This is a genomic window from Streptomyces sp. NPDC048643, from assembly GCF_040650615.1.
Classification (GTDB): domain Bacteria; phylum Actinomycetota; class Actinomycetes; order Streptomycetales; family Streptomycetaceae; genus Streptomyces.
The window spans coordinates 112,194-168,494 of the sequence record NZ_JBEZHO010000011.1 but is presented as its reverse complement, the minus strand read 5'-3'; the positions used below and the strand labels follow the sequence as shown (position 1 = coordinate 168,494).

The 56,301-nt window shown below is 71.7% G+C and carries 52 protein-coding genes and 1 pseudogene (2 of these 53 running past the window's edge); 30 read left to right on the top strand and 23 right to left on the bottom strand.

What is annotated here, in order from left to right; translation table 11 throughout:
• On the top strand, positions 1-834 hold the 3' portion of the coding sequence (locus tag AB0C62_RS14230; RefSeq protein WP_362972810.1) for an ATP-binding cassette domain-containing protein. Its footprint begins 876 nt before the window's first position; 834 of the gene's 1,710 nt are visible here — the last part of the coding sequence; its start codon lies beyond the left edge, outside the window; its stop codon occupies positions 832-834.
• Between the two features lie 123 nt (positions 835-957).
• Here AB0C62_RS14230 and AB0C62_RS14225 read toward each other — a convergent pair whose 3' ends face one another.
• Positions 958-2,466 carry an aminotransferase class V-fold PLP-dependent enzyme gene (locus AB0C62_RS14225; protein WP_362972808.1) on the bottom strand — a complete coding sequence of 503 codons (1,509 nt, stop codon included), beginning with the start codon at positions 2,464-2,466 and terminating at the stop codon, positions 958-960.
• Between the two features lie 171 nt (positions 2,467-2,637).
• Here AB0C62_RS14225 and AB0C62_RS14220 point away from each other — a divergent pair, with 171 nt between their 5' ends.
• From AB0C62_RS14220 to AB0C62_RS14175, 10 genes are all read left to right on the top strand, one after another.
• On the top strand, positions 2,638-2,853 hold the full coding sequence (locus AB0C62_RS14220; RefSeq protein WP_081220757.1) for a DUF4177 domain-containing protein: 216 nt from the start codon (positions 2,638-2,640) through the stop codon (positions 2,851-2,853).
• Positions 2,854-3,046: 193 nt separating this feature from the next.
• Entirely contained in the window at positions 3,047-3,856 is an 810-nt protein-coding gene (locus AB0C62_RS14215) for a VOC family protein (protein ID WP_362972806.1), read from the top strand.
• A 195-nt stretch (positions 3,857-4,051) separates the two neighbouring features.
• Positions 4,052-4,504: a cyclic nucleotide-binding domain-containing protein gene (locus AB0C62_RS14210; RefSeq protein ID WP_362972804.1), complete on the top strand. Its 453-nt coding sequence runs from the start codon at positions 4,052-4,054 to the stop codon at positions 4,502-4,504.
• A gap of 136 nt (positions 4,505-4,640) precedes the next feature.
• Entirely contained in the window at positions 4,641-5,456 is an 816-nt protein-coding gene (locus tag AB0C62_RS14205) for an N-formylglutamate amidohydrolase (protein ID WP_362972802.1), read from the top strand.
• 89 nt (positions 5,457-5,545) lie between these two features.
• Complete coding sequence (locus AB0C62_RS14200) at positions 5,546-6,370, top strand: amidohydrolase family protein (protein ID WP_362972800.1); 825 nt, start codon at positions 5,546-5,548, stop codon at positions 6,368-6,370.
• Positions 6,371-6,419: 49 nt separating this feature from the next.
• Positions 6,420-7,733: a DUF4032 domain-containing protein gene (locus AB0C62_RS14195; RefSeq protein ID WP_362972798.1), complete on the top strand. Its 1,314-nt coding sequence runs from the start codon at positions 6,420-6,422 to the stop codon at positions 7,731-7,733.
• A 93-nt stretch (positions 7,734-7,826) separates the two neighbouring features.
• A complete protein-coding gene (locus AB0C62_RS14190) occupies positions 7,827-9,503 on the top strand; it encodes an FAD-dependent oxidoreductase (protein ID WP_362972796.1) in 1,677 nt (558 codons plus the stop codon).
• Positions 9,500-10,951, top strand: a complete 1,452-nt coding sequence (locus AB0C62_RS14185; RefSeq protein WP_362972794.1) for an ATP-binding protein — start codon at positions 9,500-9,502, stop codon at positions 10,949-10,951. Before AB0C62_RS14190 ends, AB0C62_RS14185 begins: the two co-directional genes overlap by 4 nt.
• Positions 10,948-11,298: a UBP-type zinc finger domain-containing protein gene (locus AB0C62_RS14180; protein WP_362972792.1), complete on the top strand. Its 351-nt coding sequence runs from the start codon at positions 10,948-10,950 to the stop codon at positions 11,296-11,298. The genes AB0C62_RS14185 and AB0C62_RS14180 overlap by 4 nt, the downstream gene beginning before the upstream one ends.
• A gap of 62 nt (positions 11,299-11,360) precedes the next feature.
• A complete protein-coding gene (locus AB0C62_RS14175) occupies positions 11,361-11,576 on the top strand; it encodes a hypothetical protein (RefSeq protein WP_362972790.1) in 216 nt (71 codons plus the stop codon).
• Here AB0C62_RS14175 and AB0C62_RS14170 read toward each other — a convergent pair.
• On the bottom strand, positions 11,561-12,046 hold the full coding sequence (locus AB0C62_RS14170) for a hypothetical protein (protein ID WP_362972788.1): 486 nt from the start codon (positions 12,044-12,046) through the stop codon (positions 11,561-11,563). The two genes, AB0C62_RS14175 and AB0C62_RS14170, sit on opposite strands and share 16 nt — an antisense overlap.
• Before the next feature lie 157 nt (positions 12,047-12,203).
• Positions 12,204-13,652, bottom strand: coding sequence for a serine hydrolase domain-containing protein (locus AB0C62_RS14165; protein WP_362972786.1), 1,449 nt, complete (start codon positions 13,650-13,652; stop codon positions 12,204-12,206).
• Positions 13,653-14,084: 432 nt separating this feature from the next.
• On the opposite strand from AB0C62_RS14165, the gene AB0C62_RS14160 reads away from it, so the two are divergent.
• A complete protein-coding gene (locus AB0C62_RS14160) occupies positions 14,085-15,776 on the top strand; it encodes a serine/threonine protein kinase (RefSeq protein WP_362972784.1) in 1,692 nt (563 codons plus the stop codon).
• 23 nt (positions 15,777-15,799) lie between these two features.
• On the opposite strand, the gene tgmB is transcribed toward AB0C62_RS14160, so the two are convergent.
• Positions 15,800-16,756, bottom strand: coding sequence for an ATP-grasp ribosomal peptide maturase (tgmB, locus tag AB0C62_RS14155; protein WP_362972782.1), 957 nt, complete (start codon positions 16,754-16,756; stop codon positions 15,800-15,802).
• Positions 16,757-16,769: 13 nt separating this feature from the next.
• A complete protein-coding gene (gene tgmA, locus AB0C62_RS14150; protein WP_081220744.1) occupies positions 16,770-16,961 on the bottom strand; it encodes a putative ATP-grasp-modified RiPP in 192 nt (63 codons plus the stop codon).
• Positions 16,962-17,225: 264 nt separating this feature from the next.
• Between tgmA and AB0C62_RS14145 the strand changes: the two genes are divergently transcribed.
• Positions 17,226-18,242 (top strand): hypothetical protein, encoded by a 1,017-nt coding sequence (locus AB0C62_RS14145; protein ID WP_362972902.1) that lies wholly within the window; start codon positions 17,226-17,228, stop codon positions 18,240-18,242.
• Positions 18,243-18,395: 153 nt separating this feature from the next.
• On the opposite strand, the gene AB0C62_RS14140 is transcribed toward AB0C62_RS14145, so the two are convergent.
• Together AB0C62_RS14140 and AB0C62_RS14135 are read right to left on the bottom strand one after the other, a co-directional pair.
• Positions 18,396-19,550 carry an NAD(P)/FAD-dependent oxidoreductase gene (locus tag AB0C62_RS14140; RefSeq protein ID WP_362972780.1) on the bottom strand — a complete coding sequence of 385 codons (1,155 nt, stop codon included), beginning with the start codon at positions 19,548-19,550 and terminating at the stop codon, positions 18,396-18,398.
• Positions 19,551-19,629: 79 nt separating this feature from the next.
• Positions 19,630-20,364 (bottom strand): TetR/AcrR family transcriptional regulator, encoded by a 735-nt coding sequence (locus tag AB0C62_RS14135; protein WP_362972778.1) that lies wholly within the window; start codon positions 20,362-20,364, stop codon positions 19,630-19,632.
• 182 nt (positions 20,365-20,546) lie between these two features.
• On the opposite strand from AB0C62_RS14135, the gene AB0C62_RS14130 reads away from it, so the two are divergent.
• Positions 20,547-21,233 (top strand): DUF2238 domain-containing protein, encoded by a 687-nt coding sequence (locus AB0C62_RS14130; protein WP_362972776.1) that lies wholly within the window; start codon positions 20,547-20,549, stop codon positions 21,231-21,233.
• Positions 21,234-21,261: 28 nt separating this feature from the next.
• Here AB0C62_RS14130 and AB0C62_RS14125 read toward each other — a convergent pair whose 3' ends face one another.
• A complete protein-coding gene (locus tag AB0C62_RS14125; protein WP_362972774.1) occupies positions 21,262-22,245 on the bottom strand; it encodes an aldo/keto reductase in 984 nt (327 codons plus the stop codon).
• 430 nt (positions 22,246-22,675) lie between these two features.
• Between AB0C62_RS14125 and AB0C62_RS14120 the strand changes: the two genes are divergently transcribed.
• From AB0C62_RS14120 to AB0C62_RS14110, 3 genes are read left to right on the top strand one after another with little or no spacing between them, the layout of a single operon-like run.
• Positions 22,676-24,052 carry an RICIN domain-containing protein gene (locus AB0C62_RS14120; RefSeq protein WP_362972772.1) on the top strand — a complete coding sequence of 459 codons (1,377 nt, stop codon included), beginning with the start codon at positions 22,676-22,678 and terminating at the stop codon, positions 24,050-24,052.
• Positions 24,053-24,089: 37 nt separating this feature from the next.
• Positions 24,090-26,339, top strand: coding sequence for an RICIN domain-containing protein (locus AB0C62_RS14115; RefSeq protein WP_362972770.1), 2,250 nt, complete (start codon positions 24,090-24,092; stop codon positions 26,337-26,339).
• A 22-nt stretch (positions 26,340-26,361) separates the two neighbouring features.
• Positions 26,362-27,654, top strand: coding sequence for a ThuA domain-containing protein (locus AB0C62_RS14110; protein ID WP_362972768.1), 1,293 nt, complete (start codon positions 26,362-26,364; stop codon positions 27,652-27,654).
• A gap of 64 nt (positions 27,655-27,718) precedes the next feature.
• On the opposite strand, the gene AB0C62_RS14105 is transcribed toward AB0C62_RS14110, so the two are convergent.
• From AB0C62_RS14105 to AB0C62_RS14095, 3 genes are all read right to left on the bottom strand, one after another.
• A complete protein-coding gene (locus AB0C62_RS14105) occupies positions 27,719-28,864 on the bottom strand; it encodes a glycoside hydrolase family 88 protein (protein WP_362972766.1) in 1,146 nt (381 codons plus the stop codon).
• Positions 28,865-29,122: 258 nt separating this feature from the next.
• Positions 29,123-29,956, bottom strand: coding sequence for a DUF1206 domain-containing protein (locus AB0C62_RS14100; protein WP_362972764.1), 834 nt, complete (start codon positions 29,954-29,956; stop codon positions 29,123-29,125).
• The gene (locus AB0C62_RS14095; RefSeq protein ID WP_362972762.1) at positions 29,953-30,111 is read right to left on the bottom strand and encodes a hypothetical protein; all 159 of its coding nucleotides are present in this window, start codon (positions 30,109-30,111) and stop codon (positions 29,953-29,955) included. Before AB0C62_RS14095 ends, AB0C62_RS14100 begins: the two co-directional genes overlap by 4 nt.
• 235 nt (positions 30,112-30,346) lie before the next feature.
• Between AB0C62_RS14095 and AB0C62_RS14090 the strand changes: the two genes are divergently transcribed.
• The 5 genes from AB0C62_RS14090 (at position 30,347) to AB0C62_RS14070 (ending at position 35,390) form a co-directional block, all read left to right on the top strand.
• On the top strand, positions 30,347-31,270 hold the full coding sequence (locus AB0C62_RS14090; protein WP_362972760.1) for a MurR/RpiR family transcriptional regulator: 924 nt from the start codon (positions 30,347-30,349) through the stop codon (positions 31,268-31,270).
• Between the two features lie 308 nt (positions 31,271-31,578).
• Positions 31,579-31,962 (top strand): hypothetical protein, encoded by a 384-nt coding sequence (locus tag AB0C62_RS14085; protein ID WP_081220728.1) that lies wholly within the window; start codon positions 31,579-31,581, stop codon positions 31,960-31,962.
• 114 nt (positions 31,963-32,076) lie between these two features.
• Positions 32,077-32,394: a YkvA family protein gene (locus AB0C62_RS14080; protein ID WP_362972758.1), complete on the top strand. Its 318-nt coding sequence runs from the start codon at positions 32,077-32,079 to the stop codon at positions 32,392-32,394.
• Positions 32,395-32,463: 69 nt separating this feature from the next.
• Positions 32,464-33,876, top strand: a complete 1,413-nt coding sequence (locus AB0C62_RS14075; protein ID WP_362972756.1) for a CAP domain-containing protein — start codon at positions 32,464-32,466, stop codon at positions 33,874-33,876.
• 248 nt (positions 33,877-34,124) lie between these two features.
• Positions 34,125-35,390 (top strand): serine hydrolase domain-containing protein, encoded by a 1,266-nt coding sequence (locus AB0C62_RS14070; RefSeq protein ID WP_362972754.1) that lies wholly within the window; start codon positions 34,125-34,127, stop codon positions 35,388-35,390.
• Here AB0C62_RS14070 and AB0C62_RS14065 read toward each other — a convergent pair.
• The 3 genes from AB0C62_RS14065 to AB0C62_RS14055 all read right to left on the bottom strand — a co-directional run bounded on the left by AB0C62_RS14065 (position 35,377) and on the right by AB0C62_RS14055 (position 38,991).
• Positions 35,377-37,764, bottom strand: coding sequence for a glycosyl hydrolase family 65 protein (locus AB0C62_RS14065; RefSeq protein ID WP_362972752.1), 2,388 nt, complete (start codon positions 37,762-37,764; stop codon positions 35,377-35,379). The genes AB0C62_RS14070 and AB0C62_RS14065 overlap by 14 nt on opposite strands.
• Positions 37,761-38,501 carry a beta-phosphoglucomutase family hydrolase gene (locus AB0C62_RS14060; protein ID WP_362972750.1) on the bottom strand — a complete coding sequence of 247 codons (741 nt, stop codon included), beginning with the start codon at positions 38,499-38,501 and terminating at the stop codon, positions 37,761-37,763. The genes AB0C62_RS14065 and AB0C62_RS14060 overlap by 4 nt, the downstream gene beginning before the upstream one ends.
• Positions 38,502-38,589: 88 nt before the next feature.
• A complete protein-coding gene (locus tag AB0C62_RS14055) occupies positions 38,590-38,991 on the bottom strand; it encodes an SgcJ/EcaC family oxidoreductase (RefSeq protein WP_362972748.1) in 402 nt (133 codons plus the stop codon).
• A gap of 103 nt (positions 38,992-39,094) precedes the next feature.
• Here AB0C62_RS14055 and AB0C62_RS14050 point away from each other — a divergent pair, with 103 nt between their 5' ends.
• Positions 39,095-39,793 (top strand): nucleoside/nucleotide kinase family protein, encoded by a 699-nt coding sequence (locus AB0C62_RS14050; RefSeq protein ID WP_362972746.1) that lies wholly within the window; start codon positions 39,095-39,097, stop codon positions 39,791-39,793.
• 28 nt (positions 39,794-39,821) lie between these two features.
• On the opposite strand, the gene AB0C62_RS14045 is transcribed toward AB0C62_RS14050, so the two are convergent.
• Positions 39,822-40,484, bottom strand: a complete 663-nt coding sequence (locus tag AB0C62_RS14045; protein ID WP_362972744.1) for a peptidoglycan-binding domain-containing protein — start codon at positions 40,482-40,484, stop codon at positions 39,822-39,824.
• Between the two features lie 169 nt (positions 40,485-40,653).
• Here AB0C62_RS14045 and AB0C62_RS14040 point away from each other — a divergent pair, with 169 nt between their 5' ends.
• Positions 40,654-43,116: a polysaccharide lyase 8 family protein gene (locus AB0C62_RS14040; protein WP_362972742.1), complete on the top strand. Its 2,463-nt coding sequence runs from the start codon at positions 40,654-40,656 to the stop codon at positions 43,114-43,116.
• Between the two features lie 152 nt (positions 43,117-43,268).
• Here AB0C62_RS14040 and AB0C62_RS14035 read toward each other — a convergent pair.
• From AB0C62_RS14035 to AB0C62_RS14010, 6 genes and pseudogenes are all read right to left on the bottom strand, one after another.
• Positions 43,269-44,105: pseudogene (locus AB0C62_RS14035) on the bottom strand (alkaline phosphatase family protein); the annotation flags it as partial.
• 179 nt (positions 44,106-44,284) lie between these two features.
• Positions 44,285-45,340, bottom strand: coding sequence for a hydroxyacid dehydrogenase (locus tag AB0C62_RS14030; RefSeq protein WP_362972740.1), 1,056 nt, complete (start codon positions 45,338-45,340; stop codon positions 44,285-44,287).
• A 2-nt stretch (positions 45,341-45,342) separates the two neighbouring features.
• Complete coding sequence (locus tag AB0C62_RS14025; protein ID WP_362972738.1) at positions 45,343-46,272, bottom strand: carbohydrate ABC transporter permease; 930 nt, start codon at positions 46,270-46,272, stop codon at positions 45,343-45,345.
• The gene (locus AB0C62_RS14020; RefSeq protein ID WP_362972736.1) at positions 46,269-47,231 is read right to left on the bottom strand and encodes a sugar ABC transporter permease; all 963 of its coding nucleotides are present in this window, start codon (positions 47,229-47,231) and stop codon (positions 46,269-46,271) included. Before AB0C62_RS14020 ends, AB0C62_RS14025 begins: the two co-directional genes overlap by 4 nt.
• Before the next feature lie 102 nt (positions 47,232-47,333).
• Positions 47,334-48,647, bottom strand: coding sequence for a sugar ABC transporter substrate-binding protein (locus tag AB0C62_RS14015; protein WP_362972734.1), 1,314 nt, complete (start codon positions 48,645-48,647; stop codon positions 47,334-47,336).
• A gap of 115 nt (positions 48,648-48,762) precedes the next feature.
• A complete protein-coding gene (locus AB0C62_RS14010; protein WP_362972733.1) occupies positions 48,763-49,854 on the bottom strand; it encodes a substrate-binding domain-containing protein in 1,092 nt (363 codons plus the stop codon).
• A 286-nt stretch (positions 49,855-50,140) separates the two neighbouring features.
• Between AB0C62_RS14010 and AB0C62_RS14005 the strand changes: the two genes are divergently transcribed.
• From AB0C62_RS14005 to AB0C62_RS13990, 4 genes are all read left to right on the top strand, one after another.
• A complete protein-coding gene (locus AB0C62_RS14005; protein WP_362972731.1) occupies positions 50,141-50,821 on the top strand; it encodes a DUF6445 family protein in 681 nt (226 codons plus the stop codon).
• A 202-nt stretch (positions 50,822-51,023) separates the two neighbouring features.
• Positions 51,024-51,383, top strand: coding sequence for a luciferase family protein (locus AB0C62_RS14000; protein WP_362972729.1), 360 nt, complete (start codon positions 51,024-51,026; stop codon positions 51,381-51,383).
• A gap of 136 nt (positions 51,384-51,519) precedes the next feature.
• A complete protein-coding gene (locus AB0C62_RS13995; RefSeq protein WP_362972900.1) occupies positions 51,520-52,191 on the top strand; it encodes a TetR family transcriptional regulator in 672 nt (223 codons plus the stop codon).
• Between the two features lie 179 nt (positions 52,192-52,370).
• Complete coding sequence (locus tag AB0C62_RS13990; RefSeq protein WP_362972898.1) at positions 52,371-52,736, top strand: hypothetical protein; 366 nt, start codon at positions 52,371-52,373, stop codon at positions 52,734-52,736.
• Between the two features lie 66 nt (positions 52,737-52,802).
• Here the strand turns inward: AB0C62_RS13990 and AB0C62_RS13985 are convergent, their stop codons facing one another.
• Positions 52,803-53,189, bottom strand: coding sequence for a PPOX class F420-dependent oxidoreductase (locus AB0C62_RS13985; protein WP_362972727.1), 387 nt, complete (start codon positions 53,187-53,189; stop codon positions 52,803-52,805).
• 54 nt (positions 53,190-53,243) lie between these two features.
• Positions 53,244-53,885 carry an HAD family acid phosphatase gene (locus tag AB0C62_RS13980; protein ID WP_362972725.1) on the bottom strand — a complete coding sequence of 214 codons (642 nt, stop codon included), beginning with the start codon at positions 53,883-53,885 and terminating at the stop codon, positions 53,244-53,246.
• Positions 53,886-54,137: 252 nt separating this feature from the next.
• Between AB0C62_RS13980 and AB0C62_RS13975 the strand changes: the two genes are divergently transcribed.
• Positions 54,138-55,490 carry an NAD(P)/FAD-dependent oxidoreductase gene (locus tag AB0C62_RS13975; RefSeq protein ID WP_362972723.1) on the top strand — a complete coding sequence of 451 codons (1,353 nt, stop codon included), beginning with the start codon at positions 54,138-54,140 and terminating at the stop codon, positions 55,488-55,490.
• Between the two features lie 205 nt (positions 55,491-55,695).
• On the top strand, positions 55,696-56,301 hold the 5' end (the start) of the coding sequence (locus AB0C62_RS13970) for a S1 family peptidase (RefSeq protein ID WP_362972721.1). Its footprint extends 789 nt past the window's final position; 606 of the gene's 1,395 nt are visible here — the first part of the coding sequence; it begins with the start codon at positions 55,696-55,698; the stop codon falls past the right edge of the window.

Genomic DNA, 56,301 nt, shown 5'->3' with positions numbered 1-56,301 from the left:
TGGGCGCTGCTGACCCGGAGGGGAACGGCGCTGCTGCTGCACAGCAGGCTGTCGGTCGCCGTCCTCGCCGGTTCGCCGGTGATGATCGTCGCGATGTTCGCGGTGCTGTTCCGGGCCGGTGCCTTCGATCCGGTGTCGCCCGATCCGGGTTCGACCGCCATGATCATGTTCTGGATCGCGTTCGGTGCCTTCTTCTTCGGGCTGACCTACGGGCTGCTCCAGATCTGTACCGAACTGCCGGTGCTGCGGCGGGAATGGCTGGCCGGGCTGCGGATCGGCCCGTACATCGCCTCGAAGCTGACCACCATGCTGCCCGTGCTGGCGGTCGCGGACGCACTGCTGCTGGTCGTGCTGCGCGCCCTGGACCGGCTGCCTCCGGCGGGCTGGGACACGTACGGCTCGCTGTTCGTGACGAGTGTGCTGGCCTCGGCCGCCGCGTTGGCGCTCGGGCTCCTCGCCTCGGCGGCGGTGTCGGAGCCGGGCCAGGCGACGCTCATGCTGCCCCTCCTGTGCTTTCCGCAGGTGCTGTTCTCGGGGGCCTTCGTGCCGGTCCCCCGGATGACCGGTGCCGGGCAGGCCGTCAGCTGGGCGATGACGAACCGGTGGGCGTTCGAGGCGCTGGGTAGTGGCGTGGGGCTGGAGCGGCTCTGGCGCACCGCCGACTCCCCGCTCGGTCCTCCGCTGCTCGCCTCCTACGGCGACTCGTTCGGCCACCCGGCGACCCGCGGCTGGCTCGTGCTGGCCGGCTTCGCGCTGCTGTTCACGACCCTCACCTGGGTCGTCCTGGTCCGCCGATGCCGCGAGGGAGCCGTCCGCGGCCGGGACGGCCGGTGACCGCGGCCGGGCGCGGACACCCGACCACCCGCGCCACCCGCCGCGTCCACGAACGGGCCCGGTACGAGGCGGAGTTGCTCCCTCCTCGCACCGGTCCCCGGCCCGACGGAACGACCTCCGGAATCAGCACCCCACCCGCGCCGCCAGGCCCGTGATCCCCGGCACGCGGTCGCGGTAGGTCTCCGTGACGAACGTCAGGAAGGTCGCGATGTCGGCGGGCTGGGACGACACCCCGACCGAGACGCGGACGGCTCCCGCGGAGGGGAGTCGAAGGAGATCCAGGTACTCCTCCAGGGAACGGGGCCGCCCGCGTGCCGCCGAGTGGAGCCGGCGCAGCGGCAGGGCGAACGCCGCCTCGCCGGCCCCCGGGTTGCAGAAGCAGCCGGTACGCAGGGAGATGCCCCGTGCCGCGCTGTCCCGGGTGACGACACGCTCGTCGACGACGGTGCCGTCCGCGGCGAGCAGGTTCAGCGCGACCGTGCCTCCGCGGCCCGTACCGGCGGTGTCGTCCGGGCCGTACACCCGGACCATCGGGGATCCGTCGCTGTGCCGCAACGCGCGCAGCCCGGAGAGGAGTTGGCCGGTCAGGGCGGTGACGTGGGCGTGCACCCGGTCCACTCCGACGTCCGCGATCCAGCGCAGTCCCGCCGTCACGTCGGGCACCGAGAGGAAGTTGACCGTGCCGTCCTCGAAGGCCGCCTCGTCGTCCGCGAGGACGTGCCACTGCGCCTGGGCGCTGACCGCGTAGATGGTGCCGCCCGAGAACCAGGGCCGGCGGAGCCGGGAGAGGGCCTCGCGGCGCGCTATCAGGCTGCCGATCCCTGTCGGGTGCCCGAACACCTTGTACCAGCTGACCACGGTGAAGTCCGGGTGGTGCAGGGAGAGGTCGAGTCGGTTGGCGGGTACGAAGGCGGCCGCGTCGAGCAGAACGTCGTACCCCTGGTCCCGCGCGCGCTCGATCCAGTCCAGGGAGTGCTGGACGCCGGTGAAGTTGCTCTGGGCCGGGTAGGCCAGCAGTCCCCGTCGGGCGGTGTCGCCGCTCGTAGCGCGGCGGAGACCGAGGCGCCGGCGTAACAGGCCGCTCCCGGTCCGCGCCAGGACCCCGGGGCCCGGTGCGGCCAGGGCGGCGCGCAGCCGTTCCTGGTCCATCTGGAGGCCGCTTCCGCTCACCGGCACGTAGGCCGTGGTGGCGCCGCGCGCCCGCGCGTACTCGCGCAGTCCGTTGACGGAGTTGTGGTTGTCGAGCGACATGACCAGGCGGCTGCCGCGGGTGAACGGGTACGCCTCGCCGACCAGGCGCAGGGCGCCCGTCGCGTTGGGGGTGAAGATCACCGCGTACTCGGCGGGGTCGGCGTCGAAGTGGCGCAGGACGGCCCGGCGCGCCTCCGAGAGCAGGAGGCCCGAGGCGCGGGAGGCCGGGCTCTCGGAGTGCGGGTTGCCGAACAGCCCGCCGGTGATCCGCTCCGCGCTGCCGGTGACCAGGGAGCGCGGCGGCAGCCCGGCGCCCGTGTGGTCGAGGTAGGTGTGGCCGCCCTCGTCGAGGTAGCCGAACTCACGCGCGCGCAGTTCCGCGAAGCTCGCGGACCCGTGCGCCGTACCCGGTATGGAGCCTTCCGCGTGTGCCTTCTCCATCGCTGTCCCCCTCCGCCCGGCCGGACCGGCGCGCAGGCGCCACCGACCGGCACTTCATGAAGTTTCAACAAAGCTCTGCGTACGGTCCGGTCTGTCCCTGTGCCGGGCCGGCGATCGGTGGTTGGGTGGGCCCCGGCCATGCCATCCAACACGCAGGAGAGCCCCGCAGCCATGAGCAACCCCTACACCTACGAGTACAAGGTCGTCACCTTCCGTGAGTCGCTGATCGGCGACGCGCTGGACAGCGGCAAGCTGGAGAAGGTCCTGAACAAGCACGCCGAGGACGGCTGGGCGCTCAAGGCGATCACCTCCGCCGACGTCAAGGGGCGCATAGGCCCCGGCGCCGTGGAGGGCCTGCTGCTCACCCTGGAGCGGCCGCGCGGCTGACGCCCGCGTCGTGCGCGGAGCGCCGAGCCGGGGGATGCTGGAGCCGATGGGACAGCGGATCCGCAGGTGCTACTGAGCCGTCGGAGGCCTTCCGGCACGGAGGGCCTCCGACGGCTGGGCCGACGTCCGGGGCCCGAAGAGGGCCCGGCACCCCCCGCGACCGCTGCCGGCCAGACGTCAGGACGGTCACTCGATGCAGAGCGATGGAACACTCACCCCCGATGTCGTCACCAGCAGATCGGTGTCCGGAGCGCCGTGCTGGGTCAGCCTGACCACACGCGAGCTGAAGGAAGCCCAGGACTTCTACACGGCGGTCCTCGGCTGGCACTGGTCCTCGGCCACCAGGATGGGTGACGGGTACCGGGTCGCCCGGGCGAACGGCATCCCCGTCGCCGGTGTCTCGGAGGTCGACTTCGTGGCGCGGACGGCGGTCGCCTGGATCCCGTACTTCGCCGTGGCCTCCGCGGACGAGACGGTGGCGCGCAGCCAGGAGCGCGGTGGCACCACCGCGGTGGGCCCGATCTCGCTGCCGCCGGGCCGGGCAGCCTTGCTGGCGGACCGCGACGGCGCGGTCTTCGGCATCTGGGAGGGCCAGCTCGTGACCGGCTGGGAGCGCTGGCGGGAGGCGGCACCGTCGTACGTACGCCTGCACACCCGGGACGCCTTCGACGCGGCGATCTTCTACGGGGAGGTCCTGCGGTGGGCGTCCGCGGCCCCCGGCGGCTGCGAGGTGCACTACGAGGGCAACGAGGTCGTCCTGCGCAGCGGCGACGACGTGGTGGCCCGGATCTACTCCGGGGCGGTCGAGTCGGCGCCCGACCCCACGGTCCGGCCGCACTGGCAGGTCCACTTCGCGGTGGACGACGTGGACGCCTGCGCCCGCGCGGCCCGGGCCCACGGAGGCACCGCCCACCAGCAGGGGATCGGCTCGATGGAGGCGATCCTCACCGACCCGGACGGAGCGCGCTTCACCGTGACCTCCCGGGACCGGGCCGCCGGATGACCCCGCCGGACGACGACGCCATCTGACGGGACAGGCCGCCTCCTCGCCGGGAGCCGGCCGCCTCCCGACGATCCACACCCGCCACGACGCGACGGATTACTCCGTTCGGGCTCCAATGGAAGGTGACGGGATACCACCGGCACGACAGGCGCCGCCGACCCCCGCGGTTTCGCGGCGGCCCGATGGAGGTCCGCGATGCCCACTGCTCTCCGGCTCCTGCCCGCCCTCTCCCCCGAGCACCGCGAACGGCTCATGGGGGTGGCACGCGAGGTCTCCTTCCCCGCCGACGGGCCGATCTTCGAGGCGGGCGGCACCGCCGACCGCTTCTGGGTGGTCCGTTCCGGGACGGTGTCCCTGTACCAGCGGGTCATCGCCGAACGCCGCATCACCGTCGCGCAGCTCGGCCCCGGTGACCTGTTGGGCTGGTCCTGGCTGTTCCGTCCGCACACCTGGGACTTCGGCGCGGAGGCGTTCAGCCCGGTCCGCGCCTACGAGTTCGACGCCGGCCAGGTGAGGGCCCTGTGCGACCGGGACCCGACGCTGGAGCTGTCGCTGACCCGGACCATCGGCGCCATCCTGGCGAACCGCCTGGAGACCACCCGGGCGGCCCTCATCGAGCACTACGCGCGCCACGGGGGCAGCAACTAGCACCAGGTCCCCGTGGAGTGCCGCGGCGCGGGCCGGTCCGATCGAGACCCTTCGGGGGCCTGTCGGCCGGCCCGGCACGGGAGCACCTGCCCGGCCTCCACGCGACGGACCGGCCGGCCTGGGATAGGAAGTCCGTATGGACGACACTCTCGACTCCGCGGCCTCACCCGACTCCTTCGAGCTGCTGCCCGGCGCGGTCCACTCCCCCGTGATCCTGCACATCCCGCACTCCTCCCGGGAGATCCCGACGCCCGTCCGCGCCGGCATCGTCCTCGGCGACGCGGCGCTGGAGGGCGAACTCGACCACATCACGGACGCGTACACGGACGAGCTGGCGACGGCCGTGGCCGAGGGGGCGGGGCTCACCCCGTGGCGGTTCGTCAACCGGCTCTCCCGGCTCGTGGTCGACCCCGAACGGTTCCCGGACGACCGGGAGGAGATGCTGGCGGCCGGGATGGGCGCCGTCTACACCCGGACCACGCACCGGGCGCCGCTGCGGCCCGCCGACACCGATCCAGAGCCTCTGGTCGACCGCTACTTCCACCCGTACGCGCGGGCGATGACCGACGCGGTCGCCGGCCGTCTCGCCGCCACCGGGCGGGCCGTGGTCGTCGACATCCACTCCTATCCGACGGCCCGGCTGCCCTACGAGCTGCACGGCGACGGGCCGCGGCCCGCGGTCTGCCTGGGGACCGACTCCTTCCACACACCGCCCGAGCTGGTCGCGCTCGCGGAGAAGGCGTTCGCGGGCCTCGGCGGGGTCGGGATCGACAGCCCCTTCTCGGGCGCCTACGTGCCGCTGCGGTACTACGAGCGGGAACCGGCGGTCACGGCGCTGATGGTGGAGATCCGCAGGGACACGTACATGACCGAACCGGGCGGCCGGCTGCGCCCGGGGTTCGCGCGGCTGGTCGCGGCGCTGACCACGCTCGTCGACACCGCGGGCGGCTAGCCCCCACGGCCGGTCGCCCCTAGGGTCCGGGTCAGCGAACGCTCAGCCGGGGGTTCGCCCCGCCGTGGGGCCAGGGAGGGCACGAGATCATGCCGGTCGTCGACGCGTGGATGCAGCACCCCACTCTCCGTCACTCCAACCACGAGATGTTCGCGTCGCTGCGGCGCTGGACCGGCATGGAGGTGCTGGAGAAGGAGCTGCCGATCGAGGTCACCCTGGCCGCGCTGGCGGAGGCCGACGTCGACATCGCCCTGTCCTCGGCCTGGTACGGGCCACAGGGCGCCCTGACCGACAACGACGAGCTCGCCGCCTTCGTCGCCCGGTCCGGCGGACGGCTGCGCGGAGTGGCGGGCGTCGACCTCACCCGGCCCGTCGCCGCCGTGCGGGAGCTGCGCCGGGCCGTGGAGGAACTCGGATTCGTGGCCCTGCGGATCGTTCCCTGGCTCTGGCAACTGCCGCCCACCGACCGGCTGTACTACCCGCTGTACGCCGCCTGCGTCGAACTCGGTGTCCCCTTCTGCACCCAGGTCGGGCACACCGGCCCCCTGCGCCCCTCCGAGACCGGCCGACCCATCCCGTACGTCGACCAGGTCGCCCTGGACTTCCCCGAACTGACCATCGTCTGCGGGCACATCGGCTACCCCTGGACCACGGAGATGATCGCGGTCGCCGACAAGCACCCGGGCGTGTACATCGACACCAGCGCCTACACCACCCGCCGCTATCCCCCGGAACTGATCGCCTACCTGCGCGGCCGGGGCCGCCGGAAGGTCCTCTTCGGCTCCAACTACCCCATGATCACGCCGAGTCGGGCGCTGGAGCACCTCGCCGAGCTGGACCTGGACGAGGAGACCACCGGGCTGTTCCTGTCGGGCAACGCCCGGCGCGTCTTCCGCCTCGGCGATCATTCGTAGATGCTGGAGCCGCAACAGCGTTCGATCATGAGGTGAAGGCGGCCCAGTCATGGCTCTGCAGATCAGCGCCACCAACCCGGAGCATCCCGCGCTCCTGCTCGAACTGCCGTGGCAGCTGCCGCTGGAGGAGTGGCCCGAACACCATCTGGTACCGCTGCCGCGCGGCATCTCCCGGCACGTGGTGCGCTACGCGCGAGCCGGCGACGAGGTGGTGGCCGTCAAGGAGCTCGCCGAGCGGCCCGCGGTGCGCGAGTACGAACTGCTCCTCGGGCTGGACCGGTTGAGGATCCCCGCCGTCGACCCGCTCGCCGTGGTCACCGGGCGTACGGACGCGGCCGGCGAGCCGCTGGAGTCCGTGCTGATCACCCGACACCTGGGCGGCTCGCTGCCGTACCGGTCGATGTTCGAGACGACCATGCGGCCCGCCACCATGCACCGGCTGATGGACGCGCTGGCCGTCCTGCTGGTGCGGCTGCACCTGGCCGGGTTCGCCTGGGGCGACTGCTCGCTGTCGAACACCCTCTTCCGGCGCGACGCGGGCGCCTACGCCGCCTATCTCGTGGACGCCGAGACCGGTGACCTGCACCCCCAGCTCAGCACCGGACAGCGGGAGTACGACCTCGATCTCGCCCGGGTGAACATCAGCGGGGAACTGCTCGACCTGGAGGCGGCCGGCGCGCTGCACCCCTCGGTGGACCCGATCGAGTTCGGCACGGAGATCTGCGCGCGCTACCGGGGCCTGTGGGAGGAACTGACCCGCACCTCCGTCTACCCGGCCGGCAAGTACCACTACATCGACCGCCGTATCCGCCGGCTGAACGATCTCGGGTTCGATGTCGCCGAGATGCAGATCGCGCACTCCTCGGGCGGCGACACGGTCACCTTCGTGCCCAAGGTCGTCGACGCCGGCCATCACCAGCGTCAGCTGCTGCGGCTGACCGGCCTCGACACCGAGGAGAACCAGGCACGGCGGCTGCTGAACGACCTGGAGAGCTGGATGGCCACCCAGGACGACTACGCGCCCGCCGGTCCGCCGACGGGCTCCGGTCACCGCCCGGGCGGTGGCAGCCCCGGAGCCGCCCGGCCGGAGGTCCTCGCGCACCGCTGGGTCCGGGACGTGTTCCGGCCGACGGTCCGGGCGGTGCCGCCGGAGCTGCGGGGCTCGATGGACCCGGCCGAGCTGTACCACGAGATCCTCGAACACCGCTGGTTCCTGTCCGAGCGCGCCGAGCACGACATCGGCCTGGACACGGCCGTCGAGGACTACGTCGGCACCATCCTCCCGAAGGCCCGGGAACCCCTGTCGCCCCAGGTGGACGACCCCGAGCCGCCCCTCGCCCAGCCGGTTCCTGAGCAAAGGTGACCGATCGTACATACGATTGGGGCTGTGTCCGCCCGGCTGCCTCGCGGCGTCCGTCGGACCGCGACGCAACTGACCTCTCGGGGTGGGAGACCAATGACCCAGGCCGCCAGTCCAGCGCGGACCGTCATTCTGACCGTCGATGACGATCCCGGGGTGTCGCGCGCCGTCGCCCGTGACCTCAGGCGGCGCTACGGCGAGGACCACCGCATCGTGCGGGCCGAGTCCGGGGACGCCGCCCTCGACGCCCTGCGCGAGCTGAAGCTCCGCGGTGACCAGGTGGCGGTGATCCTCGCCGACTACCGGATGCCGCAGATGGACGGCATCGAGTTCCTCGAACAGGCGATCGACGTCTTTCCGGGTGCCCGTCGTGTGCTGCTGACCGCGTACGCGGACACGAACGCGGCGATCGACGCGATCAACGTGATCGACCTCGACCACTACCTGCTCAAGCCCTGGGACCCGCCGGAGGAGAAGCTCTATCCGGTGGTCGACGACCTCCTGGACGCCTGGCGGGTCAGCGACTACAAGCCCGTGGGGGCCTGCAAGGTCGTCGGGCACCGCTGGTCGGCCCGCTCCTCGGGCGTACGGGAGTTCCTGGCCCGCAACCAGGTGCCGTACCGCTGGTACTCCTCCGACACCCCGGAGGGCGAGCGCCTGCTGAAGGCCGCCGGGCAGGACGGGCAGCGGCTGCCCCTGGTGATCACCCCGGACGGCACGCCGCTCGTCGAACCGGACGACCACGACATCGCGGCGCACGTCGGACTGGCCACGACACCCACCTCGGAGTTCTACGACCTCGTCGTGATCGGCGGCGGTCCGGCCGGTCTCGGCTCCGCCGTGTACGGGGCGTCCGAGGGCCTGCGGACCGTGCTGGTGGAGCGGTCCGCGACCGGCGGGCAGGCGGGCCAGAGCTCGCGGATCGAGAACTACCTCGGCTTCCCCGACGGCGTCTCCGGAGCGCAGCTCACCGACCGGGCGCGGCGGCAGGCGGCCAAGTTCGGCGCCGAGATCCTCACCGCGCGCGAGGTGACCGGGCTGGAGGTGACCGGCGCGTCGCGGACCATCCGCTTCTCCGACGGCTCCTCGATCTCCGCGCACGCGGTGATCCTCGCGACCGGCGTGTCGTACCGGCAGTTGGACGCGCCCGGACTGGACGACCTGACGGGCTGCGGAGTGTTCTACGGCTCGGCGCTCACCGAGGCGGCGGCCTGCCAGGGCCACGACGTGTACATCGTGGGCGGCGCGAACTCCGCCGGGCAGGCCGCGATGTATCTGGCGCGCGGCGCGAAGTCCGTGACCATCCTGGTGCGCGGCTCGTCGCTGGCCGCGTCGATGTCGCACTACCTGATCGAGCAGATCGAGAGCGCGCCCAACATCACGGTCCGCCCCGGCACGGTCGTCGAGTCCGCGCACGGCGGCGACCACCTGGAGCAGCTGACGCTGCGCGACGTGGAGAGCGGCCACACCGAACTCGTCGACGCACAGTGGCTGTTCGTGTTCATCGGCGCCGCACCGCTCACCGGCTGGCTGGACGGCACGGTGCTGCGGGACGGCCGCGGATTCATCATGGCCGGGCCGGACATGACGCCCGACGGCCAGCCGCCGCGCGGCTGGGAGCTGGACCGGCCGCCGTACCACCTGGAGACCAACGTGCCCGGCGTGTTCGTGGCCGGCGACGCCCGTGCCGAGTCGGCGAAGCGGGTCGCGTCCGCGGTCGGAGAGGGAGCCATGGCCGTCATGCTCGTCCACCGTTACCTGGAGCAGTCGTGAGCGGGCAGCAGACGCCGTGCGACGTCGCGGAACTCGGCACGCTCTTCCTGTTCGAGAAGCTCGACGACGACCAGCTCGACCGGCTGTGCCGGGAGGGCCGCGTCGAGCTGTTCGAACCCGGACCGGTCTACGCCGAGGGCGACCCGGCCACCTGCTTCTACGTGCTGCTCGAAGGCACCGTGGTGATGTCCCGGCGGGTCGGCGGCGACGACGTGGAGATCAGCCGGACCTCGCAGCGCGGGGTGTACGCCGGGGCGATGCAGGCCTATCTGAACGGCCGGAACGAGGAGGTGTACAAGGGGTCCGTGCGGGTCACCGAGCCCTCCCGCTTCTTCGTGCTGCCGGCGGAGAAGTTCGCCGCCATCCTGCGGGACTGGTTCCCGATGGCCGTGCACCTGCTGGAGGGCATGTTCTTCGGCAGCCAGAACACCCAGCGCACCATCGGGCAGCGTGAGCGGCTCCTGGCGCTCGGCTCGCTGTCCGCGGGTCTGACGCACGAGCTGAACAACCCGGCCGCCGCGGCGGTGCGGGCCACCTCGGCGCTGCGTGACCGGGTGGCGCACATGCGGCAGAAGCTCGGCGTCATCGCGTCGGGTCCCTACGCGCGCGACACGCTGGAGACGCTCGTCGAGATCCAGGAGCGGACCGCGGAACAGGTCGCCAAGGCCACGCCGCTGACCCCGATGGAGGCGTCCGACCGGGAGGACGCGCTCTCCGACTGGCTCGACGACCACGACATCGCGGGCGGCTGGCAGCTGGCGCCGACGTTCGTGCAGGCGGGGCTCGACACCGACTGGCTGGACCAGGTCGCGGCGGCGGTGGACGGGCCGACCCTCGAAGGCGCGGTCCGCTGGCTGAACTACACGGTCGAGACCGAACTGCTCATGAACGAGATCGAGGACTCGACCACCCGTATCTCGCACCTGGTGGACGCGGCCAAGCAGTACTCGCAGATGGACCGCGCGCCCTACCAGGTCGCCGACGTGCACGAACTGCTCGACAGCACCCTGATGATGCTCGCCGGCAAGATGGGCTCCGGCATCAAGGTCGCCAAGGAGTACGACCGGTCGCTGCCTCGGATCCCCGCCTATCCCGGCGAGTTGAACCAGGTGTGGACGAACCTCATCGACAACGCCGTCTCGGCGATGGACGGCGAGGGGAAGCTGACGGTGCGCACCGCGCTCGACGGCGACAATGTGCTCGTCGAGTTCCACGACACCGGCTCCGGGGTGCCCGACGAGATCCGTGACCGCATCTTCGACCCGTTCTTCACGACCAAACCGGTGGGTGAGGGCACCGGCCTCGGCCTGGACATCTCCTGGCGGATCGTCGCCAACAAGCACCACGGCAGCCTGGCGGTCCAGTCCGTGCCCGGGGACACCCGCTTCCAGGTCCGCCTCCCCCTGACCGGTTCGGACACCCCTGACACCCCTGAGGAGTCGACATGACCACGCCGAACGGAATCGATCCCTCCGTCCCGCCGAGCGGCACCGGCTGCACCGAGTGCGACGCCTCCGGCGGCTGGTGGTTCCATCTGCGGCGGTGTGCCCAGTGCGGTCACGTCGGCTGCTGCGACGACTCCCCGTCCAAGCACGCCACCTCGCACGCGCAGAGCACCGGGCACCCGGTCATCCAGAGCTTCGAGCCCGGCGAGAACTGGTTCTGGGACTACGACACCTCGGAGCTGTACGACTCCGGTCCCGAACTGGCTCCGCCGGCGAGCCACCCGCTGGACCAGCCCACTCCGGGACCGGCGGGACGTGTCCCGGCGAACTGGGCCGAGACCCTGCGCTGAGTCCCGCCTCCCGGTTCACCCGTCCGGATGCGCGGCGCGGCGTGGAGGACCATCCTGGAGGTATGTCCGGACGGGCTCCTTTGGTCGTGCATCCGGCCCTGAACACCAGTGGCCGTCAGGTGACCGCGCGTGGCGAGAACCTCGGCGTGGCGTTCTCCGACGAGGATCTGCTGGAGTTCCTCAGCCGGGCCGGACTGCCGGACGCCGAGGATCTGCTGGACGATCCGGCCTGGGTCAAGTGGCGTGGCGGTCAGGCGCACTTCTACGGAGCCGGATAGCGAGGGGACCCCGACCGGGGCGCCAGCACGGCGAGGGTGCCGTTGGCCTGGCGGAGCGCCAGTTCCAGGGGCAGGGCGGGGTGCAGGGCGCCCGTTCCGTCCGGCGGAATGACCCACTCCAGCGGCCCGGCCGACCGGTAGGGCGGCGGTACGGCCACCCAGGACCCCCTGCCGAGGTGGCGCAGGCCCGCACCCACCCATCTGCTGGCCGGGTCGGGCGGCAGGAAGAACCCCACACGGTGGGCCGCGGCGTCGAGCAGGGTGGGGCCCGGGGGCATGGCCGGATCGCACCAGAGGATGTCGAGGGCGACCAGGCCGAGCGGCTCGGGGACGCTGAGCACGTCCCAGTAGCGCCCCGCCTCCAGGAGCACGCCGCCGCTCCCCCGGTCCCACTCGCGTTTGCACACCTTCGGGTCGGTCGCGGCGGCGGCGAGCCACTCCACGCTCTGGGTCCACGTCGCGTTCGTCATGGCTCACCCCGGGGTCGTCCGCTCCGTCCTGCGGACGCGGAGTCGGGCACGGGCCGGGAGCCCGCGGTCGTGCCTCAGGCCCTCGGCATATGCATGGTGGTGGACTTCGTCCTGTGGCGGAAGGGGTGGCGCGGCATGGCGTTCCGCTGTGGCCGGTTCACGCCGGGTACGACGGTGCGCGCAGCGAGTGCAGGGACCGGGCGTGCAGCGGGGTCGTGTGCCAGCGCGCGGTGAACGTGCGGTCGGTGAGCGAGCAGGTCACGGTGAGGCGGTGCGGGGTCTCCACGAACAGCACGTCGACGCTCAGGGTGTCCGGGCCGGTCCAGCCGCCGCTGACCGCCGTGGGCGCCGGTCCCTCGTCGAGGGTCCAGCCCGTTCCGAGCCGCAGGTCGAGCCGCGTGTCGCCCTCCACCAGCGTGACGCGCCGGCCCTGGTCGCCGTCGGTCACGAGCACCTGCGTGAGGGTCGGCACCGTGTCGCAGTGTCCGCCCGCCGGGGTGAAGGCGGCATCCGTCCAGGCCTCTGCCCGACCGGCCGGTTCGGGGGCCGCGTCGACGGGCGGGAGGGCGAGCCGGGCGAGGCGCCGCCGCAGTACCTCGTCGGCTTCGCCGTGGGCCCCGGCCTGCAGCGGCGACGTTCCGAAGGCGGGCAGCAGATGCCGCCACATCAGGTTGAGCAGCTCCTGCATCTGCTCGGTCGCCGCGGTCGTGGCGATCACCGCGTCGTGCTCGGGCAGCACGACGCAGAACTGCCCGTACGCGCCGTCGCCCCGGTAGCCGTGCCGCGACCGCCAGAACTGGAGCCCGTACCCCTGCTGCCAGTCCGAGCGGGCGCCCTCGGAGCTGCCGTCCGCGTTGGTGACGTGCGCGCGGGTCGCCTCGGCGATCCACGAGGCCGGCAGGATCCGCCGACCCTCCCAGACGCCCCGGCCGAGGTACAGCTGCCCGAGCCGGGCGATCGCGTCGGTCGCGGCGTGCATCCCGCTGAAGCCGATCTCCCGGCCCGCCCTGTTCCGCGTCCAGGCCGTCTCGCCGATGCCCAGCGGGTCGAACAACCGCGTCCGCAGATAGCCGGTCAGCGACTGGCCGGTCACCTTCTGGACGATGCTCGCGAGCGCGTAGGTGGCGGACTGGTTGTAGGCGAACACCGTCCCCGGTTCGCGGTCCGGCGGGATCAGCAGGAAGCCCCGGACGGTCTCCTTCGGGTCGAGTACGACCGCGTCGCCCCAGGTGTCGACGAGATGCCCGGAGGCCATGGCGGCGACGTGCCGGACGAGCAGGGCACGGCTGCGCGGATCGGTGATGTCCGCGTCGAACTCGGGGAAGTACGAGAGCACCGGCTCGTCGAGGTCCAACAGGCCCTCGGAGGCGGCGAGTCCGGCCGCCGTGGACGTGAAGCTCTTGCTGAGCGAGTAGAGCAGTTGAAGGCGCTCGGGCGTGTACGGGGCCCACCAGCCGGAGGCGACGAGGTGCCCGTGCCGCAGGATCATCAGGCTGTGCGGCTCGATGTCCGGGGCGGACTCGACGGCGTCGAGGAACGCGGCGATGCCGGAGGCGTCGACTCCCTGCTCGGCGGGCGTGCTGACAGGCAGGGGACGGGCACTCATACGGGCGGCCTCCGAACGGCTCGGGCGGTGGACGGCTGAGCGACACGGCGCCCACGCGGAGACACTGTGTGCAGCTGGCATCTTTCCGGGGCGCCTCTCCCGTGTCCATGGCCGGCGAGCTCGGGGGTGGCCGGAGCCTCGCCCGGGACGGCGCCGGACGGGGGTCCTGCGGTGACAGCGCCCGGTTCGGCGGGTGCGCGCCCCCGCCGGATTCCGGACTCGCCCGCGACGGCGAAGCCCTGCGCGAACTCCCGCAGGAACCGGGAGATCGCGCGGGGGACGGTCCGGGAACAGCGGCCTGAACTGTTCGTACGCGCAGGCGACTTCGGCGAAGCCGCGAAAAAACAGGCATCTTGACCCGCCCGCGTTGAACACTCTTCGTCACCTCTCGCGTACTTCCGGGAAAGGTGGGAGCCGGGTGAGCAGCGAGGGATGGCGATGGTGGTCACGGTGCACGACTCCGCGGGCGAGCTGGTCGCCGGGAGATACCAGCTGCTCGATGTCGTCCTGCGCGAGGAGGGCCGGACCTGCTGGCTCGGTCAGGACTCCGCCCTGCGTCGGCCGGTCGTCCTGACCTGGTCGCGCGTGGCGGCCCCGGCCCCGGTGCGCGGGGAGTCGACGGCAGGGGCCGACGAGGCGGACGCTCTACGCGGGGAGACCGGGGGTCGGGTCGCCGACCGCATCCTGCGGGCGGCCCGGGTTCTCGGGGCCGCCTGTCCCGGCCGGGTGGCCGCGGTCCTCGACGTGATCGAGGAGCCCGGCTCCGTGTGGACGGTCACGGAGCGGCCCCCGGGTGCCCCGCTGACGGAACTCCTCTCGGGCGGCCCCGTCGGGCACGTCCGGGCGGCCCGTATCGGACTCGGCGTCCTCGATGTCCTCGCCGCGGCCCACGGCGAGGGCGTAACGCACGGGGAGCTCGGTCCGGGACAGGTGTGGACGGACGAGTTCGGCACCGTCACGGTCACGGGCTTCGGTCAGACGGAGTCCGACGACGCGCCGCGCCTCACCGCTCCCGCGTACGCCTCTCCCGAACAGGCCCGCGGTGAGGGCGGCGCAGCGGCGGCCGACCTGTGGGCGCTGGGCGCGATGATGTACGCCATGTCCGAGGGGCGGCCCGCCGTCCGGGACCGCGGCCGGCTGGACGCCACGCTCCGGGCGGTGGACCGGCTGCCGATCAGGGCGCCGCTGCGCGCCGGTCCGCTCGCGCCGGCCGTCCAGGGCCTGCTGCGCTGGGACCCCGTGGAGCGCATTCCGGAAGCCGTCGTGCGCGAGGCCCTGACCCGCATCCTCCGGCAGGACCTCGAAGAGGCCGAAGCGCCCGGGCCGCCCAGCGCGTTCTTCGGTCCCGGCGGCTTCGTCCCGGACCGGGAGGGGGATGCGCGACCCGTGGGACGCGCACGGGGAGGGCGGCTCGCCGGCCGAAGCGTGCTGCTGGGCGGCGCGCTCGTCGCCACGGTCGCGGTCCTCGCGGTGCTCGCCGTGACGGGCGGGCTGCCGGGCGGGGACACGACCGGCGCGTCCGCCTCCCCGTCCACGCCCTCGCGGTCCGTCGGCGCGCTGCCGCCGGGCCCGGTCCCCACGGCCCCCGTCGCGCCCTCCGGCCGTACTCCCTCGGGCTCGCCGTCGCCGTCGCCGTCCGACGGCGCCGGCGGGAAGCTGCCGCCCGGCTTCGCCACCTACCGGGCGGCCCAGGGGTTCTCCGTGGCCCTTCCCCGGGAGTGGAAGCCCGTGCAGACCCAGACGTCGGGCGATCTCTCGTACCGGGTCACCTTCGGCGCGAGCGGCGATCCGCGCACCCTGGCCGTCACGTACAGCACGCAGCTCGGTCCGGACCCGGTCGCCGTGTGGAGCGACCTGGAGCCCGCCCTGCGCGCCGACACCCCCGGATACCGACGGGTGGGCGCCATCCGGGCCGTGAACTACCGCGGCAGGAAGGGCGCCGACATGGAGTGGTACTCGGGGTCGGGGGCCGAGCGGCTGCGCACGTTCGGCCGCGGGTTCCTCGTCGGCGACCACCGGGGCTTCTCGCTGCGCTGGACCACCCCCGCGGCCGACCGGGGCACGCCGACGGACCGGCGGGCCCTGGACGCCGTGCTCACGTCCTTCCGGCCCCCGGTGGGCTGAGACGCCGTCATCAGGGGTTCACGTCAATGTCCTTCCGGAATACGGAAGTCGGGTCTTCGCAGCGCCAGCCACAACGCGACCTCCTCGGCGATGGGCTGCCCGGTCTCCAGTTCGACGAAGCCGAACTGGCCGCCCTGGTTGCACTCCAGGAACCACCACACGCCGTCCGCGTCCTCGGCGAAGTCGAAGGCCGCGTAGGCGAGTCCGGTGAAGACGAGGTAGTCGTGGACCGCGCGGGCGATGCGCTCGGGCACCGCCGCCAGCGGCTCCCAGCCGTTCCCCGTCTCGCCGAACCGGCCGTCCACCTGACCGGGCTCTGCGGCCTTGCGGGCCGCGAACATCCGGTTGCCGATCGCGGTGAGCCGGATGTCGGCCCGCTTGGGGATGTAGGCCTGGAGCAGTGCGGGGCCGGCCGCCACGCCGGAGAAGTCCGTGTCCGGTCCGACGAGTGTGGTCGGCAGGGCCACCCGGGGTTCGCCGGGCGGCGGTCCCGACGCCGACTTCACCACGACGTCCCGGTACTCCTGGACGAACTGCTGGGCCACCCGTGGAGCGGTGGTGATGACCGTGGGCGGCACCGCGAATCCGCTGCTGTGCGCCACCCGCAGCTGCCAGGGCTTGTGCCGCGCCTGTTCGGCGCGGCGCGGGTGGTTCATCCAGCGGGTCGAGGCCGAGTAGAGCATGCCGAACAGGGCCTGCCGTGTCTCGGCGGTGAGCCACGCGGAGGGCTCGGCGGCGTGCGCCGCCGGCTCGCCCGGCCTGCGCACCCATACGGAGCGCAGGCCTCCCATGCTGAGCACATGGCCGTTGACCGACAGGTAGCCGTCGAAGTCACCGTGGGCGTAGTCGGCGGAGAGCACCGCCTTGCCGGGCAGGTCGGCAGGGTCGAGGCGCACCATGGGCACGCCTCGCTCATGCAGTTTGGCCACCACCATGTCGGCGGTGACGTCCTGATCGGCCGTGAGAATGAGAACCGTCATGCGCGCGTTTCCGTCAGTCGTCGAAGTGCGTCTGGGAACCGGCCGTCGACGTCGTGGTGCCGGTCGCCAGCAGCAGCGCGCGATCGGTGACGGCCGGGCGGCCGTCGGGCAGCACGTTCAGTTGCAGGGCCGTATCGAAGTGGTACGGGGGTATTGCGGCCGACTGCCCTGAGGGCAGGGCGTAGTTGAGAGTGAACGGTCGCACGAAAAATCCTCCCGCGGTCGCACGATGGTCGGCACCCACCCGTACGTGACACGGCCGTAAGGAATTCATCACTTTCCGCCACATCGGGGTGAAGGCCATCACATCGCGTCGTTTCTGGCTTACTTGTTTCGGATTTACTTGGGTGTCCGCTTGGTTCCGCTCCACGCGTGGTGACTTGGTTTCCACGCAGAGCTTGGGCCAATGCTTCATTCTCCGTGACATCAACGCCCCACCATCCCAGGAGAGTTCCCGGTGACCGTTGCCATCGCCCCGACCGAAGATTTCGTCGTGCGCCCCGAGGTTCCGAACCCCGTCGAGCGGGACGCCCGCGACTTCGGCGCCTACGCGCGGACCGGCGGCTGGGCCTTCGGGCTCAAGGTCGCGCGCAGCGTCCGCCCCGGCGGTCAGTCCGCGGACGAGACGCCCAAGGTGTCCGCGAAGGACTTCGCCGAGATCGCCGGATGCTCCCCGGAGCGGGTCATGCGCTACTACAAGGCGTGGGACAGGGCCGCCGACGACGGTCTCGTCCCGCACTTCGAGATCCTGCTGCCCGGGGAGGACATCGAGCTGCCGGACGCCGAGGTCTGGTCGTCGTACTACGTCTCCCGCTCCAGTGCCGCCTCCGAGCGCGGCACCGCGATCGCCGAGGCGGCGGAGGCCGAGGGCATCCGTCCCACCAAGGCCCTTGAGGTGGCGGAGAACCCGACCGCGCTGCGGGCGGCGATCCTCGCCGACCCGTCCACGGCCCAGGCGGCCCGGGCCGCGCTCCTGGACCGGGTGAAGGAGGACCCGGCCCTCCAGACCGAGCTGGCCCGCGACATCGCCCGCACGGACGAGCTGAAGAAGGCGGTCGCCACCGAGAACAGGGCCGCCGACCGCATCGGCTACGTGCGCCAGATCGCGGAGAAGGGGCAGATCAGGACGCCGGCCGGGCAGACGCTCGACGCCCCGGCCGAACTGCGCTCCGAGGCCGAGCGGCACCTGTCGCTCCTCGACGAGCTCGACGAGGGCGAGGACTCGGGCGAGTGGGCGACCGAGGCGTACGACACGATGAAGAACCTGGTCGTCGAGACGGTGGAGGCCGACCCCGAACTGCGCGTCCAGGAGCGGCGGACGAAGTTCTACAACAGCCTGCAGAAGGCGACGAAGGTCTTCGAGGAGCTGACCTTCGACGACGCCGACGACATCTACGAGGACGACATGGTGCAGCGGCTAGAGGAACTCCAGGAGGCGATCGGCACCGCCATCACGGCGCTGCGCGGAGCGGCGGCCCGGGACTGAACCGGCCGGCACGGCCGCGCGGGAGAGACGCTCCGGCGCGGCCGTGCGCTCACTTCGGCACAGGCTGCGGGTGGGTGACCCGACGGCGCCCGGACGTGGACGCGACGCCGTGCCGGACGGTATGACGGGCTGTCATACGTACCGCTCCGTACGTCAGTCGGCGTCGGGGCCGTAGGAGTCCATGAGGTCGAGCAGGCTCTGCGGGGTGCCCGGACCGAAGCAGACCTCCAGGTTCGCGGCCGACTCGGCCGCCGCCTGCTCCGAACGCGGGAACAGCGCCTCCTCGTACGCGGTCAGGGCCTTCTCGGTGTCGTCCGGGTGGGCGGCGAGGGCCTGGGCGAGTTCGGCGCCGTCGAGCATCGCGAGGTTGGCGCCCTCGCCGGCGAACGGGGACATCAGGTGGGCGGCGTCCCCGAGGAGGGTGACCCCCGGGACGCGCTCCCAGCGCACGCCGACCGGCAGCGCGTGGATCGGCCGGGCGACGAGCGCGCCGTCCGCCTCGGCGACCAGGGAGCGCAGGCTGTCGTCCCAGCCCTCGAAGTGCTCCAGCAGGCTCCGCTTGGCCCCCTCGGTGTCGGAGAAGTCGACGGGTCCCGAGACCGCCCAGTCCGCGGGGGTCCGCAGAGCGGCGTAGACGTGCAGCGAGCCGTCCGGGTCACGGTGGCCGAGGAAACCCTTGCGGTCGGCGAGCGCGAACAGGAGACCACCGCCGACCACGGCCGCGCCCTTCGGGTGCCGGGTGTCAGCGTCCTCGAGGTGCATCTCGACGAAGGACAGACCCGCGTACACCGGGGTGGCGTCGGTGAGCAGCGGCCGCACCCTGGACCAGGCCCCGTCGGCCCCGATCAGGAGGTCGGCGGTGAAGGTGCTCCCGTCGGCGAGCGTCACCTCGTGGCGACCCCCGTCGAGGGTCCGTACGGCGGTGACCTTGGCGCCCCAGCGGACGGTGCCCTCGGGCAGGGAGCCGAGCAGGACGTCGCGCAGGGCGCCTCGGGAGACCTCCGGGCGCTGGCCGTCCTCGCCCGAGTCCTCGCGCAGGAGCGTGCCGTCCTTGTCGACGATGCGGGTGGCCTCACCGCCGGCGTGGATGATCGCGCGGAACGCGTCGTAGAGCCCCGCGGCGCGCAGCGCGGCCTGCCCGGACTCCTCGTGCATGTCGAGCATGCCGCCCTGGCGGCGGGCGGTCGGCGAGGCGTCGAGGTCGTACACGGCGGCCTCGACGCCCTTGAGGTGCAGGACACGGGCGAGCATGAGGCCGCCGAGTCCGGCGCCGATCACGGCGATGGGGTGGTGGGGGGTGGTCGTCATGACTGTCTCCTTGCGCTGTGGGGCCGGCGTCGTCGTGGGGCGAAGCCGCGCCGTGGTCACGGCCGGAGGCCGGCGGCGGTCACGGGGTGTCGGTCGGGGGCGGGGTGCCGGGCACGTCGCGGATGTCCGGGCGGGGTGTGTGCAGAACGCCGTTGATCAGGACCTGGAGACCCCAGTGGAGGCGGGCCTCGCCCGGTCCGGACAGCAGGTCGGTGCCCAGTTCGGCGATGTGCGGGTGCCGTTCGCCGGAGGCGCCGCGCACGGCCGCGGAGAGCGCCGCCCACTCCCCCTCGCTGTCGGCCGGGTCCTTTTCCCCCGCCGCGTGCTCCGCCGCGGTGGCGGTGGCGAACTGGAGCAGCGCGTCGATGCCCCAGGCCGCTCGCGGTCCGGGGACCCCGCCCTCGTCGAGCAGGGACAGCAGCGCCTCGACCAGGTCGAGGTAGCGCTCGCCGGAGGGGCGGGCCACCAGCGCGGACCGGGCGAGCCCCGGGTGCTCGAACAGGACGTCGGTGTAGGAGGTGAGGACCCGCACGAGCCGGTCGCGCCAGTCGCCGTCACCGCGGACCGGGCTCAGGTCGACCCCGCCGAGGAGGTCGTCGAGCACGGCGGCGTGCAGCTCAGCGGTGTTGCGCACGTAGACGTAGAGCGAGGCCGGACCGGTGTCGAGTTCCTGCGCCAGGCGGCGCATGGTCACACGCCGAAGGCCTTCGGCCCGCATCAGCGCGACGGCGGTCCGGACGATGCCGTCCCTGGTCAGGGCCGGCTTCGCGGGGCGTTCGCGGCGGCTGGGGCGAGGGGCGGGGTGTTCTGTCACTCCTCCACAGTAACGAACATGTTCGTTGCGAACAAGTTCGGCGCGAACACGTTCGTCATGGCGCGCGTCCTCGCCGCGCAAGCCGTCCCCGCGTACACAGCGCGCCGGTGAGTAGCCGTACTCATGTCCCCGCCCCGGCGCTCCCCGACCATGGGGGCACCTGCATCCCAAGGAGCCCGCTCATGCCCGGATCAGCGCTCGCCCCGTCCTCCCGGCACCCGCTCTCCCCCGAGCAGGACCGACGCCGCACGTTGCCCGCCGTGCTCGTCGGCGTGGTGGTGCTGGGCATGGCCGCCTCCGCCTGGCGTCCGCACGACCTGACGACCTGGCTGCTGGAGACGGTGTGGGTGCTCGTCGGGCTGCCGCTGGCGCTGCTGACCTGGCGCCGCTTCCCGCTGACGAACCTGCTCTGCTGTCTGCTCGCGGCGCACGCGCTGGTGCTCGCGGCGGGCGGCCACTGGACCTACGCGCAGGTCCCGCTCGGCGACTGGGTGCGCGACGGGCTCGGACTCGACCGCAATCCGTACGACCGGTTCGGGCACCTCATGCAGGGCTTCGTGCCGGCGGTCCTGGTACGGGAGGTGCTCAGCCGGACGTCACCCCTGCGGGGCAGCCGGTGGCTCGCGCCGCTGACCGTGTGCGCCTGTCTCGCCTTCAGCGCCCTGTTCGAGCTGTTCGAGTGGGCGGCGGCGGTGATCGGCGGACACGCGGCGGACGACTTCCTGGCGACCCAGGGCGACGTCTGGGACACCCAGTGGGACATGTTCTGCGCCCTGATCGGCGCGGTCGTCTCGGTGCTGGTGCTCAGCCGGCTGCACGACCGGCAGCTCGGCACCCTCCCGGCGGCGGAGCGGCCCTCCAGGACCTGACGTCCGCCGCCGGGTACGGAACCGCCGGCTACCAGCGGCCCTCGACCTGCTCCTTGATCCGTCGCTCGTACAGCTCCTCGACGGCGTCCAGCGTCGCGCGCGACAGCTCGGGGAGCTTCGCCGCCGTCGCGTTGAGCCGCGCCTGCTCGGGGGAGCGCGCGCCGGGGATCACCGTGGTCACCCCCGGCTGCTGCACGATCCAGCGCAGCGCCAGCTGGGCCGGCGTGTAGCCCTCGGGGGCGAGCGCGGAGAACTCGGCCGCCGCTTCCACCCCCGTGGCGAAGTCGACCCCGGAGAAGGTCTCGCCCTGGTCGAAGGCCTCGCCGTGGCGGTTGTACGTCCGGTGATCGTCGGCCGAGAACACGGTGTCCTTGGTGTACTTGCCGGACAGCAGACCGGAGGCGAGCGGAACCCGGGCGATGATCCCGACGCCCGCTTCCCTGGCGGCCGGCAGCACCTCCCGCAGCGGCTTCATCCGGAAGGCGTTGAGGATGATCTGCACGCTCGCCACGTTCGGGCGGGCGATCGCGGTCAGCGCCTCGGCGCACGTCTCGACACTCACGCCGTACGCCGCGATCCGCTCCTCCTCGACCAGGGTGTCGAGGGCGTCGTACACCGCGTCCGAGGAGTACACCGGGGTCGGCGGGCAGTGCAGCTGCACCAGGTCGATCCGGTCGACGCCGAGATTGCGCCGCGAACGATCGTTCCAGGCACGGAAGTTGTCGAGTACGTAGTTCTCCGGGACCTGGTCGACGCGGCGGCCCATCTTGGTGGCGACCTCGACGTGCAGGTCCGGCCTCGCGCTGAGGAACGTCGCGATGGTCTCCTCGCTGCGCCCGTCGCCGTACACGTCGGCGGTGTCGAAGAACGTCACCCCCGACTCCGCCGCCGCCTCCAGAACGGTGAGGGCGTCCTTCTCGCTCACCTCGCCCCAGTCGGCACCCAGCTGCCAGGTGCCGAGACCGATGACCGACGCATGCTGACCCGACCTGTGGAATTCGCGCTCGTCCATGGCGTCAGTCTGACACTTCCTCCCGGCCGTACCGGACGCCCCCGCTCCGCGCGTCCCGTGCCCGCGGCGCCGTCGCCCGCCGGCGGCGCGTGCGTCCCGCCGGCCGACCCGGTGCCGGACGGCGCGTCCGTCCCGACGCGATCGCCGGCGCGGACGCGCTTCAAGAAGTGAACCGCGGACCACGGTCCCACCGCGCTCGTCGGATGAATACCCTTTGAACCGGGTCGAGTTGGCCGAACCTCGCCCCTTTGGGTCCTTCAACTCCTCATGCACTCCTTCAATTTCGAACGGTTCCTTGTTTCATCTCTTGACGCCCCTGGTGCAGACCTTTAGGTTCACCGATCACCACAACTCCATGAATGCAGTTGCTGTTCATGGACATGAACACCCCCCACCATCAGCCGTCTGTGAAGGGCTGTGAATCCCCCAGATGATCCATTCATCTCTCGCGCGCTCCACCGCGCTCCGCGTCATCCTCTCCACCGCCGCACTCACGCTCTCCGTCGGCGCCCTGAGCGCCACCCCCGCCGCTGCCGCCACCGGCACGATCACCGGGCTCGGCGGCAAGTGTCTCGACGTCGCCTCCGCCAGCTCGGCGAACGGCACCGCCGTCCAGCTCTACGACTGCAACGGCACCGCCGCCCAGCAGTGGACGGTCGGCTCGGACGGCACGGTCCGCGCGCTCGGCAAGTGCCTCGACATCACCGGCAACTCCACCGCCAACGGTGCGCGCCTCCAGCTGTGGGACTGCGGCGGCGGCGCGAACCAGAAGTGGACGGTCACCGCCGCCCGCGACCTCGTCAATCCGCAGTCGAACAAGTGCGCAGACGTCACCGGCAACACCTCGGCCAACGCGACTCCCGTCCAGATATGGAGCTGCACGGGCGCCGCCAACCAGAAGTGGACCGCGCCCGGCAGCGGCGGCACGGCTCCGAGCGCGCCGATGGCCGTCGCCCCCTACCTGTACAACGGCTGGGGCAGCCCCCCGAACCCGGCGACGGTCATGAACGCGACCGGCGTGAAGTGGTTCACCCTGGCCTTCGTGCTCAGCAACGGCTACTGCAATCCGCAGTGGGACGGCAGCCGCGCGCTGACCGGCGGTGTCGACCAGCAGACGGTCAACACCGTCCGCGCGAACGGCGGCGACATCATCCCGTCGTTCGGCGGCTACAGCGGCAACAAGCTGGAGAGCTCCTGCTCCAGCGCGGGCGAACTCGCCGCCGCCTACCAGAAGGTCATCAACGCCTACGGACTCAAGGCCATCGACATCGACATCGAGGCCGACGCCTACAGCAACGGGACCGTCCAGCAGCGCACGGTCGACGCCCTCAAGACGGTGAAGGCGAACAACCCCGGTCTGAAGGTGTACGTCACCATCGGCACCGGCACGAGCGGCCCCGACACCAGCCTCATCAACCGCGCCGCCAACTCCGGTCTGAGCATCGACAGCTGGACCATCATGCCGTTCGACTTCGGCGGCGCCGGCCAGAACATGGGGACGCTCACCACCCGGGCCGCCGAGGGCCTGAAGACCGCGCTCAAGAACGCCTACGGCTACAGCGACGACCAGGCGTACCGGGACATGGGCATCTCCTCCATGAACGGGATCACCGACCAGAACGAGACGGTGACCGTCGCCGACTTCCAGACGATCCTCGGCTACGCGCAGCAGCACCATCTGGCACGCCTGACCTTCTGGTCGGTCAACCGGGACCGCCCCTGCACGAGCGGGGTCGCCGACAGCTGCTCCGGCGTGGGCCAGTCGGACTGGGACTACACGCGCGTCCTCGCGAAGTACACCGGCTGATCTTCGTCACACCCCCCACCAGCGCAGGAGTGCTCCCATGTCCAGATCCACCCTGTCCAGAGACAGAAGAACGTCCGGCCGGCACCGGATACCGAGACTGCTCACGGTGACCGCCCTCGTGGCGACGACGCTGTCGGGTCTGTCCGTCGCGGCGCAGGGCGACGCGGTGGCCGCCACCGGCGCGGCCACCGCGGCCGCGGCCCTGCCGACCGGCTGGGCCACCGTCGTCAACGCGGGCAGCGGCAAGTGCGTCGACGCCCGTGCCGCCGGTACGGCCGACGGAACGGCCGTCCAGCAGTACGCCTGCAACAGCAGCCAGGCGCAGCAGTGGCGCCTCACGGCCACCTCGGGCGGCTACTACCGGGTCGACAACCGCGCCGACGCGACCAAGGCCTGGGACGTCACCGGCGTCTCGGCGGCGGACGCCGCCCCGGTCCAGCTGTGGACGTACAGCAGCGGGACCAACCAGCAGTGGCAGGCCGTGGCGGAGTCCGGCGGCGCCTACCACTTCGTGAACCGCAACAGCGGCAAGTGCCTCGACGTGCCGAGCGCGTCGACCGCCGACAGCGTGCAGCTCCAGCAGTACACGTGCAACGGCTCGGCGGCGCAGTCCTTCTCCGTCAACCCCGTCGACGTCCAACAGCCGCCCGGCACACCGGACCTCGGCCCGAACGTCACCGTCTTCGACCCGTCGACGCCGGCGGCCACCATCCAGAGCAGCCTCGACGCGGCGTTCTCGCAGCAGCAGACCAACCAGTTCGGCACCGCGCGCAAGGCCTTCCTCTTCAAGCCCGGCACGTACGACGCCAACGCGAACGTCGGGTTCTACACCCAGGTGGCGGGCCTCGGCCTGTCCCCGGACGACGTCACGATCCGCGGTGCGGTGCACGCCGAGGCGGACTGGTTCCAGGGCAACGCGACCCAGAACTTCTGGCGTTCGGCGGAGAACCTGTCGGTGACCCCGACGTCGGGTTCCGACCGGTGGGCGGTGTCACAGGCAGCGCCGTACCGGCGGATGCACCTGCGGGGCAACCTCGCCCTCGACGACGGCGGCTGGTCCAGCGGCGGCTACATGGCCGACACCAGGATCGACGGTCAGGTCAACTCCGGCTCGCAGCAGCAGTGGCTGTCGCGGAACACCGAGTGGTCCAACTGGACCGGCTCGAACTGGAACATGGTGTTCGTCGGCGCGAAGAACGCTCCCGCGAACAGCTTCCCCAGCCCGCCGTACACCACGGTGAACCAGACCCCCGTCTCCCGCGAGAAGCCGTTCCTGTACGTCGACGCCGCGGGCGCCTGGAAGGTGTTCGTGCCCGCCGTCCGCACCAACTCGACCGGTGTCTCGTGGGGTTCGGGGACGCCGGCCGGTACGTCGCTGCCGCTCTCGGACTTCTTCGTCGTGAAGCCGGGCGCGACGGCCGCGCAGCTGAACGACGCACTGGCGCAGGGCAAGAACCTGCTGGTGACGCCGGGCGTCTACCACCTCGACCAGACGCTCAAGGTCACCCGCCCCGACACCGTGGTGCTGGGTCTCGGCCTCGCGACCCTCATCCCCGACAACGGCATCACCGCCATGACGGTCGCCGACGTGGACGGCGTCCAGCTCGCCGGTCTGCTGATCGACGCCGGCACCACCAACTCCGCGCAACTGCTGGAGATGGGGCCGAGCGGTTCGGCCGCGGACCACGCCGCCGACCCCAGTTCACTGCACGACGTGTTCTTCCGCATCGGCGGCGCGGGCGTGGGGAAGGCCACCACCAGCCTGACGATCAACAGCGACGACGTCATCGGCGACCACCTGTGGCTGTGGCGCGCGGACCACGGCAGCGGAGTCGGCTGGACCAGCAACACGGCCGACACCGGACTCGTCGTGAACGGCGACGACGTGACCATGTACGGCCTGTTCGTCGAGCACTACCAGAAGTACCAGACCGTCTGGAACGGCAACGGCGGGCGCACGTACTTCTACCAGAACGAGATGCCGTACGACCCGCCCAACCAGGCGGCCTGGATGAACGGTTCGACGCAGGGCTACGCCGCCTACAAGGTCGCGCCGTCCGTGACGAGCCATCAGGTGTACGGCTTCGGCAGCTACTGCTACTTCAACGTCAACTCGTCCGTCGCGGCCGAGCACGCCATCGAGGCGCCGAACAACGCCAACGTGCGCTTCAAGGACATGGTGACGGTCTCGCTGGGCGGCACCGGCACCATCCGGCACGTGGTCAACGACCGGGGCGGGCCCTCCAACTCCTCGACCAACGTCGCCAACCTCGTCAGCTACCCCTGACCCGTCCGGGAAGGACCGTCCGATGCACATCAGCAGATCCGGTCCGGCACGCGGGATCCTCGGATTCCTCGTCCTGCTGGCGACCCTGCTCGGCCTGGCCTCACCGCCGGCCGCGCACGCGAACACCACGGCGGCGCCCTTCAAGGTGCTCGCCCTCTACAACGGCACCTGGGACGCGGCCCACATCAGCTTCGTCCACGAGGCCAACGACTGGTTCCCGAAGCAGGCCGCGGCGAACGGCTTCACCTACACGGCCAGCAACAACTGGGACCTGCTCGGCAACGGGGGCGTGAACGCCTACCAGGTCGTGCTGTTCCTCGACGACCTGCCGCAGACCGCGGCCCAACGCACCGGTTTCGAGCAGTACATGCGTGGGGGCGGCGCCTGGATGGGCTTCCACGTGTCGGCCTTCACCACCGACGCGCAGAGCTGGCCCTGGTACCACAACCAGTTCCTCGGCACCGGCGACTTCCGTTCCAACACCTGGGGGCCGACCACGGCCGTCCTCAAGGTGGAGGACCGGACCCATCCCTCCACCGTGAACCTGCCAGCGACGTTCACCTCGTCGGTCAGCGAGTGGTACAGCTGGTCCAACGACCTGCGGCAGAACCCGGACATCCGGATCCTCGCCTCGATCGACCCCAGCAGCTTCCCGCTGGGCACGGACCCGAACCAGACCTGGTACAGCGGCTACTACCCGATCCTGTGGACCAACACGAAGTACAAGATGCTGTACGCGAACTTCGGCCACAACGCGATGGACTACGCGACGAACACCACCCTGTCGTCGACCTTCGCGAGCGCGACCCAGAACCGGTTCCTGCTGGACGGGCTGAAGTGGCTCGGCGGAGCGGGCGGGTCGGTGCCGCCGGCCGATCCGATCTCCGAGACCAGCTGGTACTCCCTGGCCAACGCGGGCAACGGCACCTGCGTGGACGCCCGGGCGGCCGCCACGGCCAACGGGACCGCGATCCAGCAGTACGCCTGCAACGGCACGCAGGCGCAGCAGTTCCAGTTCCGCTCGACGGACAGCGGCTACACGCGGATCACGATCCGTCCGAATCCGCAGCAGGTCGTCGACGTGACCGACCGGTCCACGGCCGACAACGCGGCGCTCCAGCTGTGGAGTTGGTCGGGCGGCCAGAACCAGCAGTGGCAGCCGGTGCAGGAGAGCGGCGGGCGCTATCACTTCACCGCCCGGCACAGCGGCAGGTGTCTGACCGCCGCGGGTTCGGCGGCGAACAGTGTGCAGCTCACCCAGCGGGCCTGTGACGGCTCGGCGGCGCAGAGTTTCGCGCTCACCGCGCAGCCCTGACCGGGCCCGGTCACCCGGGTGCCCCCGTCGCGTGCGCGCGGCGGGGGTACCCGTGCGTCGTCGGTCAGCGTGCCAGCCGGGCCAGTTCGGTGCCGGCGAGCAGGAAGGCGCCGACGCCGAAGTCCGCGGTGCTGTCGTACGTGACGGGCTGGCTGGACTCCGGGCGGTCACCGACGCTCTGCACGTAGCCGAGGAAGCCGTCGGGGTGCACGGCGGTGGCCACGAGGCCGTTCCAGGCGCGGGCGGCGACCGGGAGATGGACCGTGCGGTCGACCAGCCCGGCGGCGACCGCGTACGCGGTGCCGTACAGGAAGAAGGACGTGCCGCTGGTCTCGGGGCCGGGCAGGTGGGCCGGGTCGGCGAGGTTGACGTTCCAGAAGCCGTCCGCGCGCTGCACCCCGGCGACGGCCCGCACCAGGCGGGTGAGCGTGTCGCGGTACTCGGCGGTGTGGGCCTCGGTGGAGGGCAGCGCCTTGAGCGTCTTCACGTGGCCGCCGGCCACCCAGCCGTTTCCGCGGGACCAGACGACGGGCTTGCCCGAGGGCGAGACGATGCCGCCGGGCAGGAAGCGTTTGTCGCGATACCAGAGGCCGCTCGTGGCGTCGTACAGACCGGGGCCGCCCTCGGCCCGCTTGGTGTGGTCGTAGAGGGAGTAGAGCTTCTGCCGGTATCGCGGGTCCGCGCGCAGGGCGCCGATGCGGGCGAAGGGCGGCATGGCCATGTGGAGGGCGTCGTCCCACCACCAGTCGTCGTTCTTGTCCGGCTGGTCCTCGTAGACCATCCGGTGCAACGACGTCTCGATCGCGGCGAGTTTGCGTTCCTCGGGCTCGCGCTCGTAGAGGTCGAGGTAGGCCTGCCCCGCGCAGTGGTTGTCGGCATGGCGTGTGGTCACGCCGCCGCTGAGGCCGTACGCGTGCTTCTCCGCCCAGTTCCGGGCGTAGGTCAGGTAGCGGGAGCTGCCCGTCAGCCCCTGGAGGGCGAGCAGTCCGCTGAAGAAGGTGGCGTTGGCCCAGCCGTTGTCGCCGGGGTCCGTGTGGGCGCCGGTCCACTGGTCGGCCACGCGGCGCAGGACGGCGGTGATCGCGGCCCGTGACGGCAGGGTCGGTGCCGCGGCCCGTGGGGAGGCCTGAGCGGTGCCGGAGAGGGTGGGGAGGAGGGCCGCGGAGGCCGTGAGAGCGGCCGCGCCGGAGAGCAGGCGTCGTCTGTCCATGTGAACAACTCCTACGGATGGGGACTCCCATCCTCAACTCCCGTCACTGCGACTGTCCATGACCAGGCGTCAACTTGTCGCGAAGTGGCTCCCGTTCAGAGACGAGCACGCGCTTCGCGTCCGGAAATCGCGTTCGTCCGTACGGTCGGTGCGGACGTCCGGCGCGGACGGAGGCTCCAGCACGGCGGGCGGTGCCCCTCCTGGGGTCACCGCCCGTATCGCCGCCGCGAGGTGGCGGCCCGAGGCCACCGCGTCGCGTCACACCTTGCGCCACCGCGCCATCGCGAAGGAGAACACACCGAACAGGATCAGGCCCACGGCGACGAGCGCCAGCAGCCACGGACCCATCGGGGTACCCGCGAAGGAACGGAGCGTGTCGTCCATCCCCTTGGCCTTGTCGGGCTCGTACTCGACGGCGGCCCGCACGGCGAACACACCCGCCGCGGCGAACACGGCGCCCCGCGCGGTTCCGCCTCCGACACCCGTCACGTCGACGACCTGGCGGACCCTCTTCGACATCTCGCCGAGCTTCAGGTGCTTGTGGTACTTGCGCATGATGGCCCGTACGGCGATCCACACGCCGGCCGCGACGAGTCCCACGCCCACGGCGCCGACGATCCACTGGCCGCCGGGGAGGCCGAGCGCCTTGGCCGTGACGTCACGGGACTTCTTGTCACCGGCTCCGCTGCCGCGCGAACCGGCGGCGAAGGAGAGCACGGAGTAGGCGACGAACCCGTAGAAGACACACCGTCCGGCCGCCATCAGGCGCTTGGTCGGCTTGCCGCCGTCCTCGCCGGCGGAGCCGAAGACCGCCTCGGACAGCCGCCACAGCGCCATCCCGACGACTCCGATGCCAAGTGCCCACAACAGGACGGCACCGAAGGGCTTGGAGGCGATCTCCTGCAGGGCGCCACCGCGGTCCGCCTGGTGCCCGCTGCCGCCGAAGGCTATGCGCAGGGCGAGGACACCGACCAGGGCGTAGATCACGCCGCGCGCGGTCAGTCCCGCCCGGGCCGCGCCTTCGCGTGCCGTTCCGGTGGCCGCCCGGCGGGCGCCGACCTCGCCCTCGCGGGCCACCGCTCCGGCGTTCACGCGGACACCGCCTCGTGCGTCGCGCTCGTGTCCAGCAGCACCATCATCACAACCTCCATGTCACCGGTCGCCGCGCCCGACTCCTGCGGGGCGAAGGCGGCACCGGGGGCCTCCCGCTGACATCGCGTCGCGAGGTGGCCTCCCCGTGCCTCCATCGTCGGTTGCCCCGAAAGTTCCCCGGCAGACGCCGTTTTCCGTCCGGGATCATTACGGCGCCGAACCGTCCGGTCCGCGTCGGCGCGGGGACGGGCGTGGCCCGCGCGATCCGGTGGGCCGCTCGCGACGGCCCGCCGAGGGGCGGCGCAGGCCTCGCTCGCCCCGCCACCCGCCCAGGTCAACACGGTCCGTGAGCTATGTTGAGGTCTCGTGGGAGACGAAGGAGGCGCACCGGTGCCATCGCCGCAGCAGGCACGCGCACAGGCATCCGCGATCACCTCGGGCCGGACGGCACCCGAGGCGGGCGCGGCTCCCACGTCCCAGCTCAGGGAGCTGTTCGACGGTCCCCGACTCTCCCCCGGCCAGCGCAGGATCGCCCAGTACCTGATCGAGCACATCACCGAGGCGGCGTTCCTCTCGATCACCGATCTCGCCGAGCGGGTGGGTGTGAGCCAGCCGTCGGTGACCCGTTTCGCGGCGGCGGTGGGCTTCAGCGGTTACCCCGCGCTACGGGAGCGGCTCCAGGCGATCGCACTGAGCACCCTGGGCAGCACGCCGGGCACTCCGTCCGAGGTCACGAGCAACGAACTGCAGGCCGCGGTGGACGCCGAGATCGAGAACCTGGAGAACCTGCGGCGGGACTTCGCCGACCCCGACGAGGTGATCCGCGTCGGCCGGGCCCTGTCGGAGTCGACCCCGCTGACGGTCCTCGGGCTGCGGATCTCGGTCTCGCTCGCCGAGTACTTCACGTACGCCGCCCGCCGTATCCACCCGGACGTCCGGGTGGTGACGCGCGGCGGCTCGGTCGCCTACGACGCGCTGCTCCAGTCGCGGGAGGCCGGCGGCACCTGGGTGCTGGCCTTCGGGATGCCCCGGCACGCGCACGAGACGCTCACCGCCATGCGGGTCGCCCGCAGCGCGGGCCTCCAGGTGGCGCTGATCACCGACCTGGGACTCGGGCCGTTGGCCGACGAGGCGGACGTCACCTTCGCCACCGGGACCGGCTCCCGGCTCGTCTTCGACTCCTACGCGGCGCCCGTGGTGCTGTCGGCGGCCCTGCTACAGGCCATGACCGACGCGGATCCGGAGCGGACCCAGGGGCGCCTGGAGGAGTACGAGCAGGTCGCCGAGCAGCACCAGTTCTTCCTGAAGGACTGACCGCGTCGGCCCTGGCCGCCCTTCCCGTACCGGCTGTCACCACGGCATCACGGGATCAACCGGATCAAAGCGCGCATGAATGTTTTCATGTCCTTGCACATCCGGCGGTATATATAAATACTTCTTGCGGATCGCGACCCGGAGGCCTCCAGGTCACGACCCTGACCACCCGGGGCCGTCCGCTCCTACCCGCAACGGGTCCCGGGTGATCGAGCGGGACTCGCCTCGGCGAGACCCGTGGTGGCGGCCCCGGTCATCCCCTATGCCGGGGCCGCCCCAGAGTCCCCCGCCGACGTAACCCGGAAGCGATGAACATGGCCCTGACGTATTCACCGATCACCTCGGACTGGCCGTGCCAGGTCAAGACACCCGGCAGTTTCGACTGGGAGCGATCGGCGGTGAAATGGCTGCGCGAGCTGGTGCCGAGCCGCTACGCGAGCTATCCCGTCCTGCACAAGCACCCCGTGCTGCTCGCCCGCCACGCACAGCTCCAGGTGCAGCAGGAGATACGGGTCGCGCGCACCGCCCTGCAGACCGCCCGGTCCGAGCTGCCCGGCCTCGGCCTGCACGAGGGCGTCATCGAGCACACCATCAAGCTGTACGCAGCCGAGCTGATGCAGCTCCAGCACATCGCCCGGAGCATCCGCACGGTGTCGCAGGCCCTGGTGGACCACCCCCACCCGCGGCACTGAGCCCTCGGCGGAAGCGGGGAGCGTCGTGCGGATGGCCGAACCGGGTGCGATAGCCGGGGCGCGAGCGGGCACACGGAAGGCAGTCACATCCCGACGAGAGCCCTGGACGGACGCATGGATACGACCTCATGGACCGTGGTCATCATCGTCGCGGTCCTCGCGGCCGCCCTGCTCGGCGTGGCATTGGTCCTGCTGGGCCGCCTCATACGCACCCGACGCGATCTGCGGCGGGCCGGACTGCCCACGGGATCCAAGTGGGTGTTCTGGGGCGCCGTCCTCTATCTGGTGCTGCCGACCGACCTCGTGCCCGACCCCGTCTACCTGGACGACATCGGCGTCATGCTGCTCGCCCTGCGCTCGATGCGGTCGGCCGCCGCGCCCGTGGACCCTCTCGCCGAGCGCGGGAACCCCAAGGATCGGGCGGTCCGTTGAGCGTCTGACGGCCCGTGCCGCGCGTCCTCCGGGCGTGCGGCGCGGATCACCCGACCGACGGGCGGTGCCATGAGCGAGCTGGTTCCCGGGGGCAACACCCCCCTGCCGGGCGGTGCCCTGACACTCCGGGTGCCGGGCCCCTTCGACGTGTCCGCGCTCGTCACGGACACCGACGGCCAGGTGCGCGGCGACGGGGACTTCGTGTTCTACAACCAGACGTCGGCGCCCGGTGTCCGGCTCGACGGCGACCGGCTCACGGTGGACCCGGCGCGGCTGCGGCCGGGAGCGGACCGCGTCACGGTCGTCGTCAGCCCCGCCGACCCCGGGACGCCCCTCGGACGTCTGCCTTCCCCCGCCCTGCTGGTCAGCGCGTCGGACGGCCGCACGGTCGCCCGCTTCACCCCGCCCCGGCCCCAGGCGGAGACGGTGCTCCTCCTCGCCGAGCTGTACCGCCGCGGCACGGCGTGGAAGCTCCGCGCCCTCGGCCAGGGGTACGCGGACGGACTGGCCGGTGTCGCACGGGACTTCGGCATCGAGGTGACCGAGGACGCCGTTCCCCCCGCCGTGCCGACGAGCACTTCGCCGGCCACCGGACCGGCCGCAGGACGGGGGGCGGCGCCGGTCGGCCGGACCCCCACGCTCCTGGACCTCGGGCCGATCGGGGCGGGCGCCGGTTTCGGCCGGACGCCCGGCGGCGACGGCACCGGCACTCAAGGCTTCCTGGAGACCGCGAACTCGGCGCGGGCGGCGGCCGGTTCGCCGCCCGTCGTCCTCGACGCCCGGCTCATGTCGGCGGCGCGGGCCCACGCCACCGGCATGGCGGCCGGCGACCTGCTCAGCGCGGAGAGCCCGGACGGCGTCTCCGTCTACCAGCGCGTCGTCTCGTCCGGATACGCCTACCTGACCATCGGCGAGCACCTGGTCTCCGGCCCGCGCACCCCGCGCGAGTTCGTGGAGTACTGCCTGTCCTCGGAGCGGTCCCGGAGCACCCTGTGCGACCCCGGGTTCGAGGAGGCCGGCCTGGCCCATGTCGCCGACGCCCGCTCGGGCGACCTGTACTGGACCGCTCTGTGGGCACGGCCGTTCAGCCCCGCGGGCCTGGAGCGCACGGCCCGCGAGGTCATCGCGCTCACCAATACCGAGCGCACCGCCCACGGCCTGCCGCCGCTCTTCCCCGACACCCCGCTCACCGCCGCCGCCCAGGGCCACAGCACCGACATGGTGGCCCGCGACTTCTACGCCCACACCTCTCCGGAGGGCCGTCAGCCCTGGGACCGTGCCGCCGCCGCGGGCTCGAACCGCCGCACCATAGGGGAGAACATCGCCTGCGGTCAGCGCTCCCCCGCCGAGGTGGTCCTCGGCTGGATGAACAGCCCCGGCCATCGCGCCAACATCCTCAAGCGCGACTTCACCCACATAGGCGTCGGGCTCGCCGGCGGCGGGCGGGCCGGGACGTACTGGACGCAGCTCTTCGGCGGCTGACCCACAGTCAGCCCGGTCGGGCGCGCGTGGCGACCACCAGGACACCTCGCGTAGGCCGTCCGTCACCCGCGCCCCGACCGGCTGCTTTCCGCCAATCCACCGATTCCCGTCCACCGATTCCGGTTCACCGGCGGGCAATGCGACCCCCGCGCGGCTTCAGCGCGTACAGATGGTGACGACGCCCGCATCCGCGGCGCGGTCCGGGCCGGCGCGGCGAACCGGCAGACGGCACAGGGGAGAAGAATCAGATGGTCTCAGGAACGGTGGGTACGGGCGCGGCGTTGGGCGCGGTTCTGGTGTCCCTGCTGGCGGTCCCGGCCCAGGCCGTGACACCGGCGGACACGGACGGCGCGGGCGCCCGGCCGGTCACGGCGGCCGCGGTGGCGCCCGACGACGCGGGGCTGCGCGCCATTCTGCGCACGGCCCGCACGCAGGGCGCCCCCGGAGCGATGGCGAGAATCGACGACAACGGCACGGTGCACCGACTGGTCGAGGGAGTGGCCGACCGGGCCACCCGGCGGACCATCAGCACGAACGACCGCTTCCGCGTCGGCAGCATCACCAAGACCTTCTCCGCCGTCGTCCTCCTCCAGCTGGTCGACGAGGGCAAGCTGAAGCTCGACACGTCGGTCAACAGCTACCTGCCGGGGCTGCTGCCCGACAACCGCATCACCGTGCGGCACGTCCTGAGCCACCGCAGCGGTCTGTACGACTACACGAACGACCTGTTCGCGCGGACCGTCCCCGGCTTCGAGGCCGTCCGCACCAAGGTGTTCAGCTACCGGGACCTGGTGAAGCTGTCCCTCAAGAAGGCGCGCACGAACGCGCCCGGCGCCGCCTACTCGTACTCGAACACCAACTTCGTCGTCGCCGGCCTGCTGATCGAGAAGCTCACCGGGCACGGTGTCGCCGCCGAGTACAAGAAGCGGATCTTCACTCCGCTGGGCCTCGCCGACACCGTCTACGTCCATCCCGACGCCACGATCCCGGGCCGCCACGCCAACGGCTATCTCACGCCCGACGCGGCCGGCGGGACGTTGGTCGACTCCACCCGGCAGACCGCCTCCTGGGCGCAGAGCGCGGGCGCGATCATCTCCACCCCGCACGACCTGGACGTGTTCCTCTCCGCCCTGGCGCGCGGCAAGCTCATGTCCGCCGCCCAGCTGACGCAGATGAAGAAGTGGACGCAGGTCAACAGCAACACGGCCTACGGACTCGGGCTGCGCCGTCGTGACCTGTCGTGCGGGATCTCCGTGTACGGCCACACCGGCACCGTGCAGGGCTACTACTCGTACGCGTTTACCACGAAGGACGGCAAGCGCAGCCTCACCGCGCTCGCCAACACCTCCAACAACACCAAGGTGCTCAACACCATGTACCGCACCCTGGAACCGGCGTTCTGCGGCAAGGCCGCCGCCACGTCCGCGCTCCGCGGCGCCACGCGGGCCGTCACGCCCGACACGGCGCCCCTGGAGCGGCACGAGGACATCGCGCCCGACATCACCCGCGACTGAGCGCGCCGGAGTCCTCCCCGGTCTCGTCCTGTCCCTGGCTGTTCGGCCGCCGGTGGGCGGGCTGGTCCGGGGCGGGGCGCGTCCGTTGCGCCGGGATGGGCAGGCTGTGGGGCTTGTCGGCGTCGACGGTGAACGGCTCCCGGTAGTGGTGGATCTCCAGGGGTTCCCCGCTCGCGAGCGTGTAGGTGGCGACGTCCTGGTGGATCTCCACGCGCAGCCGGCGGCCGAGGAGTTCAAGGGAGAACGCGAGGCGGCTGAACCGCTCGGGCAGCCGGGGCGCGAACTCCAGGGTGTCGCCGTGGTGCCGCAGCCCGCCGAACCCGGCGACGAGCGCCATCCAGGTGCCGGCGAGCGAGGCGATGTGCAGCCCGTCGCGGGTGTTGTGCTCCAGGTCCTCCAGATCCATCAGCGCGGCCTCGACCAGGTAGTCGTAGGCGAGCCCCGGATGACCCGTCTCGGCGGCCATCACCGCCTGGCAGCAGGCGGACAGGGAGGAGTCCCGGACGGTGAGGGGCTCGTAGTAAGCGAAGTTGCGGACCTTGTGCTCGTCGTCGAAGAACGGGCTGCACTTGTACATGGCGAGCACCAGGTCGGCCTGCTTGACGACCTGCTTGCGGTAGATGTCGAAGTACGGGAAGTGCAGCATGAGCGGGTACTGGTCGGGCCGCGTGGCGGCGAAGTCCCAGCGCTGGTAGCGGGTGAAACCCGCATTCTGCTCGTGGACGCCGAGTTCGTCGTTGTACGGCACGTGCATCGCGTCGGCGGCGTCGCGCCAGGCGGCGCTCTCCTCCTCGTCGACGCCGAGTTCGGCGGCGCGTCGCGGGTGCCGCTCGACGACGTCCGCCGCGGCGAGGAGGTTCGCGCGGGCCATCAGGTTCGTGTACGTGTTGTCGTTCGCGACGGCGCTGTACTCGTCGGGGCCCGTCACCCCGTCGATGTGGAACCGGCCCTGGTGGTCGTGGTGGCCGAGCGAACGCCACAGCCGTGCCGTCTCGGTCAGCAGCTCGACGCCGGTGTCGCGTTCGAAGTGCGTGTCACCGGTGGTGGCGGTGTAGCGGACGACGGCGTCGGCGATGTCGGCGTTCACGTGGAACGCGGCGGTGCCGGCCGGCCAGTACGCGGAGCCCTCCGGGCCCGCTATGGTCCGCCAGGGGAACGCGGCTCCCCGCAGGCCGAGTTGGGCGGCCCGCTCGCGTGCGGCGGACAGGGTGCTCTGGCGCCAGCGCAGTGCCTCGGCGACGGCGTCGGGCGAGGTGTAGGTGAGCAGCGGCAGTACGAACGTCTCGGTGTCCCAGAAGGCGTGGCCGTCGTACCCGGAGCCGGTCAGGCCCTTCGCGGGGATGGCGCGCCGTTCGGCGCGGGCGCCCGCCTGCAGGACGTGGAAGAGCGCGAAGCGGACGGCCTGCTGGATCTCCTCGTCGCCGTCCACCTCGACGTCGGCGCGCGCCCAGAAGTCGTCCAGGTAGGCGCGCTGTTCGTCGACGAGTCCCTGCCATCCGTCGTGCTGGGCGGCGGCGAGCGCGGCGTCGACCTGGTCGCTCACGGCGGGCAGGGAGCGGTTGCCCGACCAGCCGTGGGCGACGAGTTTCTCGACGCGCAGGGTCTGGCCCGGTTCGAGGACGGAGGTGACCGTGAGGCGGGCGAGGTCGTCGCTGCTCTCGCTGGTCATGGTGGTCCGGTCGGGCCCCTTGACCGCGTGGTCGGCCGCCGCGGCGACACGCAGGGCGCTGTGCCGGGTGCGGTGCACGAGCCGCAGCCTGCGGCCCGTCGCGAAGTGCTCCTCGGCCTCCAGCGGCGACTCCAGCGCGATCGCGGCGCGCGGGTCCCCGGAGCGGCCGGGCAACTGCTCGTTGGCCACCAGTTCGGACTGCACCACCACTCGGGTGCGGCTGTCGAGGGGCTCCACCTCGTAGGCGACGGCGGCGATCGCCCGCTGGGTGAAGGACACGAGCCGGGTGGAGCGCACCCGGACCGTGGAACCGGCCGGCGACGTCCACTCGCAGGTCCGGGTGAGCAGACCGCTGCGCAGGTCGAGCACGCGCTCGTGGGAGCGCAGCTGCCCGTACCGCAGGTCGAACGGCTCGTCGTCCACGAGCAGCCGGATCAGCTTGCCGTTGGTGACGTTGATGACGGTCTGCCCGGACTCCGGATAGCCGTATCCCGCCTCCGCGTAGGGCAGCGGATGCACTTCGTGGACGCCGTTGAGGTAGGACCCGGGCAGGCCGTGGGGTTCGCCCTCGTCGAGGTTGCCGCGCCAGCCGACGTGGCCGTTGGCGAGGGCGAACACGGACTCGCTCTGCGGCAGCAGCCGCAGGTGCAGGTCGCTCTCGCGCAGCGTCCAGGGCTCGACGCCGTACGACGTGTGCGTGATCACGCCTCCTCCGGCAGCTCGGACAGGTCCCGTACGACGATGTCGGCGCCGTGGTCGCGCAGTGCGTCGCCTTGGCCGACCCGGTCGACACCGACGACGTACCCGAAGTGGCCCGAGCGGCCGGCGTCCATGCCGGCCAGCGCGTCCTCGAAGACGGCGGCCGCGGAGGGGTCGGCGCCGAGGTCGTGGGCGGCGGCCAGGAACGTGTCCGGGCGTGGCTTGCCCGGCAGTCGTCGTTCGGCGGCGACGACACCGTCGATCCGTACGTCGAACAGGTCCTCGGCGCCCACCGAGCGCAGGATGTCCTGGCAGTTGGCGCTGGAGGAGACGACCGCGGTGCGCAGACCCCGCGCCCGGACGGCCTCGATGTAGCGGAGCGTGCCGTCGTAGGCCTCGACCCCGTCGGTGCGGATCATGTCGAGCAGCAGGTCGTTCTTTCGGTTGCCCAGCCCGTGGACGGTGACGCGGTCCGGCGGGTCGTCCGGGGTGCCCTCGGGGATCTCGATGCCACGTGAGGAGAGGAAGGTGCGCACGCCGTCGGCGCGCTGCAGCCCGTCCACGTATTCCGCGTAGTCGTGGTCCTTGTCGAAGGGCCGGAAGTCCGCTCCGTCGCGGTCCCGCAGGAAGTCGTCGAACGTCCGCTTCCAGGCGGCCGCGTGGACCACGGCGGTCTTGGTGATGACGCCGTCGAGGTCGAAGAGGCACGCCAGGATCTGTTTCGGCAGGCCGAGCTCAGTCATACCCACAGTGTTCCCCCGGTTTCCGGGTCCAGCGGGTGTCGAGCGCCACACGACTCGCTGTCGGCTTCGCGACACTCCGCGACGGCCGTCACGGAGTGTCGTCCGGGAACGAGTGGTGCTCGTGGGCGACGCTCCAACGCCCCTGCTCCTTACGGAGTCCGACGGTCAGGCGCAGCCTCATGTCGGGCTTCTCCGCGAACTCCTCCGGTGTGCCGCAGCGCAGCAGGGCGTACGCGTACGCCACCTCGTCGCCGGCGACGATGTCGAGGGACTCGACGGTGAACGACGCCCCCTGGGCCTGCCAGGCGAAGAACGGCGGCCAGGTCTCCCGGTACGCGTCGAGGCCACGGACGCCTTCGTGGGGCGGCGGCACGTCGTACATCACGATGTCCGGCGTGTGGTCGGCGAGGACGCCGTCGAGGTCGCCCTCGTGGACGGCGGCGGCCCAGCGTTCGACGAGGGCGCGGATCTGCTGTTCGTCCTGGTTCATGGTGCATCCCTGCCCCGTTCGGCACGGGACTTCCCCCGTGTCCCCCGAGGCCGATACTGGAGGGCATGGACATCGCCTCCCTCCGGCCCCTGTCGGGGCGCGCATGACCTTCGACGACCTGGTGGAGCGGGCCGCCTCGCTGGTGCGGCCCGGTCGGCGCGCCCTCCTCGGCATCGCGGGCGGTCCCGGCTCGGGCAAGTCGACGCTCGCGGAGCGGCTGGTACGGCGGCTCGACGCGACGGGGGCCTTCGGGGTCGCCCACGTGCCGATGGACGGGTTCCATCTCGCGGACGCCGAGCTGGACCGGCTCGGCCGGCGGGACCGCAAGGGCGCCCCGGACACCTTCGACGCGGCCGGGTACGCGGCGCTGCTGCGCCGGCTGCGCGCGGACGAGGAGGAGGACCTGGTGTACGCGCCGGGTTTCGAGCGCGTCCTCGAGCAGCCCCTGGCCGGTGCCGTTCCGGTCCCCCGGTCCGCCCGGCTGATCGTCACCGAGGGAAACTACCTGCTGCTCCGGGACAGGGCCTGGGCGCGGGCGCGCGAGCAGCTCGACGAGGTGTGGTTCTGCGAGCTGGAGGACGCCGAGCGCGTCCGGCGACTGGTGGCGCGCCACGAGGAGTTCGGCAAGGACCACGAGACGGCGGTGGCGTGGGTGCTCGGCCCCGATCAGCGCAACGCCGAACTGATCGCCGCGACACGGGACCGCGCCGACCTGATCGTGGACACCGCGGCCCTGGCATGGTCGCGCGCGGCGGACGAGCCGCGCTCGCGGGCGGAGGGGGAAAGCGGCGTCACCCGGTGACGGACACGCAGCCCGCACGGGACGGCGTTCACCGCAGCGTCGTCCGGGACTCCAGGTCGGCCCGCGTGTCGTCGCCGTAGACGCCGGACTCGTCGCCGCGGATGCCGTACCAGAGCTGGAAGCGGGCCACCGCGTCGGCGAGCGGGGCGTCGAAGGTCCCGTCGGTGCTGCCGTGGTCGTACACGTTCGGGATCCGGAGCAGGCGTTGCTGGAGTGCCGACACCTCCGGGCCGCTGTCGCCCTGCCGGAGTGTCCCCGCGCCGTCCGGGTCCGCCGCGTCGGAGGCCGCGCGGCCGGCGGGTGCCGTCGAGGACCGGGCACCGGCTCCGGCCCGGGACGCGTCGTCCTCGTACACGCCCGACAGCAGGAGCGCGAGGGCGATCCCGGTCAGGGCCGCCGCGGTGACACCGACCGCGAGGGCGGTGCGGGGTCGGATCCGGCCACGCGTCCGCGACCGCGCCGCCGGGACCGCTGCCAGTTCCTCGGTGTCGTCGTCCTCGGAGGGCGGCAGCGTGCGCCGCGCGGGCAGGGGCACCGACTCGTAGCCCTCGTCGGCGTCCCGTCCTTCGTCGTCCTCGCGCACCTGCCGGACCAGTTCCGCAAGGGCCTCGGTGCGGCGGCGGCGCTGGATGTGGGTGGGTTCGATGGCGGAGCGGCCGGTGGATCGCCCGCGTTCGGCTGGTGTCGGCACACTGCTCCCCTTCCGTGCGCGTGGTCTGGGGCCGTCTGCGGGGAGTGATACGCGAGCGCGGCGCGAAGCGTTCAGCCGCCGGAAGCACGCATCCCGGGAAACGATCGATACGGTCAATTCGGTAAGGGTTGTTGAGCGTTTGAACGTAGGCGTGCTAGAAACCGCCGTCATGACGACTCGTTGGTCACGCCGTGGTTTTCTCGCCGCAAGCAGCGGCACCGCTCTCGCGCTCGGGGCGCACAGCGCCGCCGCCGCACCCGCCGCTCCCTCCGCGAGAGCGGGTTCCCTCGCGACGGCCGAGGCCGCGGACGAGTTCGCGACGCTGCGTGCCAAGTGGCGCACCCTGATCCTGGGCGAGGGGTTCAGCCCGACCGCCGAACCGTTCAAGAGCCGGCTCGCCGACCTCGGCACCACCGCGAGCGGACTGCGGTCCACGATGGCGCCGGCCACCGGCTCGCTCTGGCCCGACCTCGTCTACGCCGACCCGGACCCCGACACCGACCAGGAGTCCTACGGTTTCTCCGGCAACCTGAACACCAGCTACACCCGGCTCGCCACGCTCGCGCAGGCCTACTCCCAGCAGGGCACCGGGCTGACCGGCGACAGCGCCGTGCGCGACGCGATCCTCACCGGCCTCGACCACCTCCACGACGACGTCTACAACGCCACCCAGGTCCGCTACGGCAACTGGTACAGCTGGCAGATCGGCGCACCGCAGGCGCTGCTCGACGTGTGCGTGCTGATGTACGACCAGTTGTCGGCCACGCGGATCAGCGGGTACCTCGCCGCGGTGGACCACTTCGTGCCGGACTCCGCGGTCGCCGCGTACACGGGGACGAGCACCGGCGCCAACCGGGTCGACCTGTGCCGGGTGCTGGCCCTGCGCGGGGTCGTCGGCGCGAACGCCGCGAAGATCGCGCTGGCCCGGGACGCCCTCTCCCCCGTGTTCCCGTACGTGGCTTCGGGGGACGGGCTGTACACGGACGGTTCGTTCATCCAGCACACCACCGTCCCCTACACCGGGTCGTACGGTTCGGTGATGCTCGGCGGACTCGGGATGCTGTTCGCTCTGCTGGCCGGCTCCACGTGGGCGGTCACCGACGCGGGCCGGCAGATCGTGTTCGACGCCGTGGAGAAGGCGTGGGCGCCCTTCCTCTACAACGGCCTGGTGATGGACGGCGTGTCCGGCCGGGCCATCAGCCGCGGGGTGTCCGCATCGGACGCGCAGCACGTCCAGCAGGACGACCACCTGCGCGGCCACCCGATCCTCGCCTCGATCGTGCTGCTCGGGCAGGGCGCGAGCAGCACGGAGAACGCGCGCTGGCGCGGTCTGGTCAAGGGCTGGATGCAGCGCGACTACTACAGCCCGCCCCTGAGCAACCCCTCCCTCGGCCTGACAGGTCTGGCCCGGCTCAAGGGCGTTTTGGACGACACCTCGGTGTCGGCGATCGCCGAGCCGACCGGGCACCGGCTGTTCACCAACATGGCCCGGGCCACCCACCGGCGCCCCGGCTGGGCCGCGTCGATCAGCATGGCGGACCGTCGGATCACCTACTACGAGACGGGCAACGGCGAGAACCTGCGCGGCTGGCACACCGGTTCCGGAATGCTCTACTGGTGGGGCGACACCTACGCCAACGGCCAGTACAGCGACGCCTTCTGGCCCACCGTCGACCCGTACCGGCTGCCCGGTGTCACCGCCTCCCGCAAGGCGCTCGCCGACGGGGCCGGCGGGGACTGGGGCGCGTCCCTGCCGGACGTGAACTGGGTCGGCGGCGCGACGGACGGACAGCGGGCCGCGATCGGCCAGTACCTGAAAGGACTTCAGAGCACGCTGCTGGCGAAGAAGTCGTGGTTCTGTCTCGACGACGCGATCGTCTGCCTGGGCGCGGGCATCTCCTGCACGGACGGTGCGGCGGTGGAGTCGACGGTCGAGAACCGCAACCTCGGGCCCACCGGCAGTTCCGCGTTCACCGTCAACGGCACGGTCAAGCCGGCCACCTACCCCTGGTCGGCGACGCTGTCCGGCACCTCGTGGGCCCACATCGCCGGCCACGGCGGCTACGTCTTCCCCGGTGGCGCGACCGTCAAGGCGCTGCGCGAGGCCCGGGACGGCAGGTGGAGCGACATCAACAGGACCAGCTCCACGACCGTCGTGAACCGCAAGTACCTGACCCTGTACGTGGATCACGGCACCGCGCCCACGGCCGCCACGTACGCCTACGTGCTCATGCCGGGTGCGTCCGTCGCCCAGACGCAGGCCAGGGCGGCGGCCACGACCTGGCTGACCGTGCTCGCCAACACCGACGACCAGCAGGGCGTCAGCGTCCCCTCACTGGGCTTCACCGGGGTGAACTTCTGGTTCGCGGGCACGGTGGGCACCCTCACGGCGAGCAAGCCGTGTTCGGTGATGATCAGCGAGAAGGGCGACGGCACCGCGGTCGTCTGCGTCAGCGACCCGATGCGCGCGCAGACCGGCCTCACCCTCACCTGGAACAGGGCGGTGGCCTCGGTGACGTCGAAGCCCTTGACCGTCACCTCGGCGACGACCGGTTCCGCGCTCACGCTCACCTTCGGCGACCTCGGCGCGACCACGGGCGTCACCCAGAAGATCACCGTCAGGCTGGGCTGAGCGCGAGGAGCCCCGGCCCCGCGCACGGCGGGCCCGGGGTTCCCTCAAACGCTCCCTCAGGGCGCGAGAACCACCGAGGGCCGCGCGTCCGGGGCTCCGGTCGTCCCCTGTGACGCCCGGAGCGCCGATGTCCCGACAGCCGTGAACGGCCGGCCGTCGAGGGTCCAGTGCCGGTCGGCGTCGCGGCCCAGCGAGGCGAACACCTGGGCGGCGACGTCGACGTGGCGCACGGTCGCGGGCGCCGCGCCGATGTCCGGGCCCGCGGCGATCACCCAGGCGGTGCGCTCCTGCGCCGAACGGCCGCCGTGGCCGCCGGCGTCGACATGGCCGTGGTCGGTCACGACGAGGACCGTCCAGTGCTCCCGGTCGTACGTCGGCCGGCCGCGCACCGCGTCCAGCAGCCGGCCCACCCGGGCGTCCGCCCGCCGCACCGACTCCTCGTACGGCTCCCCGCAGCCCAGGTAGTGCGCGGTCTCGTCGGGTGCGCCCAGGTAGACGAAGGACGCGTCGACGTCGTCGCCGGCGTCGGCGAGGACGCGCGCCGCCTCCGCGGTGATCTGTTCGTCGCAGCGCTCCCAGGCCTCGGGGGTGTCCTCGGCCGGGGCGACGTAGACGCTCCTGGAAGGGGCGCGGAAGAGCGGGCCTCCGTCGCGCACCTGCATGAGCGGCTGCCAGCCGGCCGCGACGAACGTGCGCCGGCCGTACTGCTGGGCCAGCCGGGTCGCGAAGTCCGGGAAGACGTCGAGCCGGTGGCCCCCGAAGTCGTTGCTCCACACCCCGTGCTTGTCGACGCCGACGCCGGTGACGACGGTCGCCCAGCAGGGGCCGGACATGGTGGGGGTGCGGTCGTCGACCTCGACGGGCGCGAGGAAGCCCTCGGCGGCGAGGGTGTCCAGGTGGGGCGTGGACAGTCGGCGCAGCGTGTCCAGGCGGACGCCGTCGATGCCGACGACCAGGACACGGCGGTCGGCGGGGGCGGGCACGGGCATGGGCGGTCCCTTCGGGGTGGACGGTCGAGGGCGGGGTGTCGGGCCGGGTCGGCGCGCACCGCCGGGCAGCGGGCCACCCACCCGGGCGGCGACCCGGGTGGGTGGTGTCGACGAAGGAGTCGCCGCGACGGTCCGCCGCGGCTCGGGGGCTGCGCACGTCGACTGTGGGGGTGGGCCGTTCAGGCCGAGCGGGTCAGCTCGTCGGGGCCGACGCCGTACGCGAACGGCAGCCCCTGGGCGTAGCGCTGCACCTCGTCGACGGCCCAGTCGGTCATGCGGCCCAGCTCGTTGCCGAGGGAGCCCGCGATGTGCGGGGTGAGCAGCACGTTCGGCAGGCTGTAGAGCGGGGACGAGGCGGGCAGCACCTCGGGTTCCGTCACGTCGAGGACGGCGCGCAGGCGTCCGGCGACGAGGCACTCGGTGAGCGCCTCGGTGTCGACGAGCGAGCCGCGTGCGGTGTTGATGAGCGTCGCACCGTCCCGCATCAGCCCGAGCCGCCGGGCGTCGAACATGTGGCGAGTCTCAGGGAGTTGGGGTGCGTGGATGCTCACGACGTGGCTGCGCCGGACCAGTTCGTCCAGCTCGACGGGCTCGACACCGAGGGTCCGGGCGTCGGCCGGTCCCACGTAGGGGTCGTGCAGCAGGACGTTCAGGTCGAAGGGGCGCAGCAGGTCGATGACGCGCCGACCGACGCGGGAGGCGCCGACGATGCCGACCGTGCGGCGGTGGTTGCCGTAGCCGGTGAAGTACGGCAGCAACGCTGGCTGTTCGCGGGCGGCCGCGTAGTCGCGGGCTATGTCGAGGACGCGTTTGTTCGCGAACAGGATGGCGGCCAGCGTGAACTCGGCGACCGGCACCGCGTTCGCGTCGGCGGCGGAGGACACGGTGATGCCCTGCTTCCAGACCGACTCGGTGACGTGGTGCTTGACGGAGCCGGCGGCGTGGACGACGGCGCGCAGGCGCGGCATGCGGGCGAGTACGTCGTCGGTCAGGAGCGGTGCGCCCCAGTGGGTGAACAGAACCTCGACGGCGGCCAGTTCGGTGGCGCCGGCGGCGTCGAAGTCGGTGATGGGGGCGGTTGCGTCGAGGGTGGCGATCCGGGCCAGGCGGTCCAGTGCGCCCTCGGCGAGCAGGGAGCGGTGGATCTCGCGTCCCATGGCGAGAGCGGTCCGCGGACTGCGGGCCGCGGCGGGCCGGTCCGAGCTGTTCGGGAGGGCGCCTTCCGGTGCGAGCATGGTCACTTCACCGCACCCGCGGTCAGGCCCGAGCGCCAGAAGCGCTGGAGGCAGACGAAGGCGACGATGAGCGGGACGACGGCGACGAGCGAGCCGGTGATCACGAGCGAGTAGTACTCGGGCTGTTGCTGCGTGACGCTGTTCCACATGAACAGGCCGAGGTTGACCGGGTAGAGCTTCTCGTCGTTCAGCATGACGAGGGCGCCGAAGAAGTTGTTCCAGCTGGCGGTGAACGAGAACAGGAAGATCGTCATGAAGGCGGGGGCGAGCATCGGCAGCGCGATCCCGGCGAAGGTGCGCACCTCTCCCGCGCCGTCGACGCGGGCGGCCTCCAGGACCTCGTTCGGGACGTAACCCTCGGAGAAGACGCGGGCCAGGTAGACGCCGAAGGGGTTCACCAGCGCGGGCAGCAGGAGGGCCCAGTAGGTGTTGACGACGCCGACCTTGGTGGCGAGCAGGTACATCGGGAGCTGGATCACGGTGGTGGGGACGAGGACGCCGCCGAGGACCGCCGCGAACAGTTTCTCCTTGCCCTTGAAGTCGTACTTGTCGAAGGCGTAGCCGGTGGCCACGGACAGGAACGTCGAGGCCGCCGAGCCGACGACCGAGTACAGGACGCTGTTGCCGAACCAGCGCAGGTAGATGCCGTCGTTGAAGGTGAAGACGTGATGCAGGTTGGTGAACAGGTTGAAGTCGCCGAGGGCGAAGCCCGAGGTGCCGAAGAGGTCCCGGGGGTTCTTCGTGGCGGCCATCAGCAGCCAGCTCACCGGCATCAGGGTGTAGAAGGCCGCGACGATCAGCAGGCCGTTGACCACGCCCTTGGACAGCAGTACGCCGGGTGAGGTGCGGCGCCGGGTCTTCGGTGCGGCGGCCGTGGGCTCGGGGTCGGTCCGAGGGCGGGCCGGGCTGGTGGTGGGGGTGAGGGTGCTCATGAGGCGGCCTTCCACCGGTTGCCGAGCCGGGTGACGATGTAGGAGAGGATCACGCCGAGGAGGGCCAGCAGCAGGGACGCGGCGGCGGCGAGTCCGTAGTCGTGCTGCACGAAGCCGGCCTTCCAGATGAACAGGGTCGGTGACCACTCGGTGTCGACGGAGGGCGCTCCGCGCTGGTTGAGCAGCTTGGGCTCGGTGAAGATCTGGATGGCGCCGACGCAGGTGAACAGGACGGTCATGACGACGGCGGAGGCGATCAGCGGGACCTTGATCTGCAGGGCGGTGCGGATGGCGCCGGCGCCGTCCACGACGGCCGCCTCGATCGTCTCGCGCGGTACGGCCTGCAGCGCCGCGTAGAAGATGACCATGTTGTAGCCGATCCACTGCCAGGCGCACAGGTTGACCATGGAGGAGAGCACATGGTCGTTGCTGTAGAAGTCCCATGAGCCGCCGAGGGCGCCGATCCCGTCGAGCACGGGGCTGAGGCCCGGGGTGTACAGGTAGATCCAGATGATCGAGGCGATCAGTCCGGGGATCGCGTGCGGCAGGAACAGGGCGAGCTGGAAGAACCGTTTGGCACGGGCCATCGCGGAGTCGACGAGCAGCGCGAGGACGAGCGAGCCGCCGATCATCACCGGGATGTACAGGGCGCAGTAGAGCGCGATGTGGGCGAAGGAGGCCCGGAACCCGGCGTCGGACAGGGCCTTGCTGTAGTTGCCGAGCCCGGAGAAGACGCGTTCGGTGCCGCCGAAGCCGAGTCCCGAGGAACGTTCCTGGAAGAGGCTCATCCACACGGCGTAGCCGATGGGCGCCGCCATGACCGCGGCGAACAGGACGAAGAACGGGGTGACGAAGAGGGCCGCCGCCCGGCGCTGGCTGCGCCGTAGCTTCGAGGGGCCCGGGGGTTTCGCCGGGGAGGTGTGCCGGGCCTTCGCGGCCGGGGCGAGAGGTGCTGCCACGGTGGGGCTCCTTGGCGGACTGGACGCTTCGGGGAGTGCGGGGAAGAGGACGGTGACCGGGTCCGGCCGGGTCGCGTGAGACGAACGGCCGGACCCGTCAGGTCACTTGGCGAGCTTCAGGCCGCGCTCGGTGATCCCCGACTCGGCCTTGCGCTGGCCGGCCTCGATGCCGCCCGCAAATCCGGACTTGGCCGTGGCGTCCTGGACGGCGGTGTAGACGTCGAGCTGGTTCGGTCCCCAGGTCCAGCCGGGGACGATCGCGTCGACCTGCTCGGAGGCGAGCTTGTAGAGGTCCTGGCCGTTCAGGTACGCGGTGTCGAACTTGGCGGCGGCCACCTCGCGCATCGCGGGGTCGGCCGGAACCGCGCTGCTCGGCGACTCCAGGTCGGCGAGCCGGGCCTCGACACCGGCCTTGTCCGTGGTGAGCCACTTGATGAACTCGGCCGCCTGCTCGGCGTGTTCACTGCCCTTGAGGACGCCGTAGGAGGTACCGCCGTAGTTGCCGGTGGCGGGGGTGCCCCAGTTCGGCAGGGGCGCGGCGGCCCACTTCCCGGAGAGGTCCGGCATGGCGGTCTTCAGACCGCCGGCCGACCAGGAGGCGCCGAGGAAGGAGAGCGTCTTCCCGGACGTGCGGGCCTTGGTCTCCTCGGGGCTGTACGCGGTGTACGACTGGACGAGGCCGTCCTTGATGAGCCCGTCCCAGTAGGCGGCGACCTTCTTGCTGGGCGCGTCGTTCACGGCGGGCTTCCACGCGTCGCCCTCGGTGGTGAACCACTTGCCGCCGGCCTGCCAGGCGAGGGCCGCGAGGAGCGCCGAGTCGGACTTCGGCATGGAGGCGAGCCGGACGTTCTTGTCCTGCTTCTTCACCTCGGCCGCCGCGGTCTTGAAGTCGGCCCAGGTCTTGGGGACGTCGATGCCGTACTTCTTGAACAGGTCGGTCCGGTAGTAGTAGAGCTGCGGCGCGACGTCGTAGGGGACGGTCCAGGTTCTGCCGCCGAAGGTGACCAGGCTCTGCACGGCGTCGGGGAACTTCGACTTGACCGTTTCACCGGCGTACTTGGTCAGATCGATCAGGTTTCCCTGGCTCGCGAACTCCGGGACCATCTGGTACTCGATGGTCGCCACGTCGGGCGCGTTGCCGCCCTTCACCGCGTTGGACATCTTGCTGTATCCCTCGGTGCCGCTGGGGATCTCGGTCAGCTTGACCTGGATGTCCTTGTGCGTCTTGTTGAACGCGTCGACGGTCGACTTGGCCCCGAGTGTCCAGGTCCAGTAGGTCAGGGTGACCGGCTTGCCGTCCGACGCGGCGGCGGAACCGCCGTCGTCGCCGCCGCACGCGGTGGCGAGCAGGCCGAGGGCGGCGACGGTGGCGGTGGCGGTGGCGGCTATACGGAACGAACGAGAAGTGCGCGTCATTGCACGGCTCCTACGAGACCTCGTACGGGAAGAGGCGGATGCAGGACATCATTTGTGCGCACACGATCAGAGTCAAGAGCGTTCGACCACGACAATCAAAACGATCGCAGAACGCTCAGCTCTTCGGCGTCGCGCCACCGCAGGACGAGCGGACCCTCAACTCGGGGAGCAGTTCGAGGTGTTGCCGGGGCGCCGGGCGTTGACCGCCCGCCCGCTCCGCGAGCCGCTGGAGCAGCAGCTTGGCGGCCAGCTCCCCCACCGACCGCTTCGGCGGCGCGATGGCCGTCAGCGGGACGTCGGCGAGACCGGCGACCTCGTCGTCGTAGGCGATCAGCGCGAGGTCGCCGGGCACACCGATGCCGCGCGCCTGGAGCTTGGGCACCAGCACGATGGCGTCCTCGTCGCTGTGCACCAGGGCCGCGGTGACGCCGCGCTTCTCCACCGCCTCCACGAGGTAGTCGATGCTCGCCTCGTAGTCCCCGTGCTCACGCACGGACGGCGCGCCGGCGTCGACGTCCAGGCCGAGGGAGCGCACGGCGGCCAGGAAACCGGAGGAGATCTGTGCCGCGTGCGGGCCTTCCTGGAGGACCGCGGTGATCCGCCGGTGGCCCAGGGACGCGAAGTGCCCCACCGCCACGGCCGCGCCGTGCGCCCGGTCGGTGCGGACCCGGTCGAGACCGGCCGCGGGGTTCCCGGCGGGCGCGGACCGCTCGACCAGGACGGCCGGCACCGGGCAGTCCAGGAGCCACTTCTCCTGCCCGTCCACCGGCACGCCGCCGAACCAGCTGGGCGCGACGAGTAGTCCCTCCGCACCGCCCGCCACCAGGTGTTCCGCCTGGACGGCGTCCTCGGAGTCGACGTATCCGGTCATCCCGAGGACGAGCCGCCCGCCCTGGGCACCGACGGCCTCGCGGGCCCCGCGGACGATGTCGGCGAAGATGTAGTTGGTGGTTGGCACGATCATTCCGATCACGGTGCCCTCGGCGGACACCGGACGGGGCCGTTCCTCCGCCGCCGTGTCCCCCGGCCACACCACCGCTCCGTGCAGCCGCTGCACCCGGCCCTGCGCGGCCAGGCTCTCCACGTCGCGCCGCAAGGTCACCGCGGAGACACCGAGTTCGGCCGCGAGGTCGGCGACACGGAGACTGCCGCGCTCCCGGACGAGTTCGAGTACCCGCTCATGACGCTGGTCGACGTGCAGTCGCATGGCTCCCCCTGGGGCAAGGCCGGACGGACGATCTACGGGCGAACGCGGAGCGTGATCCCGTGAGGTCACTGTACGCCCACCATCGTATCGATCGCTTTCGCTCAATACGATCGAGCAGCGGGCGCGCACGGAGCGATCAGACGCACGCCCACGGCCTCCGCCCACCGGGTGCGCACCCGGGACCGCCGCGCGCGGACGGCCGAGTTGACGGAAGGTTGACCAACCCCACGGAAGGTTGACCAATTCCCTGGAGATCGCTGACACATGCATCAATATCGTCGGCCGCATGCCCCCACAACCTGCGAGAACACCCGCGCTCCCGGTCCTCCCCTACCGGAAACCCACGCGCGACAGGGACTACTGGGTCTTCGACGACGTGCTGCCCGACCCCGACGCCGTTCGGTCCCGGTGTGTCGCCAAGGACGACTGGGTCAAGGGTCATCCGTACACGTCGGAGAGCTGGCCAGGGCTGCGCACCATGCCCGGTCTGGAGCCGGCCGAACTGGGGCGCGTGGAGCGGCTGGTGAAGAGGGCGACCGGCGCCCGGGAACTGTGGCAGCAGACGACGCCCTCCGGCGCCACCCTCAACCACAACTGCGTCCAGGTCGTCGGCAAGGACGAGGGGGAACCGCGCCCGCACACCGACTCCCGCGCCCTGTGCCGGTACGCCGCGGTGCTCTATCTGAACCCGAACGTCCCCAAGGACTGCGGGACGAGCTTCTTCCGGCAGAACCTGCCGGGCGGACGGCTGGGCGGCAACGTGGTCGCGGCGCCGCACAACAACCTGGTCGAGGCGCTCGGGACCCGCTTCGTCCCCCCGGACTCCTTCGTCGAGGACATCCGCGTGCCGCACCGCTACAACCGGCTGCTCCTCTACAACGCCAACCTGATGCACACCGCCACCGACTACTGCGGGACCACGATGGAGGACAAGCGGATGACCGCCGTCTTCTTCTGGATGGCGTGAACGCGGGGTGCAATCCCGGCAGGGGCGGCCCGGACCGGGAGGTCCGGGCCGCCCTGCGCCACCCTGCGCCGTCCGGAACGGACGGCGGACGGCCCGGGGGGACCTCGAGCAGTCGACGCCAACGGGACATTCCCGCGCCGAGACCGGGTTACATCGTGCTCAAGTTCTGGTGGCCGGGCGATGATCTGGTCATGATGGGCATATGACCTTGGCCTCCAGAGCCATGACGCGACTGGCCGTATGGCCCGACCTCGCGGAGACCCTGCCGAGCTGCGGCACGGGCCGGGCCCTCGGCGCGGCCCGGGCCGAGATCCTCCACTTCCACTCGGACCAGGACGTGGACCTGCACCTCACCGACCGGGCGATCCGGCGGTTCGAGGACCACCTCAGGGACTCGACGGCCGTCCGCATGGTGCCCGGCTCCCGCTGGGTGACCATCCACCTGGAGGTCGACTCCGACATCGACCTGCTGCTCACCCTGGTGAGCGTCGCCCTGCAGGCCCACATGACCGGTCACCTCGCGGGCGACGACGCCCTGTCGGCCGCCTGCAACGACCGCTGACGTCCGAGGCTGGGCACTCAGTTCCCTCCGTGGTGGGTACCGAGTGCCACGGTGTCCGTTTCGGTGCTAGTTTCCGACCATGAACGAGGCACCTGGGCCCGCCGCTTGCGCCGACCCGTCCACCGTCCGGCCGCCGATGCGGGACGCCCTGGTCGGGGCCGCCTTCCAGCTCTTCCTGGAGCGGGGCTACGAGGGGACCACCGTCGACGACATCGTGGCGCTCGCCGGCGTCGGACGCCGTTCGTTCTTCCGCTACTTCCCCTCCAAGGAGGACGTGGTCTTCCCCGACCACGAGCGCTGCCTGGCCGACATGAAGGCGTTCCTGGACGAGGGGGACGGCACCACGGACGACCCGGTGCGGCGGGTCTGCGACGCCGCGCGGCTCGTACTGCGCATGTACGCGGAGAACCCGACGTTCTCCGTCCAGCGCTACCGCCTCACCAAGAAGGTCCCGGGGCTGCGCGCCTACGAGCTGTCCGTCGTCTGGCGTTACGAGCGCGCCCTCGCCGAGTACCTCCGTGGCCGCTCCGCGGGACGGCCCGGCGGCACGCTGCGCGCCGATGTGGTCGCCGCCGCCGTGGTGGCCGCGCACAACAACGGCCTGCGTTCCTGGTTGCGTTCGGACGGCAAGGGCGACGCCGAGGCAGCCGTCGACCAGGCGCTCGGGTACGTGCAGGAGACGTTCGGCGGGTCGCCCGGAGCAGCCGCCGCCGAGGCGCCGGAGGACGTGGTCGTGGTGGTCTCCCGGCGCGGGGCACCGATGTGGCGCGTGGTGCAGGAGATCGAGTCGGCGTTCGGGCGGGACTGACCCTCTCCGTATCCTCACATTCTGAGGGTACGGAGTGCCTTTACGGGTGACACTCAGTGCCATACGCTGTCGGTGTGCACGGCGCGCCGCGCACCTGAGATTCCGGCCGAGCGCAGGGAGTTGACATCGTGTACCACCCAGGAAGCGCCCTCCCCCCGGGCCTCGGCCACGCGACCGACGTGCTGGACGCCGCCGCCGACGAACACCCCGGAGACCGTCTCCTCTTCCAGCGGTGCCGCTGGTGCGCCAGCGCCATGTACAGCCGCCTCATCTGCCCCGTGTGCGCGGGCAGTGAGCTGCGGACGGAGGCGAGCGCGGGCATGGGTGTCGTGCGGCACTCCACCGTGATCCACCGCAACACCCCCGCAGCCCGCAACGTCTCCCTCATCGAGATGACGGAGGGGTTCACCGTCCGCGGCCGCGTGATGGGTTCGCCCGCGACCATCCACAGCGGTGACCGGGTCCAGCTCTCCACCGCCCAGGACCCGGTGCGCCGCCAGCCGGTCTTCCAGCTCGTCGACGGCCCGTACAGCGCCTGGAGTTGAGGCGGCGGCGTCACGGTCACACGCGTAGGGGGATCCCGGTCCGGGATCCCCCTACGCGTGCCCGCTTCACGTGGTCGGCGTGATCCGGATGCCGACCGTTCCGCTCTCGCCGCGGCGCAGGCGGCTGCCGAACAGGGTCAGCCGGCCCATCAGCCCGTACTTGCGGGCGATGAGCTTCCGGTAGCGGGCGGTGTCCTCCGCGCCGACGATCTCCGCCGTGGCGGGCACCGGCTCTCTCGTGGGCCTGCCGCGGACGTCGCAGGGGCCGACCAGTACGTCGGCACGGTTGCGGATCCGCTTCACCTTCCAGCTGTCGGTGGTCGTCCACGCGCCGAGCGCGGGGCCGTCCCGTACGACCCACACCGGTGTGGCGACGCCGGTGCCGTTCTTGCGATAGCTGGTGATCAGCAGGTACTTGCCCGAGCCCAGGGTGTCCAGCGAGACCTCGTCCATGGCGGAAGTGTAAGCGCGCCCCAGGGCCCGGCACCCGGCGGAGCCGGGCCCGTCCTAGGACAACTGGCCGTCGTAGTCCGGCAGCTTGAAGGTGCGCTCGGCGTGGCCGCCGACCAGGTCCGTCGTGTTGTTGCCGACGTTGGCGATGATCGTGTAGCCGAGGGACTCGATCCGGGCGCGCTTGCCGGTCTTGTAGGCGCTCACCTCGTCGAAGAGGTCGGGCAGATCACGGACGTAGAGGCCGTCCACCGGGTAGCCGACGCTCCGCAGGTTCCACTTCGTCTCCGAGGCGATGATGCCGGGACGCGCGGTGACGAAGAAGACGGCGACACCGCGGGAGTGCGCGTACCGGGCGAGCTCCAGGGACGCCTGCACCGCGGGTGTGGGGAGCTGGTACCAGGGGTGGAAGTCCGTCTCCAGCGTGGTGTTGTCGATGTCGAAGACCAGCGCGAGTTTCTGGCCGCCGGCGTTCGCGGTGCGCTGGGCGACGTACGGCGTCGCCTGGTCGACGACCCCCTGGACGTCGCGCTGCCAGGTGGCGTAGTCGACGTCGGCCGTCGCCGTCGTGCTCGCGACCGCCCGTACCGGTGCCGGTGCCGCCGCGGCGGACCCCGCCGCCGTGACCGTTCCTCCGATGCCCAGCGCCACGACCGCCGACACCGCGCCCAGCCGGCGTCCCACACCGCGTCCCGTCATGCCAGTCCCCTTTTCACGTCTCACGTCTCAGGTCTGTCTGTGGAGTGCGCGCACAGCGCTACGGCGGCGGTGTTGGCCCGTCGCCGCGGCTGACATGATCCTGGCAGCGCGTGTACGGAGAGGGAAGAGACAGTTACTGATCGGTAGAGAAACGTGGGGGCGGCCCGGTGGCCCCCGGTGCGGTGGCAGACGTCCGCGTCCCGTGTGAGCCTGGGCTCGCGGCGGGGCAACAGCGGAGAGAGGGCTGCTCGGATGCACGCACCGAACATCGTCATCGTCGGCGGCGGTTTCGCCGGGGTCGAGGCCGCCCGCGGTCTGGAGCGGACGCTCGCCCAGGGCGAGGCGCGGATCACCCTGGTCAGCCCCACGGACTACCAGCTGTATCTGCCCCTCCTGCCCCATGTCGCCGCCGGAGTCCTGACGCCGCAGTCCGTCGCCCCCTCGCTGCGCCGGATCCTGCGCCGCACCGCGCTGGTCCCGGGCGGGGTGATCGGCGTCGACACCCAGGCCAAGGTGTGCGTCGTCCGCAAGATCACCGGTGATCTGGTCGATCTGCCCTACGACTATCTGGTGCTGACTCCGGGCAGCGTGACCCGCACCTTCGACATCCCCGGCCTGGCCGACGAGGCGCGCGGCATGAAGACGCTCTCCCAGGCGGTGTACCTGCGCGACCATGTGATCGCCCAGCTCGACCTGGCCGCGGCCACGACGGACGACACGGAGCAGGCGGCGCGGCTCCAGTTCGTCGTGGTCGGCGGCGGATACGCCGGCACCGAGACGGCGGCCTGTCTTCAGCGGCTGACGACGGCGGCGGCGAAGCGCTATCACCCCCGCATCGATCCCGGTCTCATCAAGTGGCACCTGGTCGACGTCGCGCCGAAGCTGCTGCCCGAGCTGGGCGACAAGCTGGGCGCGAGCGCGATGCGGATGCTGAGCGACCGGGGCCTGCACATCTCGCTGGGGACGACCGTCGCCTCCGTCACCAAGGACGAGATCACCCTCACCGACGGGCGGGTGCTGCCCTCGCGGACGCTGGTCTGGACGGCCGGTGTCGCGGCGAGCCCGCTGGTGGACTCGCTGGGCGCGGAGACCGTGCGCGGCAGGATCGTCACGGAGCCCGACTTCAGGGTGCCGGGGCTCGACGGCGTGTTCGCTCTGGGTGACGCGGCGGCGGTGCCCGACCTGGCGAAGGGGGACGGCTCCCCCTGTCCGCCGACCGCGCAGCACGCGGCCCGGCAGGGCCGGCACGCGGCCAAGGTCCTCGCGGCGAAGCTGCGCGGGCAGCCCACCCTGCCGTACCGGCACAAGGACCTCGGCCTGGTGGTCGACCTCGGCGGCCACGACGCCGTCTCCAAGCCGCTGGGCATCGGTCTCAAGGGCGTGCCCGCCCAGGTCGTGGCCCGCGGCTATCACCTGTACGCGCTGCCCACCGGGTCGGCCCGGTTCCGTACGACCGCCAACTGGCTGCTCAACGCCGTCGCGGGCGACGACTTCGTGCGCACCGGCTTCCTCGCGGGCCGCAAGGGCACGCTGCGGGACTTCGAGCGCACGGACGTCTACCTGACGCCGGAGGAAGTGACCGCCCGGACCCGCGCCCACACGTAGCGGCGGTTCGGACCCTCGTCGGTCCGTCGGTCCCGTGGGGTGACCTGGCTCCAGGAGCACCACGTTCTCGCCTCCGTCCGCGCGTCACCGCCCCTTCACGATGGCGGTGAACGCGCGGGCGGGGGCGCACGTATGAGGGGAGGGCTCTCGACCGGAGCTCCCGGCGGCTGTGAGGCCGCCTCCGCTCGGCTTCGGGAGCCCCCGCATGAGGCACGCACGACGACGGATCGTCCGACGGGGGGCGCGGTTCGCGGCTGTCGGCGGCCTGCTCTGCGGAGGCCTGATGGTGACGCACGCGATGGCGAGCGAACCGTCCGACTCGTCGCGTGCCACGGGGAGTTCGGTGCGGTCGGCCGTCACGACGGGGGCGGGGCTGGTGTCCCGGCTGGGCACCGCGCGCACCGCCGGGACGTGGGTCGCCGACGACGGGCGCCCCGTCGTCGCGGTCACCGACACGGACGCGGCAGCGGAGGTGAAGCGGGCCGGTGCCCGCCCGAAGGTCGTGCCGCACAGCATGCGTGACCTCAAGTCGGCGACACGTGAGCTGAGTTCGGCGCCGCGGGTGCCGGGTACCGCCTGGGCGGTGGACTACACGAAGAACGAGGTCGTCGTGCAGGCGGACAGCACCGTCTCGGCGTCGGACTGGTCGCGGATGACGAAGCTGGCCGACGGCATCGGGGACGAGGTGCGGATGCGGCGCACCCAGGGCACGTTCACCACCCGGGTGAACGGCGCCTCGGCGATCTTCTCCACGGGAGGGCGCTGTTCGGCGGGCTTCAACGTCACCAACGCGAGTGGCGAGTTCATCCTC

Bases quoted from the DNA above. Each gene is read 5' to 3' on its own strand.
- AB0C62_RS14210 (WP_362972804.1), top strand. From the start codon at position 4,052: ATGCCCACTGCTCTCCGGCTCCTGCCCGCCCTCTCCCCCGAGCACCGC.
- AB0C62_RS14005 (WP_362972731.1), top strand. From the start codon at position 50,141: ATGCCCCCACAACCTGCGAGAACACCCGCGCTCCCGGTCCTCCCCTAC.
- AB0C62_RS13975 (WP_362972723.1), top strand. From the start codon at position 54,138: ATGCACGCACCGAACATCGTCATCGTCGGCGGCGGTTTCGCCGGGGTC.
- AB0C62_RS14060 (WP_362972750.1), bottom strand. From the start codon at position 38,501: ATGACTGAGCTCGGCCTGCCGAAACAGATCCTGGCGTGCCTCTTCGAC.
- AB0C62_RS14010 (WP_362972733.1), bottom strand. From the start codon at position 49,854: ATGCGACTGCACGTCGACCAGCGTCATGAGCGGGTACTCGAACTCGTC.
- AB0C62_RS14075 (WP_362972756.1), top strand. From the start codon at position 32,464: ATGAGCGAGCTGGTTCCCGGGGGCAACACCCCCCTGCCGGGCGGTGCC.
- AB0C62_RS14080 (WP_362972758.1), top strand. From the start codon at position 32,077: ATGGATACGACCTCATGGACCGTGGTCATCATCGTCGCGGTCCTCGCG.
- AB0C62_RS14140 (WP_362972780.1), bottom strand. From the start codon at position 19,550: ATGACGACCACCCCCCACCACCCCATCGCCGTGATCGGCGCCGGACTC.
- AB0C62_RS14055 (WP_362972748.1), bottom strand. From the start codon at position 38,991: ATGAACCAGGACGAACAGCAGATCCGCGCCCTCGTCGAACGCTGGGCC.
- AB0C62_RS14180 (WP_362972792.1), top strand. From the start codon at position 10,948: ATGACCACGCCGAACGGAATCGATCCCTCCGTCCCGCCGAGCGGCACC.
- AB0C62_RS14225 (WP_362972808.1), bottom strand. From the start codon at position 2,466: ATGGAGAAGGCACACGCGGAAGGCTCCATACCGGGTACGGCGCACGGG.
- AB0C62_RS13980 (WP_362972725.1), bottom strand. From the start codon at position 53,885: ATGACGGGACGCGGTGTGGGACGCCGGCTGGGCGCGGTGTCGGCGGTC.
- AB0C62_RS13995 (WP_362972900.1), top strand. From the start codon at position 51,520: ATGCGGGACGCCCTGGTCGGGGCCGCCTTCCAGCTCTTCCTGGAGCGG.
- AB0C62_RS14015 (WP_362972734.1), bottom strand. From the start codon at position 48,647: ATGACGCGCACTTCTCGTTCGTTCCGTATAGCCGCCACCGCCACCGCC.
- AB0C62_RS13985 (WP_362972727.1), bottom strand. From the start codon at position 53,189: ATGGACGAGGTCTCGCTGGACACCCTGGGCTCGGGCAAGTACCTGCTG.
- AB0C62_RS14165 (WP_362972786.1), bottom strand. From the start codon at position 13,652: ATGAGTGCCCGTCCCCTGCCTGTCAGCACGCCCGCCGAGCAGGGAGTC.
- AB0C62_RS14120 (WP_362972772.1), top strand. From the start codon at position 22,676: ATGATCCATTCATCTCTCGCGCGCTCCACCGCGCTCCGCGTCATCCTC.
- AB0C62_RS14105 (WP_362972766.1), bottom strand. From the start codon at position 28,864: ATGGACAGACGACGCCTGCTCTCCGGCGCGGCCGCTCTCACGGCCTCC.
- AB0C62_RS14000 (WP_362972729.1), top strand. From the start codon at position 51,024: ATGACCTTGGCCTCCAGAGCCATGACGCGACTGGCCGTATGGCCCGAC.
- AB0C62_RS14205 (WP_362972802.1), top strand. From the start codon at position 4,641: ATGGACGACACTCTCGACTCCGCGGCCTCACCCGACTCCTTCGAGCTG.
- AB0C62_RS14175 (WP_362972790.1), top strand. From the start codon at position 11,361: ATGTCCGGACGGGCTCCTTTGGTCGTGCATCCGGCCCTGAACACCAGT.
- AB0C62_RS14110 (WP_362972768.1), top strand. From the start codon at position 26,362: ATGCACATCAGCAGATCCGGTCCGGCACGCGGGATCCTCGGATTCCTC.
- AB0C62_RS14025 (WP_362972738.1), bottom strand. From the start codon at position 46,272: ATGAGCACCCTCACCCCCACCACCAGCCCGGCCCGCCCTCGGACCGAC.
- AB0C62_RS14170 (WP_362972788.1), bottom strand. From the start codon at position 12,046: ATGACGAACGCGACGTGGACCCAGAGCGTGGAGTGGCTCGCCGCCGCC.
- AB0C62_RS14115 (WP_362972770.1), top strand. From the start codon at position 24,090: ATGTCCAGATCCACCCTGTCCAGAGACAGAAGAACGTCCGGCCGGCAC.
- AB0C62_RS14220 (WP_081220757.1), top strand. From the start codon at position 2,638: ATGAGCAACCCCTACACCTACGAGTACAAGGTCGTCACCTTCCGTGAG.
- AB0C62_RS14125 (WP_362972774.1), bottom strand. From the start codon at position 22,245: ATGGACGAGCGCGAATTCCACAGGTCGGGTCAGCATGCGTCGGTCATC.
- tgmB (WP_362972782.1), bottom strand. From the start codon at position 16,756: ATGACGGTTCTCATTCTCACGGCCGATCAGGACGTCACCGCCGACATG.
- AB0C62_RS14200 (WP_362972800.1), top strand. From the start codon at position 5,546: ATGCCGGTCGTCGACGCGTGGATGCAGCACCCCACTCTCCGTCACTCC.
- AB0C62_RS14195 (WP_362972798.1), top strand. From the start codon at position 6,420: ATGGCTCTGCAGATCAGCGCCACCAACCCGGAGCATCCCGCGCTCCTG.
- AB0C62_RS14050 (WP_362972746.1), top strand. From the start codon at position 39,095: ATGACCTTCGACGACCTGGTGGAGCGGGCCGCCTCGCTGGTGCGGCCC.
- AB0C62_RS14085 (WP_081220728.1), top strand. From the start codon at position 31,579: ATGAACATGGCCCTGACGTATTCACCGATCACCTCGGACTGGCCGTGC.
- AB0C62_RS14040 (WP_362972742.1), top strand. From the start codon at position 40,654: ATGACGACTCGTTGGTCACGCCGTGGTTTTCTCGCCGCAAGCAGCGGC.
- AB0C62_RS14030 (WP_362972740.1), bottom strand. From the start codon at position 45,340: ATGCTCGCACCGGAAGGCGCCCTCCCGAACAGCTCGGACCGGCCCGCC.
- AB0C62_RS14095 (WP_362972762.1), bottom strand. From the start codon at position 30,111: ATGGAGGCACGGGGAGGCCACCTCGCGACGCGATGTCAGCGGGAGGCC.
- AB0C62_RS14130 (WP_362972776.1), top strand. From the start codon at position 20,547: ATGCCCGGATCAGCGCTCGCCCCGTCCTCCCGGCACCCGCTCTCCCCC.
- AB0C62_RS14070 (WP_362972754.1), top strand. From the start codon at position 34,125: ATGGTCTCAGGAACGGTGGGTACGGGCGCGGCGTTGGGCGCGGTTCTG.
- AB0C62_RS14190 (WP_362972796.1), top strand. From the start codon at position 7,827: ATGACCCAGGCCGCCAGTCCAGCGCGGACCGTCATTCTGACCGTCGAT.
- AB0C62_RS14160 (WP_362972784.1), top strand. From the start codon at position 14,085: ATGGCGATGGTGGTCACGGTGCACGACTCCGCGGGCGAGCTGGTCGCC.
- AB0C62_RS14215 (WP_362972806.1), top strand. From the start codon at position 3,047: ATGCAGAGCGATGGAACACTCACCCCCGATGTCGTCACCAGCAGATCG.